This window comes from Agrobacterium sp. GW821-FHT14E08 (assembly GCF_058803865.1).
The window spans coordinates 57,672-115,342 of record NZ_JBXAPJ010000008.1; the positions used below are offsets into that span (position 1 = coordinate 57,672).

Sequence of the window (57,671 nt, forward strand, 5' to 3'; positions counted from 1 at the left end):
GCCTCTCGCGGGCGACCGTACACCAGAAGCTCGCGAGCCTGATCGATGCGGGGTTGATCCGCGAGACAGAGGAAACGCTTCCGAGCGGCGGACGCCCGACACGCGCCCTTGATCTGAACCGCGACTTTGCTGTCGTCCTCTCTGCCGACATCGGCGAGCAGCATATCCGCGTCGCCGTCACCGACCTGCAGCCGCGAATCCTGACGGAAATCTCGGAAACATTCGATATTCTGCGCGGCCCCGCTGTGGTTCTCAACTGGATCGAAGAGCAGTTCGAGGTGCTTTTAGCGAAGATTGGCAAAACAACCGGCGACGTGCTGGGCATCGGCATTGGCCTGCCTGCCCCTGTCGATTACGCCAACGGCCGGGTCGTCGGTCCTTCCGTAATGGTCGGATGGGACAATTTCGAAATCAGGCAACATCTTGAAGAAAGATTCGGTGTTCCCGTCTACGCCGAAAACGACGTAAACCTTCTGGCCTTGAGCGACCATCGGCAACGACGGACGAATGTCAGCGAGATGGTGTTCGTCAAGGTCGGGACGGGCATCGGCAGCGGCATCATCACCGAAGGCCGCCTTTATCGCGGCGCCCAGGGCGCGGCGGGCGATATCGGCCATATCCAGTTCGCGCGCGAACCCGCACCGCTCTGCCGCTGCGGCAAGATCGGCTGCGTCGAAGCGCGCGCCGCCGGCTGGGCGATTGCACGCGAGTTGCGCAAAGAGGGCATCGAGGCGCATACCGCCCGCGATGTGACCCGGCTGGTCGAATTTGGCCAACCGCTTGCCATTCACCTCATCAGGGAATCCGGCCGTATTCTCGGCGAGGTCATGACGAGCCTCGTCAGCATCCTGAACCCGCAGATGATCGTAATCGGCGGGACACTGGCCATCGCCAACGACCACCTTCTCGCCGGCATACGCGAGCTGGTCTACAAACGCTCGCTTCCTCTGGCGACCAGGGAGCTGGAACTGGTGATCTCGCCCCCGGACCCCGACGCGGGCATCATGGGCGCTGCGATCCTCGTGGTTGAGGAACAGATGAAGGCACAGAACGTCGAAATGGTGATCCTGCGTCATAGTGCACGCCCAGCGCTCTAGTGAACGAGAAACCGTGCGCCGTTACGCGCTCAACAACGGTGGCTCGCACAGCAGGACTTGCCCGATTGGCCGGCGCCGGGAAACCGGTGCTGAAAAACTCTCGACCATATGACCACAGCCGATCAGCGTGATTACCGCTAAGAGCGGAAATCTCTCGCTTGCACTTTATGGCAGCTTCCTTCGAAGAAACACAGACGGTCGCGATCACCGCGCAGCCGAAGGCTGCGCTCTGCTAACCGAGACAGCGCCTACGAAACGGGTTTGAGCGCTCAACCGCTTCGATTGCCCTGCCGCCCCCGACATGAACGATATCGCTCATATTTCACTAGCAAAGCGCATTGCAGCATCGAATTGGTGCCCTGCAAAATACATTATACCTACTTTTATGGCCTCTTTTGTCATATTGGTGTCATCCAAGGCCGATAGATAACGCTCACAAATGAACGAGAAGCATCACAACATGAACGAGATCCAGCCAATACCGACACAAGCAGAAGGCAGGCAGGCCAAGATCGTCGAGCTTCTGCGTGAGCAGAACTTCGTTGACCTCAAAACCCTGACTGAGCGTTTTGACATATCTGTGGCGACCGCTCGTCGCGATCTGGTCGAGCTTGAGGAGTCGGGATTTCTTCGCAGAACTCACGGCGGCGCAGTCGGGCTCAACCAGGTAGCGCAAGATGCGACGAACTCTGCTCGTCTGGTGTGGAAGCAGGCTGAAAAAGCTGCAATTGCTGCCACCGTTGTCGGAATGATTTCGGATGGAGACACGATCCTGCTCGATGCGGGCACCACCGCGCTGGAAGTCGCGAAAATGCTCGCGGGTCGAAAGAACCTCACGATCATCTCGAACGGCCTCGACATCGTTGCCGAGCTGACGCGCCAGGGTGATCACAAGATTTATTCTGTTGGCGGTGAATACACCGACACGAACCATTCCTTCCGCGGACCGCTGGCAGAGCAGTTCATCCGGCAGTTCAACGTCGACAAGCTCATCTTGAATGCGGCGTCGATCGACGTCGACCGCGGTCTCGTCTGTACCGTTGAACCCGTCAACGCAAGCATCGCGAAGGTCATGATCGAGGTCTCACGCCGGACGATTGTCGTTGCCGATCATTCGAAGCTCACAAAGAGCAGCCTGTCCGTTGTCGGCAAGATCGAAGATATCGGCATCGTTGTCACCGACGGCGGCTCGAAAACCATCATCGACGCGGCGCCAGAGAAGCTGCGCAAAAAGTTCGTCATCGCGACGTGAACCTTCCTTTCCACGTAGATCTTGCCAAGCAGGGGACCTTAGATGCTTTCGACCAGCCGCAGAAAATTCATCATCGGTGCAAGCGTTGCGGCGCTGGCATCGACCACCAGCATGAAGTTTGCATTTGCCCAGGAGCGTCGTGAGCTCCGGATCGGTGTCAACGGGCTGCCAGCCACGCTGGAGCCGGTCAATGCGATCAGCAATGTCGGACCGCGCATCGTCAACCAGATCTACGACACGCTCATCGCCCGCGATTTTTTCGGGAACGATGCGCCGGGAACAGGCCTCGGTCTGATGCCGTCACTGGCTGAAAGCTGGGAACGCATCGACGACAGGTCCGTGCGCTTCAAGCTGCGCCAGAAGGTCATGTTCCACAACGGCGCCGAAATGACTGCTGATGACGTCGCCTACACATTCTCATCCGAGCGCCTGTGGGGTCCTGAAGCAATCAAGACCATTCCGCTTGGTGGCTCCTATTCGCTCGACTTCGACGAGCCCGTTATCGAGGACAAATACACTGTCGTTCTGCGCACGAAAACGCCGAGCTATCTGACGGAGACGTATGTTACCTCCTGGATGGGCCGCATCGTCCCGAAGGACTATTATAAGAGCCTTGGCACTGTCGGTTTCGGCAGCAAGCCAATCGGAACTGGCCCGTATAAATTCGTCGAGATGATCGCTGGCGACCGCGTGGTTCTCGAACCGAACGACGACTACTGGGGTATCAAGCCCACTGCCTCAAAGATCACCTACCAGCTTGTCGCCGAGCCGGCCGCCCGTGTTGCCGGTCTGATCAGCGGTGAATATGATATCGTCACCACCCTCACGCCCGACGATATGGAACTCATCAACGGTTATTCCGACCTGGAAACACGCGGAAAGGTCGTTGAGAATTTCCACATGTTCACCTTCAACATGAACCAGAAGGTGTTCCAGTCGAAGACGCTCCGCCGCGCCCTCGCGCTAGCGGTCAACCGCCCGATCATGGTCGAATCGCTCTGGAAGAGCAAAGCCTCGATCCCTCATGGCTTCAACTTCCCGAACTACGGTGAGTCTTTCGATCCAAACCGCAAGGCGATGGAATACAACGTCGAGGAAGCCAGGCGCCTGGTCAAGGAAAGTGGCTACGACGGCACCCCCATCACTTACCACACGATGGGCAATTACTACGCCAATGCCGTTCCCGCGCTCATGATGATGATCGAGATGTGGAAGCAGATCGGCGTCACGGTGGTTCCGAAAGTATTCGCTCCCGGCGCCGCACCGAAAGACCAGGACAGCTACATCCGCAATTGGTCGAACGGCCAGTGGATGACTGACGCCTGGGCGACCATGGTTTGCGAATTTGGTCCCAAAGGCCAGGTACAGAAGCGTTGGGGCTGGAAGGCTCCGGCCGAGTTCAACGAACTCTGCACCAAGGTTTCCCAGATGCCGAATGGCAAGGAACGCTTCGACGCCTGGAGCCGCATGCGCGACATCTTCGAGGAAGAAGCGCCGGCCGTCATTCTTTACCAGCCGTTCGACGTCTACGCGGCGCGCAAGAATGTCCAGTGGAAGCCCATCAGCTTCGAAATGATGGAATTTCGCAACAACCTCAGCTTCAGCTGATCACAACACGCTGCCTCGGCGATGCGCATCCGTGCGCATCGCCCCAAGGAGATCAAAGAATGCCAAAGCTCTTGACCGTTCGCGACCTGGTCGTCGAAGTCCCGGCACGCAATACCAAAATCATTGATGGGATCAGCTTCAGTGTGGATGCCGGTGAGACCCTCGGTCTTGTTGGGGAGTCCGGTTGCGGCAAGAGCATGACCTGTTACGCCGTCGCGGGCATGTTGCCGCGCGGAATCGCCCGCACCGGTGGCTCCATCGAGTTCGAACGTGATGCGACGAAATCCGGCAAGGTCGCTGATCCGACGATCGCAATGATATTCCAGGACCCAACCAGCAGCCTGAACCCGGTTCATACAATAGGCCGCTACCTTGAATCGGCGCTCTATCGCCATCAGGGGCTGAAAGGCAACGATGCCCGGCTGGAAGCCATGCGGCTTCTCGAGCGCGTCGGTATCGACCGCGCCGCAAGCCGTCTGCGCGCCTACCCCCATCAATTCTCCGGCGGCATGAACCAGCGCGTCATGATCGCACATGCACTCGCGGCAAAGCCTCAATTGCTGATCGCCGACGAACCGACGACTGCGCTCGATGTCACGATGCAGGCGCAGATCCTCCACCTCCTCGAAGAGTTGAAGGCCGAGACTGGCATGGCCCTGATGATCGTTTCCCACGATCTCGGGGTGATCGCGCGTCTCGCTGACAAGGCAGCAGTCATGTATTGCGGCAAGATCATCGAGACGGCTCCAATTGCGGAGCTGCTTGCGCGGCCCGCTCATCCATATGCCCGCGCTTTGATCGACTGTATGCCGAGCATCGATCCCGCCGATCTTGAGCCACCGATCCCAATCCCGGGTTCTGTTCCTCTTCTCGAGAACCTGCCTGATGGCTGTTACTTCCATCCGCGCTGTCCGCGCGTGGCCGGGGAATGTGTGGCTCGCTTCCCTGCTCCCTCCAGCATCGGCCTGTCCCACGAAGCTTCCTGCTATCATCCGGTGGTCGCATGATGACGCCACTGCTTCAAACAAGCGATCTGACGAAGGCTTACAGGCACAAGACTGGTTTCTTCACCAGGCCGACGCAGCAGCTCGCCGCGAACCACATCAGTTTCGAGCTGTCGGGTCGGGAACGCATCGGTGTTGTTGGCGAATCCGGTAGCGGCAAGTCGACACTTGGCCGACTGCTCCTCGGTCTGACACCCCCGACCAGCGGTGATGTATGGTTTGACGGCGTAAACCACAAAGACCGGACAAAGGCGGACTGGAAGAATTTCCGTGTTCGCACCTCCCTCGTGCAGCAGAACCCGCTCGCGGCGCTTAATCCGCAAATGACGATCGGCCAGCAGGTCGCCGAAGGCCTGATCGTTCATCATGTCTGTGGTCGGGAAGAGGCCTATCGGCGGGCAGCCGCGATGCTGGAACGTGTCGGCCTCTCCGGAGCGATGATGAACCGCTACCCGCACCAGATGTCAGGCGGTCAGCGCCAGCGCGTCGTCATCGCACGCGCGCTGATCCTTGATCCGAAGCTGGTCGTTTTTGACGAGGCTGTTTCGGCGCTCGATGTCTCGGTGCAGGCCCAGGTGGTGGCACTTCTGCGTGAGCTCTGGCAGGAGATGGATCTCGCTTACGTCTTCATCACCCATGATTTGAGGATCGTTCACCATCTCGTCGATCGTATCGCCGTCATGTATCTCGGCCGCATTGTCGAGACAGGCGACATCAAGACGGTCTATCAAAATCCGCGGCATCCCTACACGCGGGCACTCCTGGCTTCCGTGCCGACCATGGATCCCAGGGTTCGAAATATCGAACCGCCGATCAAAGGCGAACTCGATGCCAGCAATGCGTCAAAGGGTTGCGCGTTTCGGGCACGCTGTCCGTTTGCAATCGACCGATGTGTCAGTGAAACGCCGGCCTTGCGACTGGTCGGGAACCAGCAAGCTGCCTGCCATCGTGCAGAGGAGATTGACCGTCAAGCCGTCCCGGCGGCTGATGTCGTCGTGAAGAAGGAGTTGGCCATATGACCAGCTTCATTTTCGCCCGCGTCATACGTGCCATCGTCGTTCTCGTGTTCACGGTTACCATCGTTTTCGTCATCCTGCGCTTGAGCGGTGATCCCGCGCAGTCGATGTTGTCGGATAATGCCGGGCCGGAGGCACTTGCCGCATTCAACGAGAAGTGGGGTCTCGACCGCTCTATCCCGGAACAATATCTCTACTATGTCGCCAATGCATTCCATGGCGACTTCGGGACATCATTCGCAGATGGCCGAGAGGTGTTCGACGTTATCAGCGAGCGAATCCCTAAAACCCTGCTGTTGACGGTTTCGGCTTTTTTCCTGAGCCTCCTGATCGGAATTCCCGTCGGAATTATTGCGGCTATGCGTCGTGAATCTGCTGTCGACAAAGGCGTGATGGCCGGTGCTGTTCTCGGCTACAGCATTCCAAACTTCCTGCTCGGTCTGGTCTTCGTCTTCGTGTTTGCAGTGTGGCTTCGGGTGCTGCCGAGTTCCGGCAGCTCAACCTGGAACCATGCCATCCTGCCCATAGCAACCTTCGCGCTGTTCAACGCTGCGGCCGTGGCGCGGTTCATGCGCTCCACGTTGATCGACGTGCTCGGTCAGCCGTATATCGCGGCAGCTCGTGCGGATGGCATACCGAATTGGGACGTCATCTTGCGTCACGCCCTTCCGAATGCAGCAATCCCGATGGTGACGACACTCGGCTTCGTCGCAGGCGGTCTGCTTGGCGGATCCGCACTCATAGAGCCGGTATTCTCGTGGCCAGGTCTCGGAAGTGGGTTCGTCAATGCGACGAGCACCGGTGATCTACCCGTCGTACAGGCCATGATCATCCTCTTTACTGCGTTCATGGTGGCCATCAACCTCACCGTCGATGTTCTCTATGCGGTTCTCAATCCGAAAATCAGGAAGCACTGACATGGCATCGGTCACCTCCTCCAATCCCGCACCAATCTCCGTGCTGGCCCCGTTCCGCAAAATGCCGGCAAGCATAACTCTATGCTGCCTCTGGATTGCGATCGTCGTCATCGTCGGCGTAACGGCACGCTGGATTTCGCCCTTCGACTACCTGAGCCAGGATCCGATCGCGCGGTTTGCCAGGCCATTCCTGTCGGCCGAGCACTTTCTTGGAACCGACTATCTCGGTCGCGACGTGGTCAGCAATCTGCTCGTCGCGACACAGATGACGCTGATGATCGCGCTGGTCGGTTCCGTCATTTGCGCCATCATGGGGACCACGCTCGGCCTGCTGGCGGCCCATTTCGGTGGCTGGGTGGATAACACCATCATGGGCTTCGCCGACGCCATGGCGTCGGTTCCTTTCATCGTCATTGCTCTCGGCGTTCTGGCGCTGCTTGGTTCCAGCCCAATTCTCTTCGTGTTCCTTGTCGGTTTCGCCAGCTGGGAACGTTATGCGCGACTGACGCGCGGCCTAGTCCTGAGCGCCAAGGAGGAAGGCTATGCCGAAGCTGCGCGTATCGTCGGCGTGCCGCCGATGCGCATCTATCTGCGCCACATGCTCCCCAACATCGCTGGGCCCCTTATCGTTCAGTTCACCGTGAACTTTCCAGAAATCATCCTTCTGGAAAGTGGCTTGAGTTTCCTCGGTCTTGGCATTCAAGCTCCGGAAACGAGCCTTGGGCTGATGGTCGCTGACGGCCGCAACTATCTCGCGATCGCATGGTGGATCGCCGCATTCCCCGGCGCCGTGATTGTCCTGACGACGCTCTCCATCAGCCTGCTTGGCGACTATCTGCGCGATCGCTTCGACGCGCGCCTCCGTTAACTCAGAAGGAAAAGACTATGAATCCGCTTCGAATGACGATTGAAAACATGCGCATCGGTGGCCACCGCGGCCACAGCGCCGGCGCCCCGGAAAATACGCTGGTCGCGTTTCGCAAGGCTTTCGAGTATGGCGGCCCGCTTACGACCTGCGAGACCGACCTCTCCATCACCAGCGATGGCGAGCTCGTTCTGATGCACGACAAGACGGTTGATCGCACGACGAATGGCCACGGCATCGTCCAGAAAATGACCTATGCTGAGCTGGCGAAGCTTGATGCCGGCAGCTGGTTCAGTGACGAGTTTTCAGGTGAGCAGGTGCCGCGACTGCGTGATGCGCTGATACTCGCACGAGAGCTTGGCATCATCTATCAGCTAGAACTCAAGATCTACGACCAGAACGACGTGTTTTTCCCGAAGCTGCGCGCATTGATCGATGAGCTTGGTGCCGCCGACCTGTTGCAGTTCTCTTCCTTCGATTATGTGCAGCTGAGGGACGTCAAGAAAGCCATCCCGGAGGTTCCGACAGTCGGCCTGATGCACTCCCGCCTCATCGATCCTGCGTCGCTTGCTCGCCAGGCCAATCTCGATGCCGTGAATATCGAAGTCTATCATTTCGCCAGCGGCGAGGCGCGCCAGCTGCATGAAGGGGGCTTCGCGGCCTTCTGCTATCTGCCAGCCGGACACCATGAGAAATTGATGACGTATGGCGTGGACGTCGAATCTCAACTTGTCCAGTGGGTCCGTGAAGGTCAGCTCGATCAGCTTCTCGGTGACGATGTCGCACAGATCGCACGGTTGCGGGATCAGGCGCGTGGATAAGGTAAACACAACAGTCTCTTCGGATCAGGCGCGCATTGTCGAGAGCATTGCGCGGGAAGCTGGAAACCTGGCTCTACACCACTTCAAAAAGCTGGCCACCCTGCCGGTCGAGAAGAAGGGGCACCTCGACCTGGTCACCGAAGCCGACAAGCAGGTCGAAGCCCTGATTATCGAGAGGCTTCGTCAAGCTTTTCCAGATGATGGGGTATTCGGAGAAGAGGGCGGCGAGATCACCGGCACTTCGGGTCGCATCTGGGTCATCGATCCGATTGACGGGACGTTCAACTATGTCCGCGGCGCCCAGAACTGGGCTGTCTCAATCGGGCTTTTCGAGAACCGGCGTCCCGCCTTTGGCGTTATTTTCGCTCCTGCACGCGACCTTCTGTTGATCGGTGGTCACGCCGTCGTACCGCAGCTCAATGGAAAGCCTCTCGGTCCCCTGCCCGCGCTCGACATGTCTCGTGCCTCGACAGGCTTCAGCATTCATCCATCGGTCTCGACGGCTGACAGGCTGGAGGTCATCCGGTTCATCTCGGATGACCTGCGCATAAGCTTCCGCTTCACGGGGTCCGCAACGCTCTCGCTGATCGAAGTGATGATGGGTGAGACAGATGGGTACGTTTCTGTCGGTGACTCCACATGGGACGTCATGGCGGCATTGCCAATCCTCGCGGGACTTGGCGTCACTCACACGATCGATTGGGATAATACGGAACTACCGCAGAAACTTCGTTTCGTCTGCGGCTCCAAGGAGTTTCTCAATCGAGTAAAGCCGGTGCTGAACAACCTTTCGGCGGCTGCCTGACCCTCAATCGCCTTTTACCAACGGGCGCCGCGCAAGCCGGTGCGACGCTCCTCACAATCAGACAAAACCTTCAAGCATCTCGTCAGTCAGGCCGCTGAATAATCGAGATATTCAGCACTCTTGATCCACCAATCCTATAGCGGACGTGCATGACAGGAGTGTGAAAGGCTATCGACTTGGCACACAAAACTACCGAAGTTTCAGCACCAGTAGACGACAAGCTGCCGAAGGGCGATGTCAGGACGCAATATGCTGCAATTTGCTTTCGACGCGTGCCTGAGCAAGACGGAGCGATCGAAGTCCTGCTGATAACGAGCAGAGACAGCGGCCGTTGGGTCGTCCCAAAGGGATGGCCTATGGGGAAGAAGAAGCCCCACCAAGTTGCCTGCACCGAGGCCTGGGAGGAGGCCGGAGTGAGAGGCCGTGTCCAGAAAAAGGCATGGGGTCACTACACCTATCTTAAGAGGCTGGATGACGGAAATCTTGTCCCTGCGATGGTCCAGGTTCACTTGCTCGATGTGCAAGGGCTCGAGAGCGATTATCCCGAAAAGGACGAACGCAGACTGAGCTGGTTCACGCCGGCGGACGCAGCCTCTTCCGTCAGGGAACCGGAGCTTCGTTGCTTGATCTCAAAACTTGAAACCCTGGCGTTGCCGGCCACGTATCAGCGCTCCGAGCCGTAAAATGAGGATCAATTGATGGACATGGATTTGCTCCGCCGAACCGCAGATCTCCGTTCGGTTGCCGACGCACGGCTTTTAACAATGGAAGATGGCCCGGGCAGAGGACAACGTCTTATCATTGCCAGGAATGCCGCCGGTATCGGCTTCGAAATCGCGGTCGATCGTGGTTTCGACGTGTCATCGCTGTCGTTCAAGGGGGTGAATGTAGGCTGGCACTCTTCCAACCAGATGCCATTCTCGCCACATGACCCGGATTCAGAAGAGGGGTTGGGCTTTTTCCGCAATTTCGATGGCTTCATGGTGACATGCGGTCTGGACCAGTACAGCAGGCCTCACGACTCCGATGTCACGCACTACGGATATCCAAATCTCAAATCCAGGCGGTTACCGCAGCACGGTCGGATATCGTCCGAGAAGTCCCGGCTGAAGAGATTTGGCGTCGAGGTTGGGACAAGCACCATCATCTGCGAGGGCACGGTGCGGCAATCAAGTGTTTTCGGAGAGGTTCTAGAACTGCACCGCAAAATAGCCGTCCCGATTTTCGAATCCACATTGCTCATTGAAGACACGGTAACGAACCGAAGCTTTCGACCATCCGAACACGCTATCCTCTATCACCTCAATGTCGGATATCCTTTCCTGGACGAGACCTTGATCGTGAAGGGCTTGCCTGAACCTGCGCTTTGCGAAATCAATTCGACTCCGCCAATCCCTCACGACAGCTTCGGGGAGAAAGTGGATCATATCGACTGCCGCATCACTCCGCACAACACGCCAATTGTTCTCGAAAACAAACGATGTGGTTTCTCCCTCTCCCTGACCTATGATCAGGTGGCGCTCCCCAAATTTGCGACCTGGCGCGCCTATCAGTCCGGCGTATTCGCACTTGGGATCGAGCCCCGATCCGATCTCCGACCACCCGAAGGCGGTAAGCTGAACGCTGGGGAAAGCCGCACCTACAAGCTGCAGATAGATCTGCTTCCCTCATGAAACGGGCGCAGGCTTTGGAGTATTTGTAATAGCCCGCTCGATTCCAGGCTCCAGCCCCTCCACAAGATAATGGGCCCTGCTGTTAGCTATCTGCCGATATTCCTCTGTAAAGCCAGTTCCAGGTCCTGTCGAAATATAGATCGACAGATTGCCTTGTATCAAATTCGGCACTGCCCATCATCGCCGACGAGGTGGGCAATGCCACAAGACAGTGGATGAGATGGCTGGCGATCAGGCTCACATCCCCGGCTGCAATCATGCCCGCATCCTGCGCTGCCCCCACGGCATCGACAAGCCGGTTCATGATCGGATCGGGCTGCGGCGGGATAGGTGCTTTTTTTTCGAACACGACAGCTTCACTAAAGGTAATGCGCTTCAGCGCGATGAGGTCCGGCTCCATGTTGATATGCAGCAATTCGCGCATCAAGGTCCGCAGGCGCTCGAGAGCGTTGCCCTGCGCCATCGGCAAGTCTTTCAGCCGCGCCACCGCTCGGGCATGAGCGTGTTCCACGACGGCCTCGAACAGGGCGACTTTCGAAGGAAAGCGGCGATAGACAGTATCCTTGCCTGCCCCGCACTGCGACGCGACCTGCTCCATGGACGTGCCGGCAAAACCCCGCGTCGCAAAGAGCATGGTTGCGGCGTCGATTATCCTTTCGGCTGCGGCGTTCTGTTCCGCCTTCAAGGGACGACCGACCCGCGCTGTCGCATTTGTTCTTTCCGACACCAGATTTCCTCCGCACTTGCCCGTGCCCGGCCTGTTTGAAGACGTCAAGCAGGATTGCCAACATAAAAGTTGACCAACATCTTCATATTAACTGGACAGGACGGTCCCGTTTGATTTATTCACTCTAGCAGATTTCCCAAGCTTCGACCATGGGGGCGAATTCGTGAAGCAAGGTCTTTCCTTTAAAAACATTCTGACAGCCACAACCTTTCTGGTGGCGACCCACGCCCTGGCTCAGGAGCAGGGCACACAGTTGGAAACAATCATCGTGCAGGGCAATGCCGCAGCGGCTGGGACATCCGCTGGGATTGCTGCCAAGTCCACCCGGTCGGCAACCAAGACCGGGACACCTTTAGCCGAAACGCCGCAATCCGTTACGGTCATAACGCGCAAGCAGATCGACGACCAGAACCCGCAAACGGTCAGTGAGGCGCTGCGTTACACGGCCGGTGTATTATCCGACCGGGACTCGAACTCACGTTACGATTCCGTATTTCTGCGCGGCTTCGGCGCATTTGGCACAGCGACCAATTATGTGAATTATCTGGATGGCCTGAAACTTCAGCGTGGTCAGGCCTTTGCAACACCCTCCATCGATCCTTTTCTTCTTGAGCGCATCGACGTCCTGAAGGGGCCGGCAGCACTTCTTTATGGCCAGGTGAGCCCCGGCGGCCTCGTCAATCAGGTCAGTCGGAAACCATCGAGCGTGCAGTCGAACGAGGCAAGACTTGAAGTCGGGACCGATGGAAGGGTGCAGAGCGGTCTTTATTCCACCGGCCCCATCGCCACGGATGGAACATGGCAATATGGCATCGGCATTGTTGGCCGCTCCGCCGGCACACGCTATGACGATGTCGATGAAAAGCGTCTCGGTATTGCGCCGTCCCTCAAGTGGCAGCCGGACGAGGATACCTCGCTCGTTATTTCCGGCTATTATCAGCGCGATCCGGAAGGCGGCTATTTCAACTCGCTTTATCCGAAGTTTCTGGCGCCTGCAGGCTATGCCGGTTTCCTCAGTCGGGACCTCAATGTCGGGGATCCGAACTACGATGCGTTCAGGCGCACCCAGTATGGCGCCGGTTACGAGTTCGAGCACAGGTTCGATGATCAGGTGACCATCCGTTCGAATTTCCGGTATTCCGGCGTGGATACCGATATGCGTTCGCTCCAGATGAACGGGCCAATGTCCGCGACGGGTATTATTCCCCGCTGGGCTGTCCACTCCATCGAGGACGTCGAAGGTCTTTCCTTCGACAACCAGGCCGAATTCAAGTTCGAAACCGGTGCCATCGGTCATACGCTTCTTGCCGGCCTCGACATTCAACACTCAAGCAGCAATTGGGAATATCTGCTGGGTGGTGCGACGCCGCTTGATGTGGCCAATCCCGTCTATGGCCGACCGGTCGGCCCGTTCATGACGGCAATCGACAATGATCAGTCACTTCGCCAGACGGGCATCTATCTTCAGGACCAGATCGAGATCGGCGGGCTGCGTGGTGTTTTCGGGGTGCGGCACGATTGGGCCCGTCAGGACACTGACAATCTCCTTGCCGGAACATCCGTAAAGCGATCCGACAGCGCAACAAGCTATCGCGCCGGCCTGCTTTATCTTTTCGACAACGGCATCGCGCCTTATGTCAGCTATTCCACCTCGTTTGAACCCTCCACCAGCGTCGGCGCCAATGGCAGTCCGTTCAAGCCGACGGAGGCGCAGCAATATGAGGTGGGCGTCAAATACCAGCCCTCGGGGCTGGACGCCATGTTCACGCTCTCCGCTTTCGATATTCGCCAGCAGAATGTGGTCTATTACAACGCCTCATCAGGCTTCAATGAACAACAGGGTGAGATTCACTCCCGCGGGCTGGAGTTCGAGGCGAGGGGAAACCTCACCAGCAATCTCGAACTTATCGCTGCGGTTTCCCTGCTCGACACGGAAGTTTCCGAATCCGGTATCACATCGATCATAGGCAACCGCCCGCAGGCCGTGCCGCGCTACTATGGTTCGCTCTGGGCGAACTACACCGTCGATTCCGGTGCGCTGGAGGGCTTAAGCATCGGCGGCGGCGTGCGTTTCGTCGGCTCTAGCTATAGTAACGACACCAATACGGTGAAAGCCGATGGCTATACCCTGCTTGACGCCGCACTTCGTTATGATTTCGGCGCAACGAACCCGAAACTCAAGGGGCTGCAGGCGACACTGAACGTCACCAACCTGCTCGACAAGGACTATTACTCCTCCTGCAGTTCCGAATATTATTGCCAGTACGGCAACGGCCGCACGGTGCTCGCCGGCCTCAGATATAAATGGTGATATCGCCGTGATTATAACGAGACGAGGCTTTTGCATCTCCTTTGCGGCAGCCGGCATTCTTTCCGGCATTCAGCCCGCCGGAGCCGAGCAGCCGGTTACCGTGAGGGATATGGCGGGGCGCGAGGTGCACCTCCCTGCCCTGCCGAAAAGGATCGTTCTGCTGGAGGCGCATGACCTGCTGACGATGTCGCTCCTGCATGGCGATCCTGCTTCGCTGGTTGTGGGCTGGGCCGCCGTCGATCGGCTCGACAGCGGTGAATTGCAGACGATCCTGCTGAACGGTCATTCCGTCAGCACGGTCGGAACGCTGAGCCCGGACACGCTTTCCCTTGAAGGGCTGATCGCCCTGTCTCCCGACCTGATCGTGACCACGGCCTTCATGACGCCGCAGGGTGATGAGAATTCCCTGCTGCAGAGGCTGAAGGAGATCGGCATTCCCGTGGTGTTCAGCGACGCCTCCTCAAACGCGGCCGATGAGGAACGGGCAACCGGCCCGGTCGATACGATGAAAGCGTCCCTGCGCATGTGGGGTACACTTCTGGGTGCTTCAGACAAAGCCGAGGCCTACATCACCTTTGTCGAGCGGGAACTGGCGGGCATTGCAACGCGCGTTTCAGGTGCGAAGCCCGTCACGACCTATCTGGAGGTCCAATCGACGCTCGACGACTGCTGCTGGGCGGCGGGCAGAAAGAACTGGGGCGAATTGCTGGCGCTGGCCGGTGGCCAGCCGCTTCCGGGCGTGGTCGCGCCTTGGTTTGAGAAGCTGTCGCTCGAATATCTTCTTGCCACACCGCATGAGGTCTACATCGCCTCCGGCGGCGGCTGGGCTTCGGGTGGCCGTCCGCCCATCGGCCCTGGAATCGACCCCGAACAGGGTCGACAGGGATTACAGCGCCTGATCGAAGGCCGCCCGGGTTTCGAACACCTGCCGAGTGTTCGTTCAAAGCGTGTTTACGTGATATGGACCGGGTTGATTACCAACTTGCCCCTCAACGTGCTGTTTATCGCCCAGGCAGCCAGATGGCTGCATCCGGAACGATGTGCCGATATCGATCCAACCGCCATTCTCGACACCATCAATCGCGACTTCGCGGCGTTTCCGATAAAGGGACCGCTGTGGGCGGCGATCTGAGACACGGAGCTACGCCCGATGCCATCGACCACCCACAACCGATACCGCGCCCATGCCGCGGTCCAGTTTGAAAAGATTAACGACTATATCGAACCGATTGTCGAATCGATTGCAACGCACGACATGACCGTCGAAAAGGCAGGTGGCATTCATCATATCCATTCGCCATTCGGCAACGCTACATTCGAGGCGACCCGAAACGGTTTTCGGTTGACGGCGGAAGCCGCCAATCCCGGCGGGCTGAACCGGCTGAAACATGCTCTGGTCGGGCCCATCGGTTTTATCGCCGCCCGTGAAAATCTCGATATTCAATGGGAAGGCGACCATGCGGACCCCGCCTTACCCGACGATCTGCGCATTTTGCGGGTGCAGACCATTGAGGACCTGTCGCCCCGCTTTCGCAGGATCGTCTTCAAGGGAGAGAACCTCGAACGTTACGACCGTAAAGACCAGCTTCACTGTCGTCTCATTTTCCAGCCACGCGGCATCGCCGCGCCACGCTGGCCGCTACTTGACCATCGCGGGCATGTCGTCTGGCAGGATAATATTGCAGTTCCGACGCGCGTCTATACGATCCGCTTCATCGACACGGCCAGACAGACAATCACAATCGACTTCGCGCTCCACGCTCATCCCGGTCCCGCGACCCTGTGGGCGATGAATGCACGGGCAGGCGATGTCGTCGGCATTCTGGGCCCTGCGGCGAATGGCCCGGCACCGGCAGACTTCTACGTTCTCGCCGGCGACGAGACCGCATTGCCCGGCATTGCCAGAATTCTCGAATATCTGCCGCCGACGGCAACCGGCCACGCCTTCATCGAAGTCGACACCGCCGCCGATAAATTGCCGCTTTCCTCTTCCAGCGAAGTTTCGATCCAATGGTTATATCGCAACGGTAAGGCCGCAGGCACAACCACGCTGCTTCAGGCCGCCATTCGCTCCCTTCGTTGGCCGGAATGTCCCGCGGGCATCTTCTTCTGGGGCGGATGCGAACACAAAGCATTCAGCGCGATTCACCGCCATCTGAGGAAGGAAGTAGGGCTTCCCCGTGACCGCGTCGTGCTCTATTCGCACTGGCACCGGTCCCTCAGTGAAGAAGACATCATCGCAAAAGGGGCCGATGCCTATCTGCCCCAGTGAAAACTGTTGCTTGGCGGCTTTGAAAATGGCGCTCCATCTATCTGAATGGCCGAAAAGAAGGCGTAAAGCCGTCGTAGCGGGCAAATTTTTTAAACGGATCAGTTGAGTCGCCTTGATGAGATCAGGCCCCACGGTTCCGTATTCGCCGTCTGACGCGGAAGGACCCGAACCGCTGCCTGTTCTGCTTTTCTAACCGCGCAAAACGGCTAATTCTCACTCTTGCCCGTCAGCGGTACCGAGAGGCGGCTCATCGCCGTATGGCCGCCAACCGAAGTGACCCGCAAGAAACTGCCGGCCCAAACGCGGCATGCTGCAAATGTGCAGCCGAACTGAAAGTTGTGGTTTCTGCATCAACTCACAAATTGTTGTGGTTGCACTTCGAAGCAATTTGGCCTTGTTTGTGGACGCAAAATACTCACGGGGAGAGAAAACAATGTCTATAACAGCAACAACGCGCGCCACTCTGCTGGCCGCATCGCTTCTGATTGGCGCCAGTTCCGCATTTGCAGAAACAGTTCTGCATCGTGGCAATGCCGGAGAACCGCAGACGCTCGATCAGGCGCAGACCTCCATCAACATCGAGGCTTTTATCCTGAAAGACCTTTATGAAGGTCTCACCATTTACGATGCTGCCGGTAAGATCATTCCCGGTACGGCAGAAAGCTGGACGCTGTCTGAGGATGGCACCGTTTACACGTTCAAACTGCGTGCGGATGCAAAGTGGTCGGATGGCACACCGGTAACGGCTGGAGATTTTGTTTTCTCCTACCAGCGCGTGGAAGACCCAAAGACCGCGGCAAAATATGCGAATATTCTCTACCCGATCAAGAACGCCGAAAAGATCAACAAGGGCGAAACGCCGGTTGACCAGCTTGGCGTCAAGGCGGTGGATGACAAGACCCTTGAGATCACGCTTGAGCGCCCGACACCTTTCTTCGTTGAGCTTCTCGCTCACCAGGCGGCTCTGCCAATTTCGAAGGCGAGCTACGAAAAGAACGGCACCGACTTCGTAAAGCCGGGCGTCATGGTCTCGAACGGTGCTTACAAGCTCGAAGCGCATGTTCCCAATGACAGCTTGACGGTCGTCAAGAACACCAGCTTCTGGGACGCATCGAACACCAAGATCGACAAGGTGATTTTCTACCCGATCGATGATCAGGCCGCATCCGTCCGTCGTTTCGAAGCCAAGGAAATGGACCTCGCGTATAATTTTTCCGCGGACCAGATCGACCGTCTGCGCAAGTCCTATGGCGAACAGGTTCACGTTTCGCCGACGCTTGCGACCTATTATTATACCTTCGACACACGCGAAGCGCCGTATGACGATGTCCGTGTCCGCCAGGCCCTGTCCATGGCAGTCGACCGCGATTTCCTTGCCAAGGAAATCTACAGCGGCTCGCAGGTTCCCGCCTATTCCATGGTTCCCCCGGGCATGGACTCCTACGGTGAGCCCGCAAAAGCCGATTTTGCCACGCTGTCGCAGCTTGATCGTGAAGACGAAGCCCTCAAGCTGATGAAGGAAGCCGGTTACGGTGAGGGCGGCAAGCCGCTTTCCATCGAAATCCGCTACAACACCAACCCGAACCACGAACGCGTCGCAACGGCTATCGCGGATATGTGGAAGAACACCTTTGGCGCGAAGGTATCGCTGGTGAACCTCGACGTCGCCTCGCACTATGGCTATCTCCAGGAAGGCGGCAAATTCAACGTGGCGCGTGCCGGGTGGGTTGCCGACTATGCGGATGCGGAAAACTTCCTCGCCCTTTCCATATCCTCCAACAAGACCTTCAACTATTCGAAGTTCAACAATGCCGAATATGACGCGCTGATGCAGAAGTCATATGACGAAAAGGATGCGGCAGCTCGCTCCAAGCTGCTGCATGAGGCAGAAACCATCCTCATGAAAGAACAGCCGGTCGCTCCGCTTCTGACGCAGGCAGACCTGTGGCTAGTTTCCAACCGCGTGAAGGGTTGGGAAGACAATGCTGCTAACGAACACCTCAGCCGCTTCCTGAGCGTTTCCGAATAAGCAGTGCTGGCACGGTGGCTGACACCACCGTGCCATGCGGGGAGCCTGAAAAATCATGATCTCGTTTATCCTGCGCCGTTTGGCGAGCGCCGTGCCGACGTTGTTTATCGTCGTCACGATTTCGTTTTTCCTGATGCGTTTTGCACCGGGCGGTCCGTTCAACCTCGAACGCCCCCTGCCGCCGCAGACCATGGAAAACCTGATGAGGACCTATCATCTGGATGAGCCATTGTGGCGCCAGTACCTCATCTATCTCGGCAATGCCGTCACCGGCGATTTCGGTCCGAGCTACATCTACAAGGACAACACCGTCGCGCAATTGATCGGCAAGGGTCTGCCTTATTCGCTAGAGCTTGGTTGTTATGCTCTTCTGCTGGCGCTGGTCGGCGGCGTTCTTGCCGGCACCTTTGCCGCGCTCAGGCAGAATAGCGCCTTCGATTTCTCGATCATGTCCATCTCGACCGTCGGCATCACCGTGCCGAACTTCGTTGTCGCGCCTGTTCTCACGCTGATCTTCGCCGTGTTGCTCGGGCTTCTGCCGGCGGGCAGCTGGGGTGATGGATCGCTGCGATATCTCATTCTTCCGATGATCGCGCTCGCTTTGCCACAGCTCGCCGTCATCGCGCGCCTGACACGCGGCGCAATGATCGAGGCTCTGCGGATGGACCATATCCGCACCGCCAGGGCTTATGGCCTTCCAGCCCGCAGCGTAGTGGTGTTTCACGCCATGCGCGCGGCAATGCTGCCGGTCGTTTCCTATCTCGCGCCTTGTGCCGCAGCTCTGTTGACGGGTTCGGCGGTCATCGAGACGATCTTCACTATCCCGGGTGTCGGTCGCTACTTCGTTCTTGGCGCCATCAATCGTGACTACACGCTGGTCATGGGAACCGTCGTTCTCATCGCCATTTTTGTCATCCTGTTCAATCTCGTGGTCGATATTCTCTACGGCCTGCTCGATCCGAGGGTCAGACATGACTGATATCTCCGGCAATATCGCCCCTCAACCATCGGTGAAAAGCCGAAGCCTGTTCCAGCTTGCCGCCATGCGTTTCAGACGAAACAAAGCCGCCATGGCTGGCTCCATCATGCTCGTGCTGATCACGCTTTTCTCGTTTATTGGCCCGCATTTCCTTTCACACACCTATGATCAGGTGTTTTCGTCCTATGTCTCCGTCGCGCCAAGCCTCGAGCCGCGCCCGGACGTCAACAACCTCCAGAGCGTCATGGAAGGTGTGGCAGGCCGCGCCCGCGTGGAGCTGAAGGAATTTTCCGTCGAAGGCCAGACCTTCACGGCAACCGTCACCTCCAGCGGCCCGATCGACCCGCGCACGACACGGTATTTCGACCGCGCCAACGAATTCGAAAACACGAAGGTCGTTGCAACGGAAGATGATGGTCGAACGCTGAAGCTGGAAGGCGATGTCAATCGCGAATACTTCTTCTTCGGCACGGATTCCAACGGTCGCGATATGCTGGCTCGCGTCATGCTGGGCGGTCAGATTTCCATCGCCGTCGGCGTTCTCGCCAGTCTCGTTTCGCTCGGCATTGGGGTTCTTTACGGCGCAACAGCGGGCTACATCGGTGGGCGCGTCGACAATGTGATGATGCGTTTCGTCGAGATCCTCTATTCGCTCCCCTTCGTCTTCCTGGTCGTCGTTCTCGTGGTCTTTTTCGGGCGCAGCTTCATCCTGATCTTCCTGGTCATCGGTGCGGTGGAGTGGCTGGATATGGCCCGTATCGTGCGTGGCCAGACGCTTGCCCTGAAACGGCGGGAATTCGTGGGTGCGGCCCAGGCTTTGGGCCTGACCGACTGGCAGATCATCCGCCGCCACATCATTCCGAATACGATCGGCCCCGTCGTCGTGTTCGTCACGGTTGTCGTACCCAAAGTCATTCTTCTGGAAAGCTTCCTCTCCTTCCTCGGGCTTGGCGTGCAGGCGCCACTGACGAGCTGGGGAGCGCTGATTTCCGAAGGCGCGAACAATATCCAATCAGCCCCGTGGCTACTGATATTTCCGGCAATCTTCTTCGTGCTGACCCTGTTCTCGCTCAATTTTGTGGGCGACGGGTTGCGTGATGCACTCGATCCCAAGGATCGTTGACATGAATACGACATCTGAAACCATCCTCACCGTCCGCAATCTCAAGGTCGATTTCACGACGCCGGACGGCACGGTGAACGCCGTCAAAGGCATCGATCTCGATGTCAAACAGGGAGAAACGCTTGCCGTTGTCGGAGAATCCGGCTCTGGCAAAAGCCAGACCATGATGGGCATCATGGGACTGCTCTCCTCCAACGGCGTCATCCAGGGTTCTGCCAAATATCGTGGACGCGAGTTGATAAACCTGCCGGTCAACGAGCTGAACAATATCCGTGGCGCGAAAATCACCATGATTTTCCAGGAGCCCATGACCTCGCTCGATCCGCTTTACAGGATCGGCGCGCAGATCGCCGAACCCATCGTCCACCACCGGGGCGGCAGCAAGAAGGAAGCGCGGGCACGCGTTCTCGAACTCCTGAAGCTCGTGGGGATTCCGGAGCCGGAGCGGCGCATCGACAGCTATCCGCATGAGCTTTCCGGCGGGCAGCGCCAGCGCGTCATGATCGCCATGGCGCTGGCAAACGAGCCCGATATTCTGATCGCGGATGAACCAACCACCGCGCTCGACGTGACAATTCAGGCGCAGATTCTCGATCTTCTGAAGTCGTTGCAGCAGCGCTTCGGCATGGCCGTGGTGCTGATCACCCACGATCTGGGTGTGGTCAGGCATTTTGCCGATCGTGTTGCGGTCATGCGCCGTGGCGAGATCGTTGAAGCCGGCACAACGGAAGACATCTTCGAACGCCCGCAGGCGGACTATACCAAGATGCTTCTCGATGCCGAGCCCAGCGGGCACAAGCCGCCTGTCCGTGAAGGGGCCCCGGTCGTTCTCGCCGGCCAGAACGTGACGATTGATTATGTGATTCCGGGCGGCTTCCTGTCAAAGTCGCGGGAGTTTCGCGCCGTGGACGGCGTCAATGTCAGCCTTCATCAAGGGCAGACCATCGGCATCGTCGGTGAATCCGGATCAGGCAAGTCCACGCTCGGTCGTGCACTTCTTCGTCTTGCACCGTCAAAAGGCCAGATTTTCTTCGGTAAGACGGAAATCACCGGACTTGATCGTAAGGCAATGAGGCCCTTGCGGCGGCAGCTGCAGCTTGTATTTCAGGATCCCTATGGATCTCTTTCGCCAAGACAGACTGTTGGAGAGATCATCACCGAGGGCCTTTTTGTGCACGAGCCACAGCTCAGCCGCGCGGAGCGAGACGAACGGGCAATCGCAGCACTGAAAGAAGTCGGTCTCGACCCCGCCGCCCGCAATCGCTACCCGCACGAGTTTTCAGGCGGACAACGTCAGCGTATCGCAATTGCCCGCGCGATCATCCTCAAACCTGATGTCGTCATTCTCGACGAACCCACATCTGCGCTGGACCGATCCGTTCAGGGACAAGTCATCGACCTGCTGCGTGGTTTGCAGAAGACACATGGCCTTTCCTACATCTTCATCAGCCACGACCTTTCCGTGATCAAGGCCATTTCGGATTACGTCATCGTCATGAAAAACGGGAAGATCGTGGAGGAGGGAGAAACGGACACGATATTCGACAGGCCGACGGCTGAATATACCAAAACACTGATCAAATCCGCGTTTTCGGCAGAGGTGGCACGATAGATTATAGTCCGATACAGACGAGAGGAACCGGAAGCACGCATCCCGTACAGCGTTCCTGACGAATGGGGATAGCCGAGGTCTTCGGTCCTTGCCGCAAGCATAAAGTCTTTGCTTTGCGAAACGGAACCGAAGACATCGGTCCTCTCATCTGGTCAACACCAATATAACAACCGCTCAACGGGCCTTGAGAAAGCGATAACCCGTACTGAAATCATTGCTATATATACGGTCCACCGCCACAAAGGGCACATTGCGGCGATAGTCTTCAAACAGCGCTTTTGTTCCTGCCCCCAACTGCCCGGGCTTGCGCAGATCAACGGCTTGCGCCGCATGCAGCAACTGGATCGAGGACATCCAGTACAGATTATCCAGAATTCGGCTGAGATTGGCGACCGAAAGCGGTGCGTGGCTGTCCAGATCCTCGATATTTCCTGCCATCGCAATCGAGCCGACGGGAGCCTGCGCGCCGATCTGCTGGTTTTCGGCCAGAAGCGCGACGAGTGGTTTCTGGATCGCGCCAAACGCATGTCCTTGATTGGTTTCAGCAGCAAGGAACCGCGAAAGATGCGTCATGTCCGGGTTTTCGAAGCGAATCGTCTGCATCGTAATAGCCTGTGACAGACGCACCAGCGCCGTGTTCAGTGTTTCAACCCTCGAGGCCACCGGCAACATCTCAAAACCGGCACTCGGATAGATCGCTCCCGATACGTCGCCCTCGATAAAATACTGCGAGACCTGTCCGGAAGCCTTGTCGTCCGAGGCTCCCGCAACGACGCCCGGATTGTCATCACTATGATTGATCTGGATTTCCAGCGCCTTGGTCAAATCCTGCGTTGCAATTCCGGCTCCGCCAAGCACATAGGCCATGGTGCGATAAGACAGCGGGTCCTGCAGTGCTCGATCCTTCGCGGGTGACCAGAGATAGCTGCCGTCGAGGGCAGAGCGAACCATCAGTGCCCCGGATGTGTTTTCGGCAAAGGGGCGCAGCTCGTTCGTCGCCGCGAGGAAAGGGGCGACATTGCCGTTAAAACCTTCAAGTGCCAAACCAAAGACAACGGCTTCCTTTTGGAGATAACCCGCCGTGTCGTGCGCCAGCAGGGCAGCCTGCCCAGCGGTCAGCGCATTCGTGCTGAGGATCGAAAGGAAATCCTTGCCAACCGGCTCGAGCGGAGCGATGCCGGCCTCTGCCAAGGCGCGCGCTGCTGGAATGCGGTTGCCTTTCATGAAGACCTCCCCCTCGCCGACCATCGCCAGACCGATATGGGAGGCAAGGGTGATATCCGCCTCGCCAACAGAACCGCGTGAAGGAACGACCGGGGTGATCCCCTGCTCCAGAAACTGTCGATACATTTCCGCGACAGCGCTCTGAACGCCGGTTCGGCCGGTTGCAATCTGGTTTAGACGGATCGCCATGCCCGCTCTCACGGCCTCGACCGCCATCGGCTCGCCCACGCCTGCGCCATGCGCGCGCAGGGATGTCGAATTGAAAGCGCGTGACAGCTTCAGCAGATCGTCGTCCAGCACGCGCTTGCCGTCCTTCATCGCGAAAACTGGGCGATCCTTGTTCCAGCCAACGCCAACCGTGAGGCCATAGACCGCCTTGCCTTGCAGGGCGGCCTCCATCACCAGATCGAAGCCTTCGGCGATCCGTTTGTCCGCGCTTTCGGTGAGAGTAATTTTGGCGTTGCCGTCCCGCGCCAGGCCGACGACCTGTTCCACGGTCAGGTTTTGACCGTCGATGGACCAATGTTCCGCCCGTGCGTTTGAAGCAGCAAGCCCGGCCATCGCAAAAGCTGTGACAATGGAGAGGCGATGAATAGTCCCGTTTTTAACAGACATGATGTTCCCTTGAGTTGGTTATTATTATGCCGTCATGTTTGCAGCACTGTCCGGCGTCGAAACGGCTTCGCTTCGACTGGAAACTTCCAGACATGACGGGTGGAGCAATTGGGGGAGCTGGGCCTTGAGCGGCCCATCTCCTTCAGTTCGTGGAATACGGCTTCGGCAGGATCAGGACCGCAATCAGCGATATGAACGCCGCGGCCATGACGTAAAATCCGGGCGCGTGATAACCGATGCCCGTGCTGCCAAGCCATGTCAGCGTCGCCGGGGCAAATCCTCCGAAGATCGTCACAGCGGCATTGTAGGCCAATGACATGCCCGTGGTGCGGATATTCGTCGGGAAAACCTCGGACAGGGTTGCAGGCGCGACCCCGACATATCCCGAGACCATGATGCAGAAGAGGCTTTGCACGATGATGAGCGTCGTCAGTGTTGGCGAAGATTGCAGCCACCAGATCAGGGGATAGACAGCGACCAGCATCGCGCCGGCGGCAATGGCGAGCATCAAGCGCCGACCGATCCTGTCCGAAATGCTGCCGGCGCTGACGCAACCGACGGCAAGGAAGACGTTACCAATCAGCGATGCCGTAAACGCCTCCGAAGGGCTGAAACCGAAAGCACGCTGAACGAAGATCGGCATGTAGATGATCAGCACATAAACGCAAACCGCCCACAGGATCGAGAAAGCGAAGCCTTTGATGAGATGGCCGAAATAGTCCGAGAAGACGAGCTTCAGGGGTGTTTTGGCGGACTGGTTCTCCAGACTTGCCTGTTCGGCCTGAAAAGCCGGCGTTTCGTCCAGCGTCTTGCGCAACCAAAGACCCACCGGCGCGATCAATACGCCAATGAAGAACGGAATCCGCCAGCCCCAGTCTCCGATCTCCTGCTCCGTCAGAAGCGAGGTAACCGCAAAGGCGACGAGTGCACCCATGATGTTGGAAATCGCCATGCTTGCCTGGAGCCAGGAAGCATATTTGCCTTTTTTGTCGGCGGGCGCATGTTCGACAAGAAAGGCGGCTGCTCCGCCGATTTCTCCACCGGCGGAGAAGCCCTGAAGCACTCGTCCGGCAAGGATCATGAGCGGCGCTCCCACACCAATCGCGGCATAGGTCGGCGCCACCGCGATCAGCAGGGTGCCCGCCGCCATGATCATGATGGTCAGGAACAGTGCGGCCTTTCGGCCGGCCTTGTCGCCATAGACCCCGATCACGATGGCTCCCAGGGGGCGGATCACGAAGCCTAGCCCAAAGGCGAGAAAGGCTTTCACGAGTTCGACCGTGTGATCGCCGCCGGGAAAGAAATTATGGGCGATGTAGATTGCAAACAGCGCATAGACGGTGAAGTCATACCATTCCAGGGCGTTGCCTATCGATGCTGCCGCAACGGCGCGTTCCGGTGATGACCGTCTGGCCGGTGTCACTGACAAATTTTGATATGTTTTTTCCATTATTGTCCCCTCTTGGCCTGCCGGTACCGGCAGGCGGTGTTGATTAGTGATCGTAATTTTCCGCCCTTCGTGGCGATTGATGGCGTCTCCTCGCTTTGACCTGTCAGATCTGCACGTGATTTATGCCCTTGCTGGCAATTTCATCCTGTGCCTCGGCATAGCCCGCATCCGCGTAACGGATGACGCCGAGCCCGGTATCATTGTCGAGTGATTGCGAAAGCCGGTCGTCGGCCGCGTTGGTGCCGTCAGCGACGATCGTGACCCCTGCCGAGGTCATGAAACCCGCATACCCCCCGCCGCCGGAATGAAGTGCGACAAGGTCGGCGCGCGAAGCGCAGAGCAACATCGCATCGAGAAGCGGCCAGTCGGCAATGGCGTCCGAACCGTCGAGCATATTCTCCGTCATGATGTTCGGATGCGCCATGCCGGCTGAATCGAGGTGATCGCGAGAGAAGGCGACCGGCCCCTTCAATTCACCCGAAGCGACCAGAGCGTTGACCCGCCGTGCGAGTGCACTTCTTTCGCCATGGCCGAGCCAGGCGATGCGCGCCGGCAGCCCCTCGAACGGAACATGCTTGCGCGCCAGCGAAATCCAGTTGGTAACAATCTTGTTGTCCGGAAACATCTCCAGCACCAGCTCGTCTATCCGCGCAATGTCCGAAGCGTCGCCCGACAGGGCCATCCAGCGGAAGGGACCAATCGCCCGGCAGAACAGCGAGCGCAGATAGGCTTCGGTGAAGACCGGAATGTCGAAGGCGTCAGCAACGCCACCGGCCTGCGCCTGCGTGCGGATCAGGTTGCCATTGTCGAAAACCTCCGAGCCGGCCCGCTGGAATGCCAGCATGGCTGTTACCTGTTTGGCAATCGACACCCTGCCGGCCTCGATCAGTTTGTCCGGGTTCTGGCTGCGCAGGCGGCGCACCCGGTCCAGATCATAACCGATTGGAATATAGCCATAAACAAGATCATGGGCGGAGGTCTGGTCGGTCACGATATCCGGGATGATCCCGCGCGCAGCTATTTCGGGATAGATTTCCGCTGCATTGCCGACAAGGCCGACGGACAGCGCCTCACCCTTCGAACGGGCCTCTTCAATCCGTGCCAGTGCGCTATCGAGGTCATCGGCAATCTCGTCGAGATAGCCGATATCCTTGCGGGTACGAGCCCGTTCCGGATTGATCTCCACGCACAGTATGGCCGCGCCCGCCATGCGGCCGGCAAGCGGCTGCGCTCCTCCCATGCCGCCAAGGCCCGCGGTCAGTACGAAACGCCCGTTCAGCGTGCCGCCGAAGCGGCGTTCGGCAATGCGCATGAAGATTTCATAGGTGCCCTGAATGACGCCCTGCGAGCCGATATATTGCCATGCCCCCGCAGTCAGGCCACCCCAGCATATGAGGCCCTTGCGTTCGAGAGCATAAAAATTCTCGGCCTTGGCCCATTGGCCAACCATGTTGCAATTGGCCATGATGACCATCGGAGCCTCGGCCGAAGTCTTCATCAACCCGACCGGCTTTCCCGACTGGATGACAAGCGTCTGATCCTCATCCATGGTCGTCAATGCGCGTACGATGGCATCATATGCGGCCTTGTTGCGCGCCGCCTTGCCGAGTGCTGCGTAGACGACGAGATTTTCCGGGTCTTCACCCACAGCCAGCACGTTTTCCATAAGGCGCAGCAGGGCTTCCTGCCGCCAGCCCTTCGCGCGAAGCTCTGGGCCTGAAGGGATCGGGAAGCCGGGATTGCGGGGATTCTCTCTCGGCATCTCAGGCCTCCAATGCGTAGTTGGTCAGGTTGATACCCATGACCTTTTCGGGGTGGACATAGATCGCCGGGTCCATCAGACCCGCGCCGATCGGAATGAGGGTCTTCGGGACATGCAGCAGGTGGATCTTCATGCCGACCTTCAGCTCACCGACAGACAGCGGCTCGATCCCCTGCGACAATGTGGTGATGACATCAGGAAAGGTTGCGAGACGACGGCCATCGACCGCATCGACCGCATCGACCGCCATGTATTCGTTCATCACATGCAGGGTAAGCGCCGCATCGCCCCTGCCGATGGTGACCGTACCGACGTCGAAAGCCTCATTCGTATAAACGACATCCTTCGCCGTGATCTCTCCTTCAATCATGATCCTGCCGCCCGTAGTCGAAAGGATCGCATCGAGAACGGCCGCATGCCCTCGAGGTTCGGCGGAGAGGATTGCGTGACCAAGCTCCAGCGCCTTGGAAATTCCGCCGAGCGCCGCATTCTTCGCAACGTAGCCGGCGCGAACCGGATTGCGGGCCGAGGCGATGAAACCGCCCGACATGTCGGAGGCCGTGCGCAGGATGGGAGAAATGCGGCCAGTTGCGCCGCGCGTTACGAGTTCGATATAGCGGTTCTGATCGCGATTTCCGCCAACCGCCGTCTGGATCGACTGGTCCGGTTTACCGGCCATGCCGATCGCCCCCATGTCGCCGGTCGGATGGGCGCGCATGTCACCCACCGCGTCCAGCACCTTGCAGCCGAGAATGGCCGAAGGCAGCCATGCGTTGAGGGTCGAGGACTTGCCGTTCTGCCCGATCATCAGGGCCGCGACCTTCGCACCAAGCTCATCCTGCAAAAGCTGCACGGCCTTGACATAATCCACGCCCCGCATTTCCCAGGGCGTCGTGGAGGCCGGCGCACCGATGGCGGCAGCCGTCGCCACCCAGTCATCTTCGTTCAATTCGTCGATGGAGACGAGTTCAGGCGCACCGGCGTTCACTGCGGCATAGCCCAGCTTCCGTCCGTGGTGGACCCAGCCGCCACCGCCGGCCGCATAGACCGCGCCTCCCCGCACCGCGGGTTCCACATCCTTCTCCGTCAGAATTCTGGCCACTTTCAGCCCTCCCTTTTTCTGTCCAATTCCATAATCGTGTTCGCCAGAACCTCAGCCGCCAAAGCGAGATCGGCCGCATCGGCCCATTCTTCCGGGCAATGAGACCGACCGTCGCGGCAAGGGACGAAGAGCATCGCCGAAGGACACAGCCGTGTCATGAATGCCGCGTCATGGCCTGCACCCGACACCATCTTTCGATAGGGCGTGTCCAGCCCGTCGGCGGCCTTTGCCAGCGTCTCCTGCAATCCATCATCCATCTGCACGCCGGGATTGGCGGAAATCAGCCGCGCCTCGATCGTGTTTTCACCGTCCGCGTCAAGTCCGGTCAGCCAGGATACGAATGCTTCCTTGTCCTCGGCCCGCTCGGCGCGGATATCAACCAGCATGCGGACCCGGCCCGGCACCACATTGGCGGCGTTGGGGGAGATTTCGAACTCGCCCACAGTTGCGGTGAAATGTCCGGGACCACCGGAAAGCTCCGTCGCGAACCGCTCGATCTCACTCACGATCCGTGCCGCAGCGACGAGGGCATCCGCGCGCAACCCCATCGGGGTCGTGCCGGCATGATCGGGACGACCCGTCACCTCGATCTCGACGCGATTGATGCCGACAATGGTTGTCACCACCCCAAGCGCAATCTTTTCCCGTTCAAGAACCGGCCCCTGCTCGATGTGCAGTTCCAGAAAGGCCTTCAGGTCATCAGCCAAGGGAGCTTCAAGACTTTCCGGCTTGCCGCCCACGTCACGTATGGCCGTCGCCAGATCGCGCCCGTCGCTTATACGCCCCAGCCACTCCTGCGGAAGAACGCCCGCCATCGCTCGCGAACCGATGCAGGAAACGCCGAAAATGGAGACTTCTTCAGCAAGAAAATCGACAACGGCCAGGTTGTGCCGCAAGGCAACACCACGCCGGGAGAGAATGCGTGCGACCTCCAATGCAACGACGACACCGGCAACACCATCAAAACGTCCGCCGTCCGGCACAGTGTCGGAATGCGAACCCAGCATGATCGTTCCGGCCTGCGGCTCGGTGCCTTCGCGGCGGCCGATCAGGTTCCCGCCCGCATCCGTCGAGACATTCAATCCTTCACTCAGGAAACGCCGCTGAAGATAGTTGCGCCCTTCGTCGAAACGGGGCGAGAAGGCGCGGCGGGTCCAGGGACGTTCCGGATCGGTAATCTGCGCCAGTGCGTCGAGATCCGCTTCTATGTCCTTTATTGACGCGTCGAGATTGCGGCGCATCACAACAGCACCTCGCGCAGACCAAGTGTTTCGGGCGGCCGCACAAAAATACCGGTTCCCGGCGCAGCAAGCACGTTTTCCCCGTCGAAGGCCATCTCGCCTCGCCGCCAGGTGGCTGCAACCGTCCAGGGCAGTTCCATGCCGTGATAAGGCGACCACCCCGCGATGGAGTGAGGACTGGTGGCTGCGTCATACACCATGGGCCGATCGACCAGCACCATGACGTCAGCGTCGCGCCCGACCTGCAACCCGCCTTTCTGGTGGTCCAGACGAAAATGCCGGGCCGGATTTTCGGCCATCAGCCGGGCCGCCCACACCAGCGGTACGCCGCGTGCGATCGCGCCCTTGACGAAGAGCGGCACCATAACCTCCAGCCCCGGGACGCCAGAGGCATTTTTCAGCATATCGGGATTGGTCTTGCGGTCCTCGCTCCAGCTCACGTGATCGGTGGACACCATCGACACCCGCCCTTCCGCCAGATGGCGCCAGATCGCCTCCACTTCTTTGCGGGGGCGTATCGGCGGGTTGATCTTGGCCTTGCCGCCAAGCCGCGCGACATCGTTCTCCTCATCCAGAACAAGGTAGTGAATGCAGCATTCGACGGAGGAATACCGGCCGTTCCTGCGGTACATCTCGGCGATCTCGTAGCCACGGCTGACGGAGCAATGGACGACATGCGCCGGGCAATCCGTCTCGGCGCCGGTTTCGTAAATCTGCAGCATCGCCAGCGTCTCGGCCAGTTCGGGACGCGACAGGCCGTGCGCACGCCAGTCGGTTATACCGGATGCCTCCACCTCGGAAATCGCGGCGCGGACATAGGCGTCGTCCTCATTGTGCACACCTGCGGCAAGCCCGGTCTTTGCAATCTCGGCGAAACAGGCACGAAGCAGCGCGGGTGGGATACGCGGAAAGCGCTGGGGATCCGTGCCGAAAGTCGAGAACTTGTAGGCGCAAACTCCCGCCGCCGCCTGTTCGGCAATGCGGGCAGAACCCTCTTGCGGATCGACGGTGCCATAAAGCGCAACGTCGATGCGCGCCTCCGCGTCGATCATCGCGACCTTGCGCCTGACGGCCTCTGCAGAACACACGAGATTGCCCTCATCATAGGGCATGTCCACGATTGTCGTGACGCCGCCCGCCGACGCCGCACGGGTCGAAGCCGCAAAACCTTCCGCCCCCTTCTGCGACAGCGAATGCACCTGTGCATCAATGGCGCCAGGCAATAGGATGCCAGTGCCGAAATCATGATTTTCTCGCCCGGCCGGCGCGGGGCCTTCTCCGATGAGCGCCGTTTTCCCGTCGCGAATGGCCACGAAACCTCGAGAAATCTCGCGGTCAGTCAGAATGACCCGTCCCGCCAAAACCGTATCGAAATCCGCCATGTCGTCCTCCTGTCATATTTCGACTATGAGGCACAATTAAATTAGTGGTATATCCCAAAATCCGGACAGCCGATGCCGGAATGGGAAGGCCAAGACGAGGCGTGGGCGGTGAAGGTTTCGACGATTCTTTTATGTGACCAGGTGGTTCGGCTCGGCGGCATCCACCTTGCGTCCAACACAACGGGAATTCCGGTTTCAACTGTATCTGATGCCGTCAACCGCCTGGAAACCGCCCTCTCCGTCAAGCTTTTCGTGCAGGGCGCAAAAGGCCTGATCCTGACAGCGGAAGGCGGGAGACTTGGCCCATATCTCGCGCAGGCCGCCCATGAAATCTTCGCGATCCATGGCGCGTGCGGCGATGACCATATGAAAGATATTTATCAGAGAAGCGTGTCGCTGATTGCACTCTTCCGCTTCGTGGACATTCTCGAATCTGGCTCGATCCGTAAATCCGCATTGAGGCTTCAAATCGGGCAACCACAGCTGACGCGAATGATGGCGATGCTGGAGGACAATCTGGGCGTTCGGCTTTTTGAACGGACCCGCAGCGGCTCGCGCGCATCGCCCGAGGGGCTGCGCATATCGCCCCACGTCCACAAATTACGCGATATCTGGGCTGCGCTGGACTCCACATCCGCCCTGCGTTTCAAGCGGCATTTGCGGCATTGGTCATTCGGCGGCATTCCTCCCGCAACAACGGACAGCCCGTCGGCAATTATTCTGGCGCGAATTGCCGCCAACTGGGCACGGCGTTTCGACACACCGCTGCTGATGCAGCCCGGACTTGCAGACAGCCTGCTGGAAGGACTTGAACAGCAGCGATACGATGCTGTCCTTGTCGACATGCCAGTCAACAATTCCCGTCTGCGCAGCCGTGAGGTTTTGCGCAGCCACCTTTCATGTTTCCTGCAGCATGAAGCACCTGAAATGACGGATGCAGATTCGCCGTCACAGATGCGCGAGGCAATCCTCAAGCACCCCCTGGTACTGCCTTCCCGCGCCTCCGGACTGCGCCAGACAGCCGAGAGCTTTCTAGAGCACCTGCTTGGACCAACGTGGCTGTCAAAGGTGCAGTTGATTGAGATCGACAGCATACCGGTGGCAGTGCAACTGATTGTCGGCCACGGATATTGTTCGATATTGCCGTCCGGCGTGGGAATAACCTCCCCCAAGGTAACGAAAATCCCACTACCCATGACATTTTCCGTTCCATTGCTATTGGCCTGGCGCGCCGATGACAGAGGCACAGATATGGCGCAGCGCGTTCTTCAGCTGCTTGATATGACGAACTAATGGTGGCCGGGCAGGCTCGGCTCCTGCAACTCGGCTCCAAGTATCTAACACTTCGCCGAGCGGTAGGCTTCGGGCCGATAGGTCGTTTGGAACCTACTTGGTCACAGCAAGGCAAAAAGATTTGCGGCTTGTGCGCGGGTTGACCGCTGGCTGGCGATACCTTGGGCGATTTGCCAATATTAACGAACTGCGCGAGCGTACCCACTTGCGGCCTAACCGTCTCAAGCGGTCGGAACAGTGCCACCGTCGATGGTGAATTCGGTTCCCGTGATCGCACCAGCGCGTGGCGACACGAGGAACGCGATAAGATCGGCGACCTCCTGAGGCTTGGCGGGCCGCCCGAGCGGAATGCCGCCGAGGGCCTTCATGATGATCTGCTTGCCGCCCTCGTAATCGGTTCCGGCGTCGGTCGCCAAGCGTTCCGCCAAAGCGACCGCCGCCTCGGTCTCGATCCAGCCTGGCGAGACACGAACGACGCGGACACCTTTGGGCGTGACCTCCTTGGAGAGGCTTTTGCTGTAGGTTGAAAGCGCAGCCTTCGCGGCGGCATAGGCCGTCGTAGATTCAGGCAGCGGCAGCTCGTGCTGGATCGATGTGACGTGAATGATGACGCCGTTACCCTGCTCGATCATCGATGGCAGGAGAGCGCGGTCAAGCCGCACCGCCGGCATGAGGTTGAGGTTAAGCTCCCTAAGCCATTCGTCATCGCCTAGAGCAGCAAAACCGCCGGGAGGTGCGGACGAGCCGCCGAGAACGTTGACGATAATGTCGACCCCGCCAAGGCGGTCGAGCACGCCTCTGGCGACCGCGGCGCAGCCGTCAGCGGTTGTGATGTCCGCGGCGACGTACTGAAGGCCTTCCGGAGAATTGTCCGGAACCGTCCGCGCGGTGGCCACCACCTTCGCCCCGGCTTCTGTCAGTGTCTTGACCACGGCAGCGCCGACGCCTTTCGTGCCGGCGGTAACGAGCGCACGACGGCCGGCAATCGCAAGATCGAAGCTCATAGCGTGATTTCCAGTTCTGCGATCTTGTCGCCTTCAAGAAAAAAGAAGTAGCGGAGATCCACAGGGCTGCCGGGGAAGTTACCCGCCAGGTGGCTCGTGACGACTGTCCTGCCATCTTCGGTCGCGATTGCGAAGGGCTCGACAGTGTAAGTGTACTTGGTAGAGCTGTCGGCCTTCCAGCGCCGGATCGCCTCCCGTCCGGCATAGGTATTGCCTTCATCCTTGACGATGGCGGTTTCGGTAAAGCACTTTGCGACGGCATCGCCGTCTCCTGTGTCTGCCGCGAAATAGAGGGAGATCGGTGATGGTAGATTGACCATTGTCCGGGTTCCTTTTTCGTGTCCGGTCCAAATCCGTGATCAGGATTGCATGGGGCGGAAAATGGCCGTACGATCACCAAATGACAAGAACGCACGAAAAAGTAAGGTACTCACCTAAAAGTAAGGCCCACTCTTATACCCGCGAGACGGCGGCGGAAGGCGTCGAGCGGGCGCTGAAATTGTTAGAGGGGCGGTGGAAGCTGGTGATCCTGTTCCATCTCTTCGGCGGCCGCATCATGCGCTTCTCCGACCTCGAACGCGCAATCCCGGCGATCTCGCAGAAGATGCTGATCCAGCAGCTTAGGCAAATGGAGCAGGACGGCATCGTTGTCCGCATTGTTCACCATCAGGTGCCCCCGAAGGTCGAATATGCGCTGACGGATTGGGGGCAGGCTTTGTGTCCCGCGCTCGACGCCCTGTTGACGTGGGCAGCCGAGTGTCCTGCTGCCGATGCCTTGGCTACGGAGGGCGAACCTTCGCAATAGCCCGCTGTCCAATATGCCTAACCGGGTATCAGGCCGCCAGGCTCTGCCGATGGAAGTTGCAGCGTATCGGTGGCATCCACCGCGCGCATGGTCGCGCAAAGATTTGACAATAAAAATGACTTTTGCGGCATAAAAATCATTCAGTCCTTTCGTATAGCCCTGCTTGCACCGCTTAGATGCCGCTTCATAAGGGCGGATGCGATCTCGTTTTCTCCTTCCTGAAGGCGGCCCAGAATCTCCAGGTGTTCCCTGCAGGTGGTCACGACGCGCTCGGGACCGTAGTTCCAGTTGTAATTGGACAGACGACGGAGCTGATTCTGCCGGTGCATGGCCTCCTTGAGATAGCGATTGCCGGAAGCGGCGCTGATGCCGAGGTGAAACTCTGCATTCATCTCGAACAGCATCACGCTGGAGGTTTCCGTCCATTTTGCTCGCATGACGTCCTCATGGCGCTTGCGCATGGCGTCGATCCAGGCAGGCAGCAAGGCAAACTGCGGTGACATGATTGCGGCGCACTCGATCAACACACGGAAATTATAGCTCTCCTCGCGGGCGCGAGCATCGCGGGCGCTATCCATAAATTCCCAGCCGTATCCCTTGCGGCGCATAACGACGCCAAGCTCTTCAAGCTTGATGAGGGCCTGGCGCACTGGCGCACGTTCGCTCTCGGTCAGCCGCATCAATTCCAGCTCTGTAAACTGGTTCGAAATCCCGCCCTCCCGACGCAGCTTGGCGACGGCGACGATCAGCGCTTCGTCGGAGCGCTGATGTTCGGCCATCTCCGACTGCGGCGGAATGCCGGTCAGCACCGTGCCCTTGTTTGGCAAATGCTCGGCATAACCGAGTTCATGCAGGCGATTGAGCGCGACAATGACTGGCGTTCGCGACACGCTCAGCCGCTCTGCGAGCTGGCTTTGGCGTAGCCGCGCGCCGGGCTCAAGGCCATCCTCGTGGATCACCTCGATGATGCGGCGCAGGAGATCCTGCTGCAAAGGCGTGTTCGCGTCGGACATTTTTCTCTTGCCTTCTCATCAGTTTTGGTTTTTGTTATATAAAATACAATTTTGGTGCAGGCATTCAAGCCCCTGCATCCGACATTCACTCTATCGGGGACGACCTGCTGTCATGACTCTTTCTCTCACCTGCCCTCTCATCGAAGTTACGGGTACGCCATTCGAGCGCGGTCAACAATATGGAGAACAGGCGGGCGACCGCATCCGCAAGGGTATAGAGCATTACCAGCACCAGATCCGGGCGTCTGGCCTCAAGGCCGGCGACCTCGAAACGATCATCGACCGCTTCGCCGGTGCGATCGAGGAATACGGCCCGCAATATATCGAGGAAATGCGCGGCATCGCCAAGGCGGTCGGCACGGAGCTGTCGGCCATCCTGCTCATCAACGCGCGCACCGAAATCCTGAAGCTTGCCCGCCGACGTGAAAAGGGGCTGGACGATTTCATGTCGGATGGCTGCACCGGCGTCTTCGTGATGCCGGAGGTTACGCGCGACGGACAGTTCATCCATGCGCAGAACTGGGACTGGAAGGCCGAATGCGCCGAAACCGCAGTCGTGCTGAAGGTCAAGCGCACTGATGGGCCTGATATCCTGACATTCACCGAAGCGGGCGGGCTGGCACGCACCGGCTTCAACGCCGCCGGCATCTCGATCAGCGGCAACTACCTCGAAACCGATCGGGATTACCGCACGCTCGGCGTGCCGCTCGCCATCATTCGCCGCAAGGTGCTGGAGCAGGATCACCTCGCCATGTCCATGCAGGCCGTCTACGGCACGCGCAAGTCGGCCTCCAACAACATGATGGTGGGCCATGCGCATGGCGTCGCGATCGATTTCGAATGTGCGCCGGACGAAACCTTCCTTGTTCATCCGCAGGGCGGGCTGCTGGTGCATGCCAACCATTTCCAGAGCCCGGTTGCGCTTTCCAAGCTGCAGGACAAGGGCGTCGTCAATATGCCGGATTCGCTTTACCGCGACGTGCGTGTGCGTGGCCTGATCGAGCCTGCGCTCGGCAGGGTGACGACGGCAGAGGTGAAGACGGCGCTGCTCGATACATTCGAGACGCCGTGGTCGGTGTGCCGCCCGCCGCGCAAGTCGCTCTCCAACAACCAGTCGGCGACGGTCGCAACCATCGTCATGGTTCCGGCGCTTGGACGCATGGAAGTGGCGCTGCTGCCAGCGCTCAATCCGAACTTCGCGAATTTCAGCCTCGACATGAGCATCGCTCCCGTCGTGCGCAACGACCTGCAACAGACCGACGCGGCCTGATCAGAACATTAAACAAGGGAACCCAAAACGGGAGAATTCGATGGAGTACCGCAAATTTATATCCAGCGCGGCCCTGACGGCGGTGATGGCGGCAATGACGATGACGTCCGCGCATGCAAAGGACGACGTGCTGCGCGTCCGCATCAATTCGGACGTCCGCTCTACCGATCCGGGCGTCAACCGCGACGCCAACAGCGATGCGGTGCTGCTGCATGTGCTGGAAGGTCTTGTCGGCTATCGCGATGACGCCTCCGTGGCACCGCTGCTCGCCAGCTCGATCGACGTTTCGCCGGATGGCAAGACCTATACCTTCAAGCTGCGCAGCGGCGTGAAGTTCAGCAACGGCGAACCGCTGACTTCAGCTGACGTGCTGGCTTCCTGGCAGCGTTACACCGATCCCAAGACCTCCTGGCGCTGTCTGACGGATACCTCTGCCGGCGGTGTGGCCGCCGTCAGCGGCGTGACCGCACCGGATGCAGAAACGGTCGTCTTCACCCTCGAAAAGCCGACGGCGCTCTTCCTGCCCACCCTTGCCCGCACGGATTGCGGCGGCACCGGCATCTACCACAAGTCCTCTCTTGCTGCCGACGGAAAATGGGTCAAGCCGATCGGCACCGGCCCTTTCACTTTCGGTGAGTGGCGCACGGGCCAGTATGTCGATCTCGCGGCAAACCCCAACTACACACCGGGTGAAGGTGAACGGGTCGGTTATGTCGGCGACAAGACCCCGAAGGTCTCCGGCGTGCGCTTCATGGTCATTCCGGACGACTCCTCCGCCAAGGCTGCCCTTTATTCCGGCGACATCGATGTGCTCAGCGACGTGCTGACGTCCGATATCGCTGAACTATCCGCTACCGATCAGGTTGTCGTCGACAAGGCTCCTGGCATGGGCCTCACGGCGCTGCTCTTCCAGACGCGCGATCCGCTTCTACAGGATGTCCGCATCCGCGAAGCCCTGCGGCTCTCGCTCGACCTGCCGCAACTTGCCGAGGCCCTTTCCAGCGGCGAGTCGAAGGCGAGCTTCTCCGTCATTCCGCAGCCGAGCCCCTATTTCGGTGCGACCCAGGCCGACGTTCCGGCACGCGATATCGCGAAGGCGAAGGCGCTGCTGGCGGAAGCAGGCTATAAAGGCCAGCCGATCAAGTGGCTGACGACCAAGTTCTATCCGCAGCTCTTCGACGCGGCCGTGCTCGTTCAGGCCATGGTGCAGGAAGCAGGTATCACAATCGACATCGAAACGCTCGATTGGGCGACCCTGCTCGACCGCTACAGCAAGGGCAACTACAGCGCCATGTCATTTACCTATTCGGCCCGGCTTGATCCTTCGCTCTCCTTCGACATGGTGAGCGGCAACAAGGACAAGCAGCCGAACAAGGTCTGGGACAATGCCGAAGGCCGGGAGCTGATCGCCCAGTCAAGCCGGATCAGCGATCCTGCGGAACGGCAGAAGATCTTCGACAAGCTGGAAGGCATGATCCGTGCGGATGTGCCCATGACCGTCATCTATGCCGGAAGCCGCGTCAGTGCCGTGCGCAAGAACGTTGAAGGCTACAAGACCTGGCCTGTCGGTTATCCCCGCATGTGGGGCGTCTCCTTCACGGCAGGAAACTGATCGATGCAGGCTCTCCTGAAATACATCGCGAAGCGTCTGTTATGGACGCTTCCCACCCTGCTGCTGGTCGCCGTCATCGTATTCTTCATGGTGCGAATGATCCCCGGTGATCCCGCCCAGCTTATCCTTGGCGACGGGGCGACGCCTGACGAGCTTGCGCACCTTCGCGCCGCGCTCGGGCTGGACCAGCCGGTGCCGGTGCAGTTCGGATATTGGCTTGGTCATGTGCTGGAAGGCGATCTCGGGCACTCGATCTCCAATGGCATGCCAGTGTTGAGCCTGATGCTCGACCGTTTCCAGGTAAGCGCGACGATCGTTCTCGTTGCCGTCGGACTTGCGACGCTGATCGCACTTCCGGCCGGGCTTGTTGCCGCATGGCGGCAGAACAGCACTCTGGACGTGACGATCGTCGCCGCGTCCACGCTGCTGATGTCCGTCCCGAGCTTCTGGCTGGGTCTGGTGCTGCTGCTTGTCTTCGGACTGAAGCTCGGCTGGCTGCCGGTGGTGGGCTTCGTGCCCTTCACCGAGAACCCGTGGACGGCGCTTACCTATATCGTGCTGCCTGTCACGACACTGATGCTGATCGAAGTCGGCGTGCTGACCCGTATGATGCGGGCCAGTGCAATCGAGGTGTTGCGTCTCGAATACGTGATGCACGCCCGCGCCAAGGGTCTTTCCGAACGCAAGGTTTTGCTGCGGCATGTGCTGCCCAACGCGTTTGCGCCGACCTGGACGATGATCGGCCTCGTTCTCGGCGGTCTGCTCGGCGGTATCGCCGTTCTCGAAACAGTTTTCACTCTGCCCGGCCTCGGGCGTCTACTCGTCGAAGCGATCTTCGCTCGCGACTATCCGGTGGTGCAAGGATGTCTGCTCTTTACAGCCCTGATCTACGTGCTCGTCAATCTGATCGTAGATCTCTGCTATCCCTTCTTCGATCCGCGGGTCGCCGCCTCATGATGCGGCAACCTCTGAACCAGGCGATCGGTACGCTGCTGCTCCTCTTCATCGGCGTCATGGCCGCGCTTGCGCTGGTCTGGACGCCGCACGACCCGGCCGTGATCAAGCTTGCCGCCCGTCTTCAGGCGCCTTCGGGCCAGCATTGGCTGGGCACCGACGAGTTCGGCCGCGACGTGATCTCGCGACTGATGGCTGGTGCTTCCCAGAGCATGATTGTCGCGGCGCTGACCGTCGTTTTCGCCGTGACCGTCGGAACGGTGATCGGCCTCGTGGCGGGCTATGTCCGCGGTCTCGTGGACCGCGTGCTGATGGTTTTCAGCGATGCGGTGCTCGCCTTCCCCGGCACGCTTCTGGCGCTCGGCCTGATGGTGATCGCCGGGCCGAACAAATACGGCATCATCCTGGCGCTCGGTATCGCCTATTCGCCCTCCGTGCTCAGAATTGTACGTGGAAGCGTGCTTTCGGCGCGCGAGCGGGAATATGTCGAAGCATCGCGGGTCATCGGCAATTCCGAATTCGCCACCATGTTCCGGCATGTTCTGCCAAACTGCGTGGCGCCCATTGTCGTGCTGGCGACCTCCATGTTCGGCTGGGTGGTGCTGGCGGAAAGTGGCCTCAGCTTCCTCGGACTTGGCGTGCCGCCACCGGCGCCGACCTGGGGCAACATGCTGGCCTCTGCCCGCCCCTATATCGAGAAGGCACCCTGGCTCGGTCTTGCCCCCGGCGTCTGCATCTCGATGACGCTACTCGGAATCAACCTCTTGGGCGACGCGCTGCGCGACCGCTTCGATCCTAGAATGGAGCAGAAATGATGTCTGACGCCACGACCAGTCCGCTGCTCAGCGTACGCGACCTCTGTGTCCGCAGCTCCGGCGATCTCTCCATTCTCGATAATATCTCCTTCGATGTCGGCAAAGGCGAGATCGTCGCCCTGGTCGGGGAAAGCGGCAGCGGCAAGACGGTCGCGGCGCGCGCGGCCATGCAGCTGCTGCCGAAGGCGATCCGTCCGGTTTCGGGCGAGATCCTGTTCGAAGGCCGCAATCTTCTTGCCATGAACAATGCCCAGATCCGCGAGGTGCGTGGCGCCAGGATCGGCATGGTATTTCAGGAACCGATGGTTTCGCTGAACCCGGCAATGACCATCGGCGCGCAGCTTGTCGAGGGACTGCGCCTGCATGAGGCCCTGACCGTGGAGGAGGCGCGCAAACGCGCCGCCGAAATGCTGGCCCGTGTGAAAATTCCCGATCCGGAATCCTGTCTTGCGGCCTTCCCGCACCAGTTTTCCGGCGGCATGCGCCAGCGTATCATGCTCGCCTCGGTCATGCTGCTGCGCCCCCGTCTGCTGATCGCCGACGAGCCGACGACCGCGCTCGACACGTTGACCCAGCGCGAGGTGCTGGAAGTGATGGTCGATCTGACCCGGACCTACGGAACGGCCGTCCTCCTCATCACCCACAATCTCGGGCTCGTCGCGCAGTATGCGAAGAAGGTTGTGGTCCTCCAGCGCGGCAAGCTGATCGAATCCGGCCCGGTGGAAGAGGTCCTCTACAAGCCGAAGGAAACCTATACCCGCACGCTGATCGACGCGCTGCCCAAGCGTGACCATGGCCGCAAGCCGGTTGCCGACACGGCTCCGCTGATCGAGGCGAAGAATGTCGCCGTGACCTATGCGGGTGCGGGCAACATCTTCTCGAGCGCTGAAAAGAAACTCGCGGTCAAGGGTGTATCGCTTGCCGTCAAGCCAGGCGAAGTCGTTGCCGTCGTCGGTGGCTCCGGTTCCGGCAAGACGACGCTTGGTCGCGCCATGATCGGGCTTCTGCCGCTTTCGGGCGGTGACGTGCATTTTCGCGGCCGCTCCATGGCCGGCGCCGACCGCGCTACCGCCCGCGATTTCCGTCTGTCCTGTCAGCTGGTATTCCAGGATCCGTACTCCTCGCTCGATCCGCGCCAGACGATTGCCGAGATTGTCGGTGAGCCGCTCCAGCATGGGCCGAAGATGAGCCGCGCCGAAAAGGCTGAGCGTGTGGCCGAGATACTGAACGAGGTGGGTCTTTCCGGCTTCGGTGGTCGCTATGCCCATGCTCTTTCCGGGGGGCAGCGCCAGCGCGTGGCTATCGCCCGCGCCGTCATCCGCAATCCGGCCTTCGTCGTTGCCGACGAGCCAGTGTCGGCGCTTGACATGACCATTCAGAAACAGGTGCTCGACCTCTTCCGCAGCCTGCAGGAAAATCACGGCTTCGCCTGCATGTTCATTTCGCACGATCTTGGCGCCGTTTCGCGCGTCGCCGACCGCATCGTCGTGATGGAGCAGGGGCTGATCGTTGAAGAGGGCGGTGTGGATGCCGTTCTGGATCATCCGCAGCACCCCTATACCAAGGCGCTTCTGGCTGCGACGCCAACGCTGGGCATTGCCGCATGACCACGCTCGATACCCTTTCCGGCAAACTCGACGTCGCTGGCCAGAACCTGCGCTTCATCGATCTGCCGCGCATCTTCGGTGATCAGCTGAAAGCCTTTCCGATGGCGATGCGCATCATCATCGAAAACGCCCTGCGCAACGCACCGGAAGAGGCAGAGACACTGATCGCCGCGTTTCGAGGCTGGCTCGAAACCGGTACCAGCACGGCGGAGATCGCCTTTTATCCATCGCGCCTCTTGATGCACGACACGACCTGCGTGCCTGCACTGGTGGACATGGCGGCACTGCGTTCGGAACTCGCCGAAGCCGGGATTGACCCGGCGCGGCTGAACCCAGGGCTGAAGATCGACGTTTCGACTGATCACTCCATTGCCGTCGATGCCTATGGCTCGGCGGATGCGCTGCGCATCAATGTCGCAAAGGAAATCGAGCGCAATGCCGAGCGTTATCGCCTGATGAAATGGGCGACCGGCGCTTTCGACAATCTGCGTGTCCACCCGCCCGGAACGGGCATCATGCACACCATCAACATGGAACAACTCGCGACCGTGGCCACGATCCGCCAGATCGGCGCTGCCGACTGGGCCGTTCCCGATACGCTGATCGGCACCGACAGCCACACGCCGATGGTCAACGGCGTGGGCGTGCTGGGTTGGGGCGTGGGTGGCATAGAGGCCGAGAGCGTCATGTTCGGCATGCCTGTGATGCTGCGTATTCCCGATATCGTCGGCGTGCGGCTCCTCGGCAAGCTTCAGGAAGGCGCAACCGCTACCGATCTTGCACTGGCAGTAACGCAGGCCCTGCGCCGCCACGGCATTTCCGGCGAGTTTGTCGAATTCTTCGGTCCCGGCGTCTCCACGCTTTCCGTTGGCGACCGCGCCGTGGTTGCCAACATGGCGCCGGAATACGGCGCTTCGAGCGGCTATTTCCCGATCGATACAAATACGATCGATTATCTCGCCGCCACGGGACGCATGCGTGAAAACCTGCATCTCGTGGAGGCGCTTGCCGTCGGCCAGGGCCTCTGGTTCGAGCCGGAGGTTTCGCCGCGCTATACATCGACGCTCGATATCGACCTGTCGCAGATCAAGACCTCGCTTGCCGGTCCGCGCCGCCCGCAGGATCGCATCGCGCCTGCCGAGATGCGGCCCACACTGGAAAAAGCCTATGGCCGAGCGCTTGGCGAAGCCCGTGACGGCGAGGTGCCGGATGGCGCCATCGCAATCGCGGCAATCACCAGCTGCACGAACACGACAGACCCGCGCCTGCTTGTTGCAGCCGGGCTCGTTGCCCGCAAGGCCCGCCGCTTCGGGCTGAAGCCGCCTCAATGGGTGAAAACATCGCTCGCACCCGGCTCTCCTGCCGCCGGTCGTTACCTCCGGCGCACCGGTCTGCTGGACGATCTGTCCGCCACCGGATTCGATATCGTCGGCTTTGGTTGCACAACTTGCATTGGCAATTCGGGCGCTCTGACACCGGACGCGGCAGCTGCGGCAGAGAAGGGCACGATGCTGGCGGCTGTGCTCTCCGGCAATCGCAATTTCCCCGGCCGCATTCATCCGCAGATCGAGGCGGGCTATCTTGCCTCGCCGCCGCTCGTGGTAGCCTATGCGCTTGCTGGCAGCGTGAAGCAGGACATAACGGCAGAACCTATCGGCCACGGGCCGGATGGCGCCGCCGTCTTCCTGCATGACCTCTGGCCATCCAGCGCCGAGATCGATGCCATGCTGGTTCAGACCGCCGAGCCCGGTGATTTCAGCGCCGCCTTTACGGAAGCAACGGCCAACAAGGCCTGGGCCGGGCTACAGGCCCCGGACGGGGTGCTGTTTCCCTGGGATGAGGCTTCGACCTATGTCCGCCGTCCACCATTTGTCTCCTTCTCGCAGAAAAGCAGGCTCGGCAATTATGCGGCAACGCCGCTGCTGATCCTCGGCGACGACATCACGACGGATCACATTTCGCCTGCCGGTCAGATTCCGCTTTCCGGCGCCGCAGGCCATTACCTGACCGAGCGTGGTGAAGACCCTCAGGATCTCAATGTCTTCGCCTCCCGGCGCGGCAACTGGGAAGCGATGCTACGCGGCCTTTTCACGAACCCGACGCTCCGCAACCTTATCGATGAGGCCCTGCCTGCAGGCACGACCCGGCATGCACCTTCCGGCGATATTGTTCCGCTAATGGAAGCGGCAGCCCGATACGAACGCGATGACATTTCAACAGTGATCCTCGCTGGTGAACGGTACGGCACAGGCTCCTCCCGCGACTGGGCGGCGAAAGGCGTGGCGTTGCTGGGCGTGCGGGCGGTGCTTGCCTCAAGCTTCGAGCGTATCCACCGTTCGAACCTCATCGGCATGGGCATTCTGCCTATCCTCCTGCCGCCGGACCTCACCTCGCGCAGCCTTGCTGATGAGGCGCCACGGCACATCGGTATCGATGCGGCTCCCGAAACCCTGCGGCCGCGCGGCACGCTTTTCGTCACGGTTGAAGCCGGCAATGGTACGACTTTCAGCCTCGATTGCCGGCTGGCGATCGAAACGGAACTGGAAATCGCAACATTGCGGGCAGGCGGCATTCTTCCCTCCATCCTGACGCGGATTGCAGCGGACGAAGGGGCTGCGCAACGGCCCCAGGCCGAGAATTCCCACTAAAGCATTTGCGCTTTCGCTGAAGCGCAAATTCTAATTCGTTGTTTTACGCGTCTCCGGCAAAGCAGTTTCACGCTTTTGCTGGAAATGCTCTGGCAGGACCGACAAGATGCAGAACTCCCAATCCGTCTGGAACATCGTTGATGAAAAATCCCCGGCCTTCTTCGACCTCAGCGACCGCATCTGGGATATGCCGGAAACCAATTACGAGGAGTACCGCTCCTCTGCCGAGCACCTGCAACTCCTCAAGCAGGAGGGTTTCCGGGTAAGCCACGGCATCGCGGGCATTCCGACGGCGATCATGGGCGAAGCCGGCAACGGCGGGCCGGTCATCGCCATTCTCGGTGAATATGACGCATTGCCGGGGCTGAGCCAGCAGGCGGGTGTCGCCGAGGAGAAACCGCTCGTTTCCGGCGGCAATGGCCATGGCTGCGGTCACAATCTTCTCGGTTCCGGTGCCATGCTGGCGGCTGCAGCCGTGAAGGACTACCTTGCAGCCGAGGGAATTGAGGGACGTGTTCGCTATTATGGCTGCCCGGCCGAAGAAGGCGGCTCTTCCAAGGGCTTCATGGTGCGTGCGGGCGTGTTCGATGACGTCGATATCGCAATCTCTTGGCATCCTGCCGCGTTTACCGGCGTCAACAATCCAATCTCGCTTGCGTGCAGCGAAATGGTCTTCCATTTCACCGGCCGCGCCGCCCATGCCGCCGCCGTGCCGCACCTTGGCCGCAGCGCGCTCGATGCGGTGGAACTGATGAATGTCGGCGTCAACTATCTGCGCGAGCATATGCCCTCGACGGCCCGTATTCACTACGCGATCACCGATACCGGCGGCCATGCACCGAACGTGGTGCAGGCGAAAGCGGCGGTGCGTTATCTCGTTCGGTCGCGCACGCTGCCCGACCTTCTGGCGCTGGTGGCGCGCGTTCGCAAGGTGGCCGAAGGTGCGGCGCTGATGACGGAGACGTCGATGCGCCAGGAAATCCTGACCGGCGATGCCAATCTCGTCGGTAATGCACCGCTGGAACAGTGCATGCATGCGCAGCTCGAACGGCTTGGACCTGCGCACTTCGATGCGCAGGACCGCGACACCGCCCGCGCCTTTCAGGCGACGTTTACGCGGGAGGATATCCTGACCTCCTATGCCCGCTTCCACCTGCCGCCGAAGTTTGACGAGCCGCTCTCTGACGAGATCGTGCCGCTTTATGCCGGTGATGGCACATTGGTTGGATCCACCGATGTCGGCAGTGTCAGCTGGGTGGTTCCGACCGTGCAGTTGCGTGGCACGACCTATGCCATCGGCACACCCGGCCACTCGTGGCAACTCGTCGCGCAGGGCAAGCTGCCCACCGCCCACAAGGGCATGGCCCATGCGGCGAAGATCATGGCGTCGACGGCGATAGAGCTGATCGCCAACCCTGCGCTTGTCGCCGATGCCAAGGCTGACCATCGTGCCCGCCTTGCCGAAACACCCTTCATCAATCCGATCCCCGATGACGTGATGCCGCCAATCCCTGCACAACCCGAATCCTGGAGCCTTGCAGGTTGACGCGGACCATTCTGGCCTTCGGCGACAGTCTGACATGGGGCGTCGATCCCGGTCGTGGGCGGCATGCCCAGGAGGACCGTTGGCCGGCGGTGCTGGAAAGGCTGTTGCCTGATACGCGGGTTATCCCGGAGGGCTTGCCGGGCCGTACAACGGCTTTTGACGATGCAAACGGTGCGGCGGACCGCAACGGTGCGCGCATCCTGCCTGTTCTGCTCGGCAGCCACTATCCGCTCGATCTTGTGGTGATCCTGCTCGGAGCGAACGATCTGAAGCAGGATATTTGCGGCCATGCTGCTGGTGCGGCCGGAGGCATGGCGCGTCTTGTGGAGATCGTCAGGACCTTCCCCTATGACTATGGCTATACTGCCCCGCAAATCCTGCTCGTCAGCCCACCGCATTTCCGCATTCCGGACAATGGCGCATTGAGGGGCGGTCGGCTTGTCGAGGAATCCAAAAAGCTTGCTGATCATTATCGTGCCGTTGCAGATGAAAACGGCTGTGGTTTCTTCGATACGGCTGTTACCGCGCAGACCTGTTCGTTCGACGGCATTCATCTGGACGCGAAGAATACTCGCCAGATCGGCATCGGCGTCGCCGGATTTATCAGATTGACCTACTGTTAGCCACGCTCGTGTTGTCTCTAATACCGGGGTCGAACGAGCTCTTCAATTTGCGGTCTCAGCCACGTCGAAACTTGTTCTTTAGCCATTGGTGCATGGATGAGGCTCCGGCCAGCAGAGAACCGCCCTCTACTGGGACACCCCCAGTGAGCGAAGTGACGAGAGCTCCCGTTTCCTCTGCGAGAAGCTTGCCGGCGGCGTAATCGTAATGGCTGAGGCCATCCTCGAAATATCCATCGAGCCTGCCCGCCGCGACATAGGCGAGATCAAGCGCCGCCGACCCGAGCCGTCGCACGCCTGCTGTCTCGTTTGTGATGTCGTCCAAAGCAAGGAAGAAGGTGCTGCGCTCGATTGCCTTCAACTGTCCGCGGATCGGCATCGATAGGGAGACGATAGCCTCTTCCGGCCGTTTGTCCTCCAACGTAGCCAATTCTTTACCGTTCAGCCGGGCGCCCTCGCCTCGAACCGCGGTGAACATTTCGTCGCGTAATGGGTCAAGGACCACGCCCAGCAGTTCGCCTGCATCGTCGCACAGAGCGATGCTGACGGCGAAATAGGGGATGCCCCAGATGAAGTTGCTCGTTCCGTCGAGTGGATCCACCACCCAGCGGCGCTGCGCATCGCCCTTACGGACACCGGTTTCCTCACCAACGAAGCCATAGCTATCTCCTGCCTTTGCCAGGACGGCGGCAATCGCTTCCTCAGCGGCGAGATCAGCTCTGGATGCATAGTCTCCCAGCGCCTTTCGCTGAATACTCGTCTGCGGCAGAGCGCCAAAATGTGTCTTCAATTCAGCGCCGCCAGCAAGTGCGGCGGAAGATGCCAACCGCATCAGTTCGTCAAGCGACAGATCCGCCATAAGTCATGCTCCTGCGGGTAGAAAGGTTACGCTCTCGAAATCCACGCCCACGCGTGACCCGAGATCGAGCGCTTTTCGTGTTTCCACCGAAATAGTCGAACCATTCTCAAGCCGAAGGTTTTGGGTCCAGGCTTTCCCCATGAAGCGGCGGTCTTCCACCGTCGCATCGGCAAGAGCGTTGCCGCATTCGCGGATCACTACCTGTTCGGGACGCACCACGAGTGTGCCTTTGCCGCTGTGGCTCTTTCCAGTCATGGCAAACCTGGACCCATCCGCCATCACGAAGCCGGTCTCGTCAAAACTGCCTTCGAGAAAGTTGGCGCTGCCAACAAATTCCGCGACGAAGCTGTTTGCCGGTTTCGAATAGATGGTCTCCGGATCTGCGAGTTGTTGCACGATGCCATTCTGCATGACGGCGATCCGGTCCGACATCTCCAAGGCCTCCTCCTGATCATGCGTGACGTAGATCGCGGTCAGGCCGAGGCGCTTCTGCAGATTGCGCAATTCATGGCGAAGGGTCACGCGAAGGCGCGCATCGAGATTGGACATGGGCTCATCCATGAGAAGCAGCGGCGGGTTTATGACGAGCGCGCGCGCAAGCGCGATGCGCTGCTGCATGCCACCGCTCATTTCTGCAGGAAAGCGCTTTTCAACGCCATGAAGCTCGACTTGTGCCAATGCGGCCTGAACTCTTTGGGCAATTTCGCCTTTGGAAAATTTGCGCAACTTCAGCCCGTAAGCAACATTATCGAACACGGTCTGGTTCGGCCAAAGCGCATAGTTCTGGAAGACGAACCCGATATTCCTGTCCCAGGCGGGAAGCGTGGTCACGTTCTGTCCGTTGAACAGGATCTTCCCGCCATTGATCGGGTGAAAGCCTGCAATGGCGCGCAACAGCGTGGTCTTGCCGCAGCCGGATGGTCCGAGCAGCGTGAAGAATTCACCGGGCCTGATCGTGAAACTGATGTCTTTCAGAACCGCGTGATTGCCGAAGGTCTTGGAGACAGCGTCGATGACGACCTCGCAGCCCTGGGTTGGAGTCTTGGAAGATGAGGTTTCAACCACCGGATTTTCCTCGAATTTGGCCGTAACGGACAATGAAATAGAGCGGGATATAAATGATCAGCATCAGCAGGATGGTCTGCGCCGCGGAGACACCGAAATCGGCATCCACCAACGTGTTCTCGAAGATCACGGCCGTCATTGGCTTCCACGGCGGGCGATAGAGAACGATGGTGGAAGACAGCTCCGTGACGATGTGAAGAAAGGTCAGCGTCGCTCCTGTCACGGCGCCCGCAAGCACTAGTGGTGCGGTAATGGTGACGAACACCCTGAGTGGCCGCGCTCCAAGGCTGATCGCCGCCTCTTCGAGTGCGGGATGAACCCGCCGCAGCGCGGCCTCTGACGCCTTCACTGTGAAGGGCAGGTTGCGGATGAGATAAGCAAGGACGAGGATGAACCATGTGCCGGTCAGCTGCAGCGGCGCCTTGTTGAACATCATGATCAGGCCGATACCGAGCACCGTGCCGGGAATGACGTAAGGCATCATGACGGTCAGGCTGAGAACAGGGGCGATGACCCGGTAGCGCTTGCGGATAATCACATAGGCGATCCCCAGACCAATCGCGCTCGCGGCCAGCGTTCCGGCGATGCCGAGCGACAGGGTCACCCATGCCGGCCCCATGCCGGTACGCAACATGGTCGTGTAGTTTGCGAGCGTGAAGTTTGCTCTGGGCAGGCCGACACGCCATTCCATGAAGCTGGAGACCAGCACCGTCAGGTGGGGAGTGAATGCCATGAGGAGAGCAATCGTAACGGCGCCAAGCACCAATGCATGGCCAAGAGGCGAGAGCGGCTTGCGTTCCAATGCGCGCGATGAGACCACGGCGAAACCGCGGCGTGCCAGATAAATCTGCTGCGCCATCAAGAACAGGCTGGAAATAGTGATGAGGACCATCGATCCTGTTGCCGCAAGCGCCGGATTGCGGCCCGCCTCGCTGAGGAAAGAGGTGTAGATTAGAACCGGCAGGGCGTTGACATCGAGACCGATGATACGCGGCGTACCGAAATCCGACAGAGCCGCCATCGTTGCAAGATAGAGACCGGTGATGATGCCGGGAAGTGCAAGCGGAATTTCCACCGACATTCGAACGCGAGGCGGCTTGGCGCCAAGGCTTTCCGCCGCCTCGATATGGCCGGCATCCAGACTTTGAAACGAGCTGTGACTGAGCAGAAAGATGATCGGGAAGACCAGCCAGGTGATGACCCAGATGACGCCATGCAGGCCGACAATCGAGACATCAAGGCCGAGATAGTTGGTCACAACGCCATTGCGTCCAAGAAGCAGCCGCCAGGCATACGCACCGAGAAATGGCGGCGACACAGAGGCCATGGTGACGAGGAAGACGATAGCCGTGCTTCCCGCGACCCTGTAACGCGCAATAAGATAAGCGAGCGAAACACCGATTAAGGCGGCAAGCCCGGTGGACGTCAGCGCAATCAGCAGGCTGTTTATTGTGGCGGAGAGGGTTTCCGAGCGCGTGAAGAAATCGATGTAGTGGACTGGAGAGAGCGACAACGCCTTGTTTTCGAAGGTGATGTAGGCATTGGCGGCGTGAGACAGCAAGACGGAGTTGGCAGACTGCGCCTTGATGTCCAAAGGTGCGGGAGCGGTGGTGGCGAAGAGCCCGCGCGGCGCTTGCTGCGAGAGCGTGAACCGAGCGGAGCCCAGATCGAGTTCAAGCAGCCCGACCTCGTCCTTGCCAACCGAAATCGGCTCTTGCGAAGAGAGGCGCAGCGTTAGGTCATCCTGGACCTCGACAGCCAGACTCTCCGTCGAATTCAGCGATATGGCGAGGCCGTCAGAGCGCTTCGCCACGTCGTAGCGGCTGGTCATTTCCGGGACGGATTGTAGTCCATATCTATTGTGCAAAAGGGTGAAACGACCGCCCTCCTCGAGGAGGGAGGCGGCCATCAGACGAATTTGCGGGACGATAATCGTCAGGCCGCAGACCACGAGCGCGACGATGGAAAAGATAAGCCAATTGTCGCGCAGCACCTTCATTTCCCGCGAAGCTCCTGGAAGCGAGCGACGACGACGGGGCGCGGATCAACCGCGGAGACAATGGTCAGAGAGGACATGTCGGGCAGGATGGCTGGTGGTGTTACATCCTTGCGTGCCGAACGGCGAACAGTGGCGTCGCGAACGATTTCATGCGCAGTCTTGCTGCCGAGGAAATCGATGAAGCTCTTTGCATCGTCGATGTGCTGCGCACCCTTGACGATGGCCTGGGCATCGATCTGACCGGTAACGGCGTCGGTCGGATAGACGATATCGATCGACAGACCCTGGGCCTTCCACTTGGCGCCGAGATCCTCGTTGATCCAGCCAACGGCCGCTTCCCCGTCGCGCACCGCGTTAAAAGCGTCATCGGAGCCGGGTGCGATGCGCGTACCCTTGACCATTTGACCGACGAAATCCCAACCGAAATTGCCGGCAAGGGCAGAAAGGATGACGTAGCCTGTACCGGATTTCGCCGGGTCTGGAATAATCAGGCCACCGTCCTTTGCGAAGTCATGCGAGACGAGATCCTTCTGTGTCTTGGGTATCGAGCCTGCCTCTACACGTTTGGTGCTGACGATCAACGGCTGCAGCAGCACCGTGAACGGATGCCAGATGTGATTGGGATCGGTCGTCACCATGTCGGTGTCGGACTTGCTCTCGTAAGCCTGGAAGAGCGTGGCATTTTCTTCGAAGGTCTGCGTCGGTCCGCCCCACATGACGTCTGCCGAGGAATTGCCGCCTTCGGCGCGAAGGCGCTCGATGAGTTCGCCCGTTCCGCCGCGCACGACGGTCACCCTCACATCCGGATTTGCCTTGGCGAATGCATCGAGGATGGGAGCCGATGTTGCCTCCCCATGAGCGGTGTAGACGACCAGTTCCCCGGCATTCGCAACACTGATGATTGATGCCGACGCCAACGCGCCCGCCATGATCCGCCGCAAGGTCCATTTCAGCATGACTATGTTCCCTTTTTGAAGTCTGAGAAGAAGGCGCCTCAATTAATTCCATTAACCGGATTAAAAATCAAGCCGCCTTTTCCGCTGATTTAGGGAGTTTTCGTAACAGCATTATGACTACAACTTGGGTCTTCGCATATTCTGAACTGCTTGACGTGTACAAAACACCCTGATAAATTCCACTTAATAGATTAAATAGGAACCAGACCCCCATGAGCCTGATGGGCAGCAACCACACATATTCGGGCCGTTACAATCGTCGCCTCGTTTTCGACCTTATCCGGTCTGGCGATGGCATCAGCCGGCGCGACCTTGTTGATGTGACGGGTTTGAAACCGCAGACAATGTCCAATATCTGCAAGGACCTGATCGACCGCTCGCTGGTGGTGGAAACAATCCAACAGGAGGGTGCGCGCGGCGCACCGCAAAAGAAGTTGCGGGTTCGCGCCGAAGCGGGTTGCTGCCTGGGCATTCATGTGGATCGCGATGGGCTTCTGGGTATCGTCTGCGATCTGGCGGGACAGGAACTGGGGCGCGAAACCGCATCGGCATCGCTCGAAGATCCATCCGATACGATCCGCGCCATCGCCGACATGACGCAGCGGCTGCGCTCTGTTGCGGTGGATCGTGCCGCCTGGGGCATCGGTATTGCGATGCCGACACTGCAGGAGGCGGAATTTGAACATCCTGTCGGTCCGCCGGGCTGGAATGCGTGGAGCCGCATACCGGTGGCGGAAGCCATCGAAGATGCATGCAATCTCCCCACCATCATCGAGAATGACGCGACCGCCGCAGCGGTTGCCGAACTGAGGGCTGGCAGTGCGGCAGGACTGACCCATTACGTCCATATTTTTGTCGGGCATGGACTTGGCGCCGGCATCATCAATGACAGCATGCCGCTTCAGGGATTTTGGAATAATGCTGGAGAAATCGGTCTCCTGACATGGCCCGCGGAACTCGCCAATCCAGATGCGGTGGGGCAGACCCCTTTTTCCATCGACGAGCTTGCAGCGATGCTGTCGTGCGAAAGCAGGGAGATTGCGCGGCCTGGCGCGTTAGAGAAACTTTACACTCAACGCGACAGTGTTCTCATGCGGTGGCTCGATCTCAATTCAAAGCGTCTGCGGTTGCTGGTTTCGCTGCTTGAAAACATCATGGACCCGCAGACTATCGTGGTCGGAGGGCATTTTCCGGCAGTCCTCACCAATTCCCTGATCGACCGGGCCTACCCGCTTTTGCCGTCCGTCAGCGCCCGCAGCCACCGGGATATTCCCCGGCTGCGTGCCGGCGCCCTGGGACTGGAGGCCGCCGCCATCGGCGCGGCCATGCTGCCCGTGATTGCCCATGGCAGCCCGGACTTCAGGCGTCTCTCATCCATGCGCGGACGCAGCCAGACTATCGATTTCGAAAGACGCTTTGATCGGGTCGCAGGCGCGCCAACGGATGACGACACGTCTTCCTGATTTGTATAACTCTCGCCGACAGGACTAAAACATGAAAATCGCAGTCGCCGGGCTTGGCTTTCGGCTTGCCAATGTCATTGCCTCCTTCCGCAAGGCCTGCCCCGAATTGGAAATCGTCGGCCTGATGGATCCCCAGCCTGCGGGACTGCCGGCCATTCTGTCTTCCGGTCTGCAGGAGCCGCGACGTTTCGAGACCATGGAGGCGATGTTGACGCAGACGCAGCCGGATCTCCTCATGGTCGGCTCGCCCAATCTTTTCCATCTGGATCATATCACCGCCGGATTGCGCGCCGGCGTACGGGTTTTCACGGAAAAGCCAGTGGTGATAGATGAAGACCAGACGATGAGGATGGCAAGGCTGCTCGCTGAATATGGCAGTGACAGCGTTATGGTGGGCCTCGTACTGCGTTATTCTGACCTATACCGGGATCTGCTTGCGGCACAGGCTGAAGGTCACATCGGATCGATCACGTCGATTGAGGCATCCGAGCATATCGCACCTTATCACGGCGCCTTTTTCATGCGCGATTGGCGGCGTCATACGCGCTACGCAGGCCCCTTCATCCTGGAAAAATGCTGCCACGATATCGATCTCTATGGCAGCGTTGTGGGGCAGCGGGCGATGGCCGTCGCCAGCTTTGGAGGCCGAAAGTCCTTCGTTGCGGAAAACAGTCCGGATCGGCTCTCCGCGTTTCAGCAGCAGGAGTTCTATAAAAAGCCCAGCGGTTGGCTCGAGAGCGCCGCCGTCTTCGAGAGCGATGGTGATATTATCGACTATCAGACGGCGATCGTCGAATATCAGAGCGGGGCGACGATGTCGTTTCATACCAACCTCAACGTACCCGATCAGTTTCGCCGCTTCTGCGTTATCGGCAGCAAGGGAATGGCCGAGGGTGATTTCATCCGCAATCGCTTCGAGGTTCATTCCGCCGTAACGGGTGAAAAGCTTGTTGAGCGGCGTTACGAAGGGCATGAAAGCGATCACTATGGCGCCGATGATCAGATGGCCTCGGATATCTACAGGCATCTGACAGAGGCTGCATCGCTGCCCGTCAATATCGTCGCGGCTTTGGAGGCGGGGCTCGTGGCAATCAAGATCGATGAGGCGCGCCGTGCACGACGGACCATCGAGCTTGCCGAAACCTGGCAGCGCTTCGACGACGCGCTCCATACCTCACATGCTGCTGCTTGAGGGGCGCGATTATGACCATGCCAGCCCTTTCATCGTCCGTCATCATCCGCAACGCCCAACCGTCCGATGAGGCGGCGATCCTCGACATCGGCCTGCGCACCGCCGATCGGGGTCAGGACGGATCGCATTGCTATAGCGACCCGAGACTTCCAGGTTTGGTGTGGGCCCTGCCCTATGTTCGCTTCTGTGCGGAAAATGCCTTCGTGCTGACGAAGGACGGAGCCGTCATGGGCTACTGCGTCGCGGCAGCCGATACGACTACCTATGAAGACTGGCTTGAGGCCGAATGGTGGCCGCACGTGCAGGAAGAGCTTTTAGATTTCTCACCACGAACGGCAGAGGATGAGAATATTCTTTCCTACATTCAAAGCGCGCCACGGACACCTTCTCAGGTGAAGGACCTCTATCCCGCTCATCTGCATATCAACCTTCTGCCCGAAGTTCAAAATGGCGGTCATGGATCGACGCTACTGCGACATCAACTGGATGCATTGCATAAGTCAGGCGTGGGAGGCGTCCATCTGGGCGTGAACCAGCACAACGAGAAGGTCATCGGCTTTTACGCTAAATTCGGCTTCGTGGAGTTGGATCGAACACCATCGATCCTGATGGGCAAGCGGCTAGTTAGATGAACCATTTAAGGCGCGTCGGGATTCTCCAGATCCCGTCTTAACGCTAGAACGACCTTATTTTCACAATTGTAGTCCTAAGACCGCCTAACGCTTTCGTGTAACAAATTTTAGGAGGCGAAACTGGCCTCTAATAGCCCGCTACCTTATCGCATATTGGCTTTCTCTTGATGCAAATCGAACCTGCGACCCGCCATTAGTCGCGGAGGCTCTGAATGTTTACGAAAGTCGATTCACTCTCGCCAGATTTCCATTTTCCAACGCGAGGTCGACCGCTTGATGGACATGCGGCGAAACAGCCATCATAGTGTCAAAAAAGAGCGGCGCTCCGAACTGGTCTGCCAAACGGCATTATCGGCAAAACCCGGCGAAGCATCTGCGCCGATCTGAACCGCGTGGGAGGGTAAGTCGCGCAGTACGATCTGCGGGCAGATGAACAGCCTGAAACAAAAGTGGCGATATAACAGAAGAGATTGTCAAACGTCCTATCGTCACTTGTGGACGGGCCTACGGGCGAAGCAAGAGTTCGCAAAATCATCCGCGCTTGAGCCATTACGGGTTCGATATGCCTGCTGGCTCGGTTGGATGCCCTTCTCACATCAACGGATTGTGCGGTTCTGGAGGATAAGGCTAATGGAATTGAGATTTCTCAGTGAGGCTTTTCTCGCTTTCATCCTTTCCGCCGCAATCGTCTCCGCCCAGCAGGCGTCAGACACGGTGGCACCCGAGAAAGCCACGGTGGTCGCAACTGCCAAACGTGTCGAGTCAAGGAGATTTATGGTCGCGGCAGCCAATCCGCTGGCGGCTCTGGCGGGACGCGACGTGATTGCTAAGGGCGGCAACGCCATAGATGCGATGGTGGTAGTGCAGACCGTGCTCGGCCTCGTTGAACCACAGAGTTCTGGTCTCGGCGGCGGCGCCTTCCTCGTCTATTACGACGCAAAAACCGGCAAGCTGACGACGTTGGACGGCCGGGAGACAGCGCCGATGGAAGCGACGCCAAAGCTCTTCCTGGATAACAACGGTCAGCCGCTAAAATTCATGGACGCAGTGGTCGGCGGTCGCTCTGTTGGCACGCCAGGAACGGTGCGACTTCTGGAGGAGGCCCACAAACGCTATGGAAAGGCGGAATGGGCAAGCCTGCTGAAGCCGGCGGAAACGCTGGCGAGCGAGGGCTTCAAAGTGTCGCCGCGTCTTGCCTCCCTGATAGCGTCGGAGGGAGAACGGTTGAAGAAATATGCGGAACCCCGCTCCTATTTCTTTGACACGTCCGGGGTCGCCCTCGGGAACGGTGCCTTGTTGAAGAACCCCGCTTACGCTGAGACGCTTTCTGCGCTTGCAAAAGGCGGTGCCGATGCCTTTTACAAGGGGCCAATTGCCGAGGCGATCGTCAAGACTGTGCGCGAGGCGGCCGACAATCCCGGCGTGCTGTCGCTGGCCGATCTTTCCAATTATCGCGTCATCGAACGTGAACCACTCTGCTTTATCTATCGTGGTCTTGACGTTTGCGGCATGGGAGCGCCATCGTCGGGTGGCATCGCCGTTGGCCAGATTCTCGGCATCGCGGAGAATTTCGATCTCAAAACCCCGGGGCCAGAAAATGTTGCCAATTGGCGCATTATCGGCGATGCACAGCGTCTCGCCTTCGCCGACCGCGAGCGTTACGTCGCCGATGCCGATTTCATGCCGCTACCGATCAAGGGTCTGTTGGACAAGTCCTATCTGGGAGAGAGGGCAAAGCTGCTCGACGGCGACAAGGCGTTGGCAAACGACACCGTCAAGGCCGGCGAGCCGGAATGGGACCACGCGCTACTTTTCGGCCGGGATGCCGCACTCGAGTTGCCTTCTACAAGTCATTTTGTCATCGTTGACACGGAAGGCAGCGTGGTCTCGATGACGACAACGATCGAAAATGGCTTTGGCTCGCGTCTCATGACGAACGGATTTCTGCTCAATAACGAGTTGACGGACTTTTCCTTCAAGACCCATGACGGCGGCCTGCCGATAGCCAACCGCGTCGAGCCCAGCAAACGGCCGCGCTCCTCCATGGCGCCAACGATCGTGATGAAGGACGGCAAGCCGCTGCTCGCCATTGGTTCGCCTGGTGGCAGCCAGATCATTGGCTATGTGGCGCAGGCGCTGATCGCTTATATCGATTGGGGAATGCCCGTGGAGACAATCGTCGCCCAGCCGCATCTCATCAACCGGTTCGGTACCTACGACGTTGAGGCCAACACCAGCGCTGAAAATCTGGTAGAGGGGCTGAAAGCGCTGGGCTACGAGGTTAAACCGGGTGAGATGAACTCCGGTTTGCACGCTATCGAGATGACCACCCAAGGTTTGGCTGGCAGCGCCGACCCACGACGCGAGGGAATGGTTATTGGGGAGTGAGACGCTCCATCTCTTGCTGGGCTAGGATCGATGGTCGAAATGAGTAGGTGGTGCGATGCGGAAACCATGCTTACCATTCTCTGTTTCTGGGCTATCTGCCAAGACATGACCTATATCTTGCAGTCTGCCCATTGACCGAAGGTCGAATGCAAACCCCAGCCTGGATTTTCACCGGCCAGCATGCGGGCATAGGGCTCACTTTCCATCGCGAGAGCGCAGTGTTCCGCAATGCTATTGAAACCTGTTTTAGAGGCTTCAGCCGGAACGGCATTTCCAATCTAGCCTGCATGCCCTTCGATCCCGAGCGGGCAAGCAACCTCGACCAGACGCTCTATACACAGCCAGCGCTCCTGCGCTGGCAATATGCCCTTGCTGAGATACTGCGGAGCTGGCATCTTGCGCCCGATTTCGTCTTCGGCAACTCGGTCGCCGAATTCGTCGCCACCGTCATCCTGCATTTGAAAGCGCGGGGGCTTGCGGCGTTCATCTTCATCGCGCAGTTTCCAGAAACCGGGACCGGCAGGGTGAGCAAGAAAGACCTGCGCGAACGGGTGAAGCAATCTCACCTTCACGCTGACCTCGACAACGGAGACCAACTCATGCCTTCAGCGAAAGACCTCGGCATCCGGGCCGAAACGCCCACCGATTGCCAAAACCTCGGCGACATCCGCCAGGCGATCGACACGATCGACCGTACGCTTGTCGACCTGCTAGGCCTGCGCATGGGCTATGTCCTGGAGGCGGCCCGTTTCAAGCCAGACGTCGCAAGCATACCCGCGCCCGAGCGAGTCGCTGCCATGCTACCGGAACGGTGCCGCTGGGCGGAGGAAAATAAACTGGACCCGAATTTCGTCGTACCACTGTTCAGTCAGATAATTCAATGGTTTATCCAGCAGCAGATTCGCCATTGGGAACAAAAGAACGCGCCCCGGAACAAGGCGGAGTAGGACATGGCGGACGCACATTTCCCCGCAGTGTGCGCGAAGCGGCCGATGAAATCGCGCGTTTCATCGGCACGCGGCCAATCGTTCCATTTTTGCTGC

General features: G+C 59.2%; 47 protein-coding genes (1 of these 47 only partly in view). 33 read left to right on the forward strand and 14 right to left on the reverse strand.

The genetic code is table 11. The features are described 5' to 3' along the window. From AC1ROR_RS22780 to AC1ROR_RS22830, 11 genes are all read left to right on the forward strand, one after another. Nucleotides 1-1,097, forward strand: partial view of an ROK family transcriptional regulator gene (locus AC1ROR_RS22780; RefSeq protein ID WP_498590830.1) — the 3' portion only. The gene continues 142 nt to the left of window position 1, outside the view; 1,097 of the gene's 1,239 nt are visible here — the last part of the coding sequence; its start codon lies beyond the left edge, outside the window; it ends in the stop codon at nucleotides 1,095-1,097. A gap of 460 nt (nucleotides 1,098-1,557) precedes the next feature. Further along, entirely contained in the window at nucleotides 1,558-2,349 is a 792-nt protein-coding gene (locus tag AC1ROR_RS22785) for a DeoR/GlpR family DNA-binding transcription regulator (RefSeq protein WP_498590831.1), read from the forward strand. 42 nt (nucleotides 2,350-2,391) lie between these two features. Continuing rightward, nucleotides 2,392-3,957 (forward strand): ABC transporter substrate-binding protein, encoded by a 1,566-nt coding sequence (locus AC1ROR_RS22790; RefSeq protein WP_498590832.1) that lies wholly within the window; start codon nucleotides 2,392-2,394, stop codon nucleotides 3,955-3,957. Nucleotides 3,958-4,016: 59 nt separating this feature from the next. Continuing rightward, nucleotides 4,017-4,964: an ABC transporter ATP-binding protein gene (locus AC1ROR_RS22795; protein ID WP_498590833.1), complete on the forward strand. Its 948-nt coding sequence runs from the start codon at nucleotides 4,017-4,019 to the stop codon at nucleotides 4,962-4,964. After that, on the forward strand, nucleotides 4,961-5,980 hold the full coding sequence (locus AC1ROR_RS22800) for an oligopeptide/dipeptide ABC transporter ATP-binding protein (RefSeq protein WP_498590834.1): 1,020 nt from the start codon (nucleotides 4,961-4,963) through the stop codon (nucleotides 5,978-5,980). The genes AC1ROR_RS22795 and AC1ROR_RS22800 overlap by 4 nt, the downstream gene beginning before the upstream one ends. After that, nucleotides 5,977-6,894: an ABC transporter permease gene (locus AC1ROR_RS22805; RefSeq protein ID WP_035225349.1), complete on the forward strand. Its 918-nt coding sequence runs from the start codon at nucleotides 5,977-5,979 to the stop codon at nucleotides 6,892-6,894. Before AC1ROR_RS22800 ends, AC1ROR_RS22805 begins: the two co-directional genes overlap by 4 nt. 1 nt (nucleotide 6,895) lies before the next feature. Next, nucleotides 6,896-7,762 carry an ABC transporter permease gene (locus AC1ROR_RS22810; protein WP_035225350.1) on the forward strand — a complete coding sequence of 289 codons (867 nt, stop codon included), beginning with the start codon at nucleotides 6,896-6,898 and terminating at the stop codon, nucleotides 7,760-7,762. A 17-nt stretch (nucleotides 7,763-7,779) separates the two neighbouring features. After that, nucleotides 7,780-8,580, forward strand: coding sequence for a glycerophosphodiester phosphodiesterase (locus AC1ROR_RS22815; RefSeq protein WP_498590835.1), 801 nt, complete (start codon nucleotides 7,780-7,782; stop codon nucleotides 8,578-8,580). After that, a complete protein-coding gene (locus AC1ROR_RS22820; RefSeq protein WP_498590836.1) occupies nucleotides 8,573-9,385 on the forward strand; it encodes an inositol monophosphatase family protein in 813 nt (270 codons plus the stop codon). The genes AC1ROR_RS22815 and AC1ROR_RS22820 overlap by 8 nt, the downstream gene beginning before the upstream one ends. Before the next feature lie 356 nt (nucleotides 9,386-9,741). After that, nucleotides 9,742-10,068, forward strand: coding sequence for an NUDIX hydrolase (locus tag AC1ROR_RS22825; protein ID WP_498590837.1), 327 nt, complete (start codon nucleotides 9,742-9,744; stop codon nucleotides 10,066-10,068). Between the two features lie 15 nt (nucleotides 10,069-10,083). Beyond that, the gene (locus AC1ROR_RS22830; RefSeq protein ID WP_498590838.1) at nucleotides 10,084-11,058 is read left to right on the forward strand and encodes a DUF4432 family protein; all 975 of its coding nucleotides are present in this window, start codon (nucleotides 10,084-10,086) and stop codon (nucleotides 11,056-11,058) included. An 82-nt stretch (nucleotides 11,059-11,140) separates the two neighbouring features. On the opposite strand, the gene AC1ROR_RS22835 is transcribed toward AC1ROR_RS22830, so the two are convergent. After that, entirely contained in the window at nucleotides 11,141-11,785 is a 645-nt protein-coding gene (locus AC1ROR_RS22835) for a TetR/AcrR family transcriptional regulator (RefSeq protein WP_498590839.1), read from the reverse strand. Between the two features lie 163 nt (nucleotides 11,786-11,948). Between AC1ROR_RS22835 and AC1ROR_RS22840 the strand changes: the two genes are divergently transcribed. The 7 genes from AC1ROR_RS22840 to AC1ROR_RS22870 all read left to right on the forward strand — a co-directional run bounded on the left by AC1ROR_RS22840 (nucleotide 11,949) and on the right by AC1ROR_RS22870 (nucleotide 22,111). Then, nucleotides 11,949-14,096, forward strand: a complete 2,148-nt coding sequence (locus AC1ROR_RS22840; RefSeq protein ID WP_498590840.1) for a TonB-dependent siderophore receptor — start codon at nucleotides 11,949-11,951, stop codon at nucleotides 14,094-14,096. A 7-nt stretch (nucleotides 14,097-14,103) separates the two neighbouring features. Continuing rightward, nucleotides 14,104-15,228, forward strand: a complete 1,125-nt coding sequence (locus AC1ROR_RS22845; RefSeq protein ID WP_498590841.1) for an ABC transporter substrate-binding protein — start codon at nucleotides 14,104-14,106, stop codon at nucleotides 15,226-15,228. An 18-nt stretch (nucleotides 15,229-15,246) separates the two neighbouring features. Next, entirely contained in the window at nucleotides 15,247-16,368 is a 1,122-nt protein-coding gene (locus AC1ROR_RS22850) for a DUF2218 domain-containing protein (protein WP_498590842.1), read from the forward strand. Nucleotides 16,369-16,801: 433 nt separating this feature from the next. Next, on the forward strand, nucleotides 16,802-18,397 hold the full coding sequence (locus AC1ROR_RS22855) for a peptide ABC transporter substrate-binding protein (RefSeq protein WP_035225368.1): 1,596 nt from the start codon (nucleotides 16,802-16,804) through the stop codon (nucleotides 18,395-18,397). 55 nt (nucleotides 18,398-18,452) lie between these two features. After that, nucleotides 18,453-19,376: an oligopeptide ABC transporter permease OppB gene (gene oppB / locus AC1ROR_RS22860; protein WP_003498068.1), complete on the forward strand. Its 924-nt coding sequence runs from the start codon at nucleotides 18,453-18,455 to the stop codon at nucleotides 19,374-19,376. After that, nucleotides 19,369-20,499 carry an ABC transporter permease gene (locus tag AC1ROR_RS22865; RefSeq protein ID WP_003498066.1) on the forward strand — a complete coding sequence of 377 codons (1,131 nt, stop codon included), beginning with the start codon at nucleotides 19,369-19,371 and terminating at the stop codon, nucleotides 20,497-20,499. The genes oppB and AC1ROR_RS22865 overlap by 8 nt, the downstream gene beginning before the upstream one ends. 1 nt (nucleotide 20,500) lies before the next feature. After that, the gene (locus AC1ROR_RS22870) at nucleotides 20,501-22,111 is read left to right on the forward strand and encodes an ABC transporter ATP-binding protein (RefSeq protein ID WP_498590843.1); all 1,611 of its coding nucleotides are present in this window, start codon (nucleotides 20,501-20,503) and stop codon (nucleotides 22,109-22,111) included. A gap of 174 nt (nucleotides 22,112-22,285) precedes the next feature. Here AC1ROR_RS22870 and AC1ROR_RS22875 read toward each other — a convergent pair whose 3' ends face one another. From AC1ROR_RS22875 to ertD, 6 genes are all read right to left on the reverse strand, one after another. Next, nucleotides 22,286-23,950: an HAL/PAL/TAL family ammonia-lyase gene (locus AC1ROR_RS22875; RefSeq protein ID WP_035225372.1), complete on the reverse strand. Its 1,665-nt coding sequence runs from the start codon at nucleotides 23,948-23,950 to the stop codon at nucleotides 22,286-22,288. A gap of 142 nt (nucleotides 23,951-24,092) precedes the next feature. Continuing rightward, complete coding sequence (locus AC1ROR_RS22880) at nucleotides 24,093-25,400, reverse strand: MFS transporter (RefSeq protein WP_035225373.1); 1,308 nt, start codon at nucleotides 25,398-25,400, stop codon at nucleotides 24,093-24,095. A 103-nt stretch (nucleotides 25,401-25,503) separates the two neighbouring features. Then, nucleotides 25,504-27,162 carry a thiourocanate hydratase gene (gene ertB / locus AC1ROR_RS22885; RefSeq protein ID WP_498590844.1) on the reverse strand — a complete coding sequence of 553 codons (1,659 nt, stop codon included), beginning with the start codon at nucleotides 27,160-27,162 and terminating at the stop codon, nucleotides 25,504-25,506. Between the two features lies 1 nt (nucleotide 27,163). Beyond that, the gene (ertC, locus tag AC1ROR_RS22890; RefSeq protein ID WP_498590845.1) at nucleotides 27,164-28,264 is read right to left on the reverse strand and encodes a thiohydantoin desulfurase; all 1,101 of its coding nucleotides are present in this window, start codon (nucleotides 28,262-28,264) and stop codon (nucleotides 27,164-27,166) included. A gap of 2 nt (nucleotides 28,265-28,266) precedes the next feature. Beyond that, on the reverse strand, nucleotides 28,267-29,505 hold the full coding sequence (locus AC1ROR_RS22895) for a Zn-dependent hydrolase (RefSeq protein ID WP_498590846.1): 1,239 nt from the start codon (nucleotides 29,503-29,505) through the stop codon (nucleotides 28,267-28,269). Continuing rightward, nucleotides 29,505-30,887, reverse strand: coding sequence for a hydantoin-5-propionate amidohydrolase (ertD, locus tag AC1ROR_RS22900; RefSeq protein ID WP_498590847.1), 1,383 nt, complete (start codon nucleotides 30,885-30,887; stop codon nucleotides 29,505-29,507). The genes AC1ROR_RS22895 and ertD overlap by 1 nt, the downstream gene beginning before the upstream one ends. Before the next feature lie 72 nt (nucleotides 30,888-30,959). On the opposite strand from ertD, the gene AC1ROR_RS22905 reads away from it, so the two are divergent. Then, nucleotides 30,960-32,180, forward strand: coding sequence for a LysR family transcriptional regulator (locus tag AC1ROR_RS22905; protein WP_035225378.1), 1,221 nt, complete (start codon nucleotides 30,960-30,962; stop codon nucleotides 32,178-32,180). 221 nt (nucleotides 32,181-32,401) lie between these two features. Here the strand turns inward: AC1ROR_RS22905 and AC1ROR_RS22910 are convergent, their stop codons facing one another. Then, a complete protein-coding gene (locus tag AC1ROR_RS22910) occupies nucleotides 32,402-33,184 on the reverse strand; it encodes an SDR family oxidoreductase (RefSeq protein WP_035225379.1) in 783 nt (260 codons plus the stop codon). After that, nucleotides 33,181-33,504 (reverse strand): nuclear transport factor 2 family protein, encoded by a 324-nt coding sequence (locus AC1ROR_RS22915; protein ID WP_035225380.1) that lies wholly within the window; start codon nucleotides 33,502-33,504, stop codon nucleotides 33,181-33,183. The genes AC1ROR_RS22910 and AC1ROR_RS22915 overlap by 4 nt, the downstream gene beginning before the upstream one ends. A gap of 80 nt (nucleotides 33,505-33,584) precedes the next feature. Between AC1ROR_RS22915 and AC1ROR_RS22920 the strand changes: the two genes are divergently transcribed. Further along, nucleotides 33,585-33,989 carry a winged helix-turn-helix transcriptional regulator gene (locus AC1ROR_RS22920; RefSeq protein ID WP_035225381.1) on the forward strand — a complete coding sequence of 135 codons (405 nt, stop codon included), beginning with the start codon at nucleotides 33,585-33,587 and terminating at the stop codon, nucleotides 33,987-33,989. A gap of 140 nt (nucleotides 33,990-34,129) precedes the next feature. Here the strand turns inward: AC1ROR_RS22920 and AC1ROR_RS22925 are convergent, their stop codons facing one another. Further along, complete coding sequence (locus tag AC1ROR_RS22925) at nucleotides 34,130-35,002, reverse strand: GntR family transcriptional regulator (RefSeq protein ID WP_035225383.1); 873 nt, start codon at nucleotides 35,000-35,002, stop codon at nucleotides 34,130-34,132. A gap of 112 nt (nucleotides 35,003-35,114) precedes the next feature. On the opposite strand from AC1ROR_RS22925, the gene AC1ROR_RS22930 reads away from it, so the two are divergent. From AC1ROR_RS22930 to AC1ROR_RS22965, 8 genes are all read left to right on the forward strand, one after another. Beyond that, the gene (locus AC1ROR_RS22930; RefSeq protein WP_498590848.1) at nucleotides 35,115-36,272 is read left to right on the forward strand and encodes a C45 family autoproteolytic acyltransferase/hydrolase; all 1,158 of its coding nucleotides are present in this window, start codon (nucleotides 35,115-35,117) and stop codon (nucleotides 36,270-36,272) included. Nucleotides 36,273-36,312: 40 nt separating this feature from the next. Beyond that, nucleotides 36,313-37,884, forward strand: coding sequence for an ABC transporter substrate-binding protein (locus AC1ROR_RS22935; protein WP_498590849.1), 1,572 nt, complete (start codon nucleotides 36,313-36,315; stop codon nucleotides 37,882-37,884). A gap of 3 nt (nucleotides 37,885-37,887) precedes the next feature. Continuing rightward, on the forward strand, nucleotides 37,888-38,841 hold the full coding sequence (locus tag AC1ROR_RS22940) for an ABC transporter permease (protein ID WP_498590850.1): 954 nt from the start codon (nucleotides 37,888-37,890) through the stop codon (nucleotides 38,839-38,841). Next, on the forward strand, nucleotides 38,838-39,653 hold the full coding sequence (locus tag AC1ROR_RS22945; RefSeq protein WP_498590851.1) for an ABC transporter permease: 816 nt from the start codon (nucleotides 38,838-38,840) through the stop codon (nucleotides 39,651-39,653). Before AC1ROR_RS22940 ends, AC1ROR_RS22945 begins: the two co-directional genes overlap by 4 nt. Then, nucleotides 39,650-41,260, forward strand: a complete 1,611-nt coding sequence (locus AC1ROR_RS22950) for an ABC transporter ATP-binding protein (protein ID WP_498590852.1) — start codon at nucleotides 39,650-39,652, stop codon at nucleotides 41,258-41,260. Before AC1ROR_RS22945 ends, AC1ROR_RS22950 begins: the two co-directional genes overlap by 4 nt. Next, the gene (gene acnA, locus AC1ROR_RS22955; RefSeq protein WP_498590853.1) at nucleotides 41,257-43,908 is read left to right on the forward strand and encodes an aconitate hydratase AcnA; all 2,652 of its coding nucleotides are present in this window, start codon (nucleotides 41,257-41,259) and stop codon (nucleotides 43,906-43,908) included. Before AC1ROR_RS22950 ends, acnA begins: the two co-directional genes overlap by 4 nt. Nucleotides 43,909-44,014: 106 nt before the next feature. After that, a complete protein-coding gene (locus tag AC1ROR_RS22960) occupies nucleotides 44,015-45,454 on the forward strand; it encodes a M20 family metallopeptidase (protein WP_498590854.1) in 1,440 nt (479 codons plus the stop codon). After that, entirely contained in the window at nucleotides 45,451-46,077 is a 627-nt protein-coding gene (locus tag AC1ROR_RS22965) for an SGNH/GDSL hydrolase family protein (protein WP_498590855.1), read from the forward strand. The genes AC1ROR_RS22960 and AC1ROR_RS22965 overlap by 4 nt, the downstream gene beginning before the upstream one ends. 55 nt (nucleotides 46,078-46,132) lie before the next feature. Here the strand turns inward: AC1ROR_RS22965 and AC1ROR_RS22970 are convergent, their stop codons facing one another. The 4 genes from AC1ROR_RS22970 to AC1ROR_RS22985 are packed head-to-tail and all read right to left on the reverse strand — an operon-like array spanning nucleotide 46,133 to nucleotide 50,953. After that, entirely contained in the window at nucleotides 46,133-46,933 is an 801-nt protein-coding gene (locus AC1ROR_RS22970) for an inositol monophosphatase family protein (protein WP_498590856.1), read from the reverse strand. A gap of 3 nt (nucleotides 46,934-46,936) precedes the next feature. Beyond that, a complete protein-coding gene (locus tag AC1ROR_RS22975; RefSeq protein ID WP_498590857.1) occupies nucleotides 46,937-47,998 on the reverse strand; it encodes an ABC transporter ATP-binding protein in 1,062 nt (353 codons plus the stop codon). Beyond that, nucleotides 47,991-49,997: an ABC transporter permease gene (locus tag AC1ROR_RS22980; RefSeq protein ID WP_498590858.1), complete on the reverse strand. Its 2,007-nt coding sequence runs from the start codon at nucleotides 49,995-49,997 to the stop codon at nucleotides 47,991-47,993. Before AC1ROR_RS22980 ends, AC1ROR_RS22975 begins: the two co-directional genes overlap by 8 nt. Beyond that, the gene (locus AC1ROR_RS22985) at nucleotides 49,994-50,953 is read right to left on the reverse strand and encodes an extracellular solute-binding protein (protein WP_498590859.1); all 960 of its coding nucleotides are present in this window, start codon (nucleotides 50,951-50,953) and stop codon (nucleotides 49,994-49,996) included. The genes AC1ROR_RS22980 and AC1ROR_RS22985 overlap by 4 nt, the downstream gene beginning before the upstream one ends. Nucleotides 50,954-51,165: 212 nt before the next feature. Here AC1ROR_RS22985 and AC1ROR_RS22990 point away from each other — a divergent pair, with 212 nt between their 5' ends. The 5 genes from AC1ROR_RS22990 (at nucleotide 51,166) to AC1ROR_RS23010 (ending at nucleotide 57,575) form a co-directional block, all read left to right on the forward strand. Continuing rightward, complete coding sequence (locus tag AC1ROR_RS22990) at nucleotides 51,166-52,416, forward strand: ROK family protein (RefSeq protein WP_035225402.1); 1,251 nt, start codon at nucleotides 51,166-51,168, stop codon at nucleotides 52,414-52,416. Between the two features lie 31 nt (nucleotides 52,417-52,447). After that, complete coding sequence (locus AC1ROR_RS22995) at nucleotides 52,448-53,608, forward strand: Gfo/Idh/MocA family protein (RefSeq protein ID WP_035225403.1); 1,161 nt, start codon at nucleotides 52,448-52,450, stop codon at nucleotides 53,606-53,608. An 11-nt stretch (nucleotides 53,609-53,619) separates the two neighbouring features. Next, nucleotides 53,620-54,240 (forward strand): GNAT family N-acetyltransferase, encoded by a 621-nt coding sequence (locus AC1ROR_RS23000; protein ID WP_498590860.1) that lies wholly within the window; start codon nucleotides 53,620-53,622, stop codon nucleotides 54,238-54,240. Between the two features lie 630 nt (nucleotides 54,241-54,870). Continuing rightward, nucleotides 54,871-56,628 carry a gamma-glutamyltransferase gene (ggt, locus tag AC1ROR_RS23005; protein WP_498590861.1) on the forward strand — a complete coding sequence of 586 codons (1,758 nt, stop codon included), beginning with the start codon at nucleotides 54,871-54,873 and terminating at the stop codon, nucleotides 56,626-56,628. Nucleotides 56,629-56,774: 146 nt separating this feature from the next. Further along, nucleotides 56,775-57,575 (forward strand): isochorismate lyase, encoded by an 801-nt coding sequence (locus AC1ROR_RS23010; protein WP_498590862.1) that lies wholly within the window; start codon nucleotides 56,775-56,777, stop codon nucleotides 57,573-57,575. Nucleotides 57,576-57,671: the final 96 nt, after the last annotated feature.

Excerpts from the sequence above, each read along its gene's own strand:
- AC1ROR_RS22990 (WP_035225402.1), top strand. The coding sequence starts at position 51,166 with ATGAGCCTGATGGGCAGCAACCACACATATTCGGGCCGTTACAATCGT.
- AC1ROR_RS22850 (WP_498590842.1), top strand. The coding sequence starts at position 15,247 with ATGCCATCGACCACCCACAACCGATACCGCGCCCATGCCGCGGTCCAG.
- AC1ROR_RS22905 (WP_035225378.1), top strand. The coding sequence starts at position 30,960 with ATGCCGGAATGGGAAGGCCAAGACGAGGCGTGGGCGGTGAAGGTTTCG.
- AC1ROR_RS22825 (WP_498590837.1), top strand. The coding sequence starts at position 9,742 with ATGGGGAAGAAGAAGCCCCACCAAGTTGCCTGCACCGAGGCCTGGGAG.
- ggt (WP_498590861.1), top strand. The coding sequence starts at position 54,871 with ATGGAATTGAGATTTCTCAGTGAGGCTTTTCTCGCTTTCATCCTTTCC.
- AC1ROR_RS22895 (WP_498590846.1), bottom strand. The coding sequence starts at position 29,505 with ATGCGCCGCAATCTCGACGCGTCAATAAAGGACATAGAAGCGGATCTC.
- AC1ROR_RS22940 (WP_498590850.1), top strand. The coding sequence starts at position 37,888 with ATGCAGGCTCTCCTGAAATACATCGCGAAGCGTCTGTTATGGACGCTT.
- AC1ROR_RS22815 (WP_498590835.1), top strand. The coding sequence starts at position 7,780 with ATGAATCCGCTTCGAATGACGATTGAAAACATGCGCATCGGTGGCCAC.
- AC1ROR_RS22865 (WP_003498066.1), top strand. The coding sequence starts at position 19,369 with ATGACTGATATCTCCGGCAATATCGCCCCTCAACCATCGGTGAAAAGC.
- AC1ROR_RS22950 (WP_498590852.1), top strand. The coding sequence starts at position 39,650 with ATGATGTCTGACGCCACGACCAGTCCGCTGCTCAGCGTACGCGACCTC.
- AC1ROR_RS22935 (WP_498590849.1), top strand. The coding sequence starts at position 36,313 with ATGGAGTACCGCAAATTTATATCCAGCGCGGCCCTGACGGCGGTGATG.
- AC1ROR_RS22805 (WP_035225349.1), top strand. The coding sequence starts at position 5,977 with ATGACCAGCTTCATTTTCGCCCGCGTCATACGTGCCATCGTCGTTCTC.
- AC1ROR_RS22795 (WP_498590833.1), top strand. The coding sequence starts at position 4,017 with ATGCCAAAGCTCTTGACCGTTCGCGACCTGGTCGTCGAAGTCCCGGCA.
- AC1ROR_RS22980 (WP_498590858.1), bottom strand. The coding sequence starts at position 49,997 with ATGAAGGTGCTGCGCGACAATTGGCTTATCTTTTCCATCGTCGCGCTC.
- AC1ROR_RS22915 (WP_035225380.1), bottom strand. The coding sequence starts at position 33,504 with ATGGTCAATCTACCATCACCGATCTCCCTCTATTTCGCGGCAGACACA.
- AC1ROR_RS22870 (WP_498590843.1), top strand. The coding sequence starts at position 20,501 with ATGAATACGACATCTGAAACCATCCTCACCGTCCGCAATCTCAAGGTC.
- oppB (WP_003498068.1), top strand. The coding sequence starts at position 18,453 with ATGATCTCGTTTATCCTGCGCCGTTTGGCGAGCGCCGTGCCGACGTTG.
- AC1ROR_RS22995 (WP_035225403.1), top strand. The coding sequence starts at position 52,448 with ATGAAAATCGCAGTCGCCGGGCTTGGCTTTCGGCTTGCCAATGTCATT.
- AC1ROR_RS22925 (WP_035225383.1), bottom strand. The coding sequence starts at position 35,002 with ATGTCCGACGCGAACACGCCTTTGCAGCAGGATCTCCTGCGCCGCATC.
- ertB (WP_498590844.1), bottom strand. The coding sequence starts at position 27,162 with ATGCCGAGAGAGAATCCCCGCAATCCCGGCTTCCCGATCCCTTCAGGC.
- AC1ROR_RS22810 (WP_035225350.1), top strand. The coding sequence starts at position 6,896 with ATGGCATCGGTCACCTCCTCCAATCCCGCACCAATCTCCGTGCTGGCC.
- AC1ROR_RS22800 (WP_498590834.1), top strand. The coding sequence starts at position 4,961 with ATGATGACGCCACTGCTTCAAACAAGCGATCTGACGAAGGCTTACAGG.
- AC1ROR_RS22875 (WP_035225372.1), bottom strand. The coding sequence starts at position 23,950 with ATGTCTGTTAAAAACGGGACTATTCATCGCCTCTCCATTGTCACAGCT.
- AC1ROR_RS22880 (WP_035225373.1), bottom strand. The coding sequence starts at position 25,400 with ATGGAAAAAACATATCAAAATTTGTCAGTGACACCGGCCAGACGGTCA.
- AC1ROR_RS23010 (WP_498590862.1), top strand. The coding sequence starts at position 56,775 with ATGCAAACCCCAGCCTGGATTTTCACCGGCCAGCATGCGGGCATAGGG.
- AC1ROR_RS22790 (WP_498590832.1), top strand. The coding sequence starts at position 2,392 with ATGCTTTCGACCAGCCGCAGAAAATTCATCATCGGTGCAAGCGTTGCG.
- acnA (WP_498590853.1), top strand. The coding sequence starts at position 41,257 with ATGACCACGCTCGATACCCTTTCCGGCAAACTCGACGTCGCTGGCCAG.
- AC1ROR_RS22910 (WP_035225379.1), bottom strand. The coding sequence starts at position 33,184 with ATGAGCTTCGATCTTGCGATTGCCGGCCGTCGTGCGCTCGTTACCGCC.
- AC1ROR_RS22960 (WP_498590854.1), top strand. The coding sequence starts at position 44,015 with ATGCAGAACTCCCAATCCGTCTGGAACATCGTTGATGAAAAATCCCCG.
- AC1ROR_RS22945 (WP_498590851.1), top strand. The coding sequence starts at position 38,838 with ATGATGCGGCAACCTCTGAACCAGGCGATCGGTACGCTGCTGCTCCTC.
- AC1ROR_RS22985 (WP_498590859.1), bottom strand. The coding sequence starts at position 50,953 with ATGCTGAAATGGACCTTGCGGCGGATCATGGCGGGCGCGTTGGCGTCG.
- ertD (WP_498590847.1), bottom strand. The coding sequence starts at position 30,887 with ATGGCGGATTTCGATACGGTTTTGGCGGGACGGGTCATTCTGACTGAC.
- AC1ROR_RS23000 (WP_498590860.1), top strand. The coding sequence starts at position 53,620 with ATGACCATGCCAGCCCTTTCATCGTCCGTCATCATCCGCAACGCCCAA.
- AC1ROR_RS22930 (WP_498590848.1), top strand. The coding sequence starts at position 35,115 with ATGACTCTTTCTCTCACCTGCCCTCTCATCGAAGTTACGGGTACGCCA.
- AC1ROR_RS22970 (WP_498590856.1), bottom strand. The coding sequence starts at position 46,933 with ATGGCGGATCTGTCGCTTGACGAACTGATGCGGTTGGCATCTTCCGCC.
- AC1ROR_RS22920 (WP_035225381.1), top strand. The coding sequence starts at position 33,585 with ATGACAAGAACGCACGAAAAAGTAAGGTACTCACCTAAAAGTAAGGCC.
- AC1ROR_RS22785 (WP_498590831.1), top strand. The coding sequence starts at position 1,558 with ATGAACGAGATCCAGCCAATACCGACACAAGCAGAAGGCAGGCAGGCC.
- AC1ROR_RS22855 (WP_035225368.1), top strand. The coding sequence starts at position 16,802 with ATGTCTATAACAGCAACAACGCGCGCCACTCTGCTGGCCGCATCGCTT.
- AC1ROR_RS22830 (WP_498590838.1), top strand. The coding sequence starts at position 10,084 with ATGGACATGGATTTGCTCCGCCGAACCGCAGATCTCCGTTCGGTTGCC.